Genomic DNA, 56,977 nt, shown 5'->3' with positions numbered 1-56,977 from the left:
CGCACCGAATCGGGCGATCTATGGGTGAGCCTGCCCAAGACGGGCGTAACGTTGATCGGCAGCGGCTTTGATGCCGAGGTCGATTGGTCGAGCACGAAGGTTACGGATGGCGCGAAGACGGTTACTTTGCTGTCTGCGAGCCGAATCGAGGTTCCGGTATGGTTGAACTCGATCGCTTACTACTTTGATGCAGCGACGCAGACCGACAAGCGGCTGGGAATCGATCTGGACAACCCCGACTCGACTCGGATGCAGCCTTGGTACGGCTACTGGGTCTCCACATCGCGAGACAATTTGGCGCTGTTCATCACCAGCGGCGGGCCATTGGCGATGGACGATCGAGTCAGTACCTCTGTCAACACAGCGGTGAACATCTCCGTTCTGGCAAACGATCGGAATCCGAACAACGAGAATATCACGATCGTGTCGTTCGATCAGGGCAGGCATGGCGCCGTAACGCTTGTGGACGGCGCGACCTTGCGCTACGATCCGGAGACGGGCTTTAGAGGCATTGATCGCTTCTCCTATACGATCATGGGGCCATCGGGGGTGCGGTCGACGGCGGTCGTAACGGTCGTGGTCGGTTTGGTTCGGTTGACCGGGCGCGTGCACCTCCAGAACTTTGCAGGCGCGGTCAATGCGCTGCCCGTCATACTGGAGATCAACGATCAGACCTATGAGATAAGGTTGACCGGCTCCGGTCAATTGGGAACGTTTACCGCCGATCTGCCTCCTGCGGGGCGCCATTTGGTGCGCGTCAAGCCTCGCGGATATCTGAGAGAGAGCCAATTTGTAACGACTGCTGGGCAGGACTTGGAGATCGAGTTCCGGGGCTTGCTGATCGGCGATGCGAACGGCGACGACCAGATCGACGATTCGGATTTGGCCATCGTGCTGACGCAGTTCGGCGACAGCGGGTTTGGCCGGTTGGGCGATGTGAACGGCGATCAGGTGGTGGACGACCGAGACTTGGCAGCCGTCATCACCAACTTAGGCGCGCGATAGGCTTTGGGTACAATAGGGGCGGTCGCGCTAAGTGGGGATGTAGCGGCGCCCTGTACCTGCAATCCGCTATAGCAGGGCCGAATTCCGGCCCGCGGCGCGCTCTTGTGCAAAACGACGATGCGCGACGGCGTTGATCGCCGGGGCCTGCGCAATGGAGCGACGTTGAACCCCGCCAGGTCCGGAAGGAAGCAACGGTAAGGCGTATGCCCCATGTGCCGCAGTTACCCCGGAAGGAGTCGCACGCGACCGTACGCTGCGGAAGGGTTCGTCAACGGTCGGTGCGCGACCATAAGGACATCTGAATGGCCTACATCAGCCTCTATCGAAAATACCGCGCCCAGACGTTCGACCAAGTCATGGGCCAGGGTCACATTGTTACAACCCTTCAAAATGCCGTGCGTCAGAATAAGTTTAGCCATGCCTATCTGCTGTGCGGACCGCGCGGCACGGGCAAAACGACCACCGCGCGGCTGATCGCCAAAGCGCTCAATTGCGAGAACGGCCCGACCCCCGAACCCTGCGACGAGTGCCATTTTTGCGTTCAGATTCGACAAGGTTCCTGCATGGACGTGGTCGAGATGGACGCGGCGAGCGAGACCAGCATCGACGATGTGCGCGGCGCGATCGTGGAGAACGCCAAGTACGCGCCAATGGAAGCGCGCTACAAGGTTTATATCATCGACGAAGCGCATGATCTGAGCGCAAAGGCGTTCGACGCGCTGTTAAAGACGATCGAAGAGCCTCCGCCTCATGTGGTGTTTATCTTAGCGACCACCGAGTTCAACAAGGTGCCGATCACTATCCGGTCGCGCTGTCAGCGGTTCGATTTTCATCGGGGTTCGGTGGCCGACATCGTTAAGCGAATGGAGTTTGTGCTACAGAGCGAGGGAATCGAGTACGAGGCTCCGGCGTTGCTGGCCATTGCGCGATTGGCAGACGGCTCGTGGCGCGACGCGCTGACGGCTTTGGAACAGGCGATCGCCTATTCGTCCGACAAAGTGAGCGTCGATACGGTGTACGACGCATTGGGCATCGTGGAAGAGGACGCTCTGCGAGAGTTGGTCGATCGGCTGATCGAAGGGGATCAAGCGGGGATACTGGCACAGGTGCACGAGCAGTCGCGGAGAGGGCGGGAGGCCCGGATCATAGCCGAGTCGCTGCTAAACCGAATCAGGTCGTTGATGCATGCGCAGTTGAACGTCGAGACGGCCGCCCAGCAGTACGAGACGCCGGTTTGGGCAGCCTTAGTGGAGCAGGCGAGGCGGGTGGGCACGGCGCGATTGTTGGCCTGGTGGCAAAAACTGAGCCAGGCGATATCCGACATGCGGGTTGCGGGCGCTCCGAGAATCGTGTTGGAGCTGGCGCTGCTCTCTATCGCCGATCAGCCTGTGCAGGTCGCTCCGGCCGTGGCGCAGGCGCCAACGCCTGCAAGGAAGCCTGCAGGCACGTACGAGGAGGCTTGGGGAGCCTTTTTGAACGAAGCCAGGCAGGAGAAACCGAGAGCAGCTGCACAATTGGCGGCGGCGAGAATAGAGCAGAAGGGCGAGAGCGACTTTACGATCTATGCAGGGAATGCCCGTGCGGTCGAGTACTTTTGCAAGCCAGAGATCAAGAGCTGGATAACAGAGCGGTTTTCGGCGGCGCTGGGTCGTCAGGCGGCGATCGAGATCGTTCAGGATTCGGCCGAGGCTGTCGTCGAACCGCGCAAGGAAGAGGTGGCGGAAGAAACGTTAGAGGGCGATCGATTGGTCAAAGCCATTACAACGACTTTCGAAGGCTACGAAGTGCGAAAGCCGAGCGGGGAGGCTGGTCGATGAGGGACCATTGGATCAAGATTGCGGACGAATTGAGGGAGCAGATGGATGGCCGGCACAAGGCGAGGGAGAGCGCGCTGGTCGCTTGTCGCAAGACTATTCAGAGCTGCGCCAAGGCGATCAGGAGCTTGCACAGGCAAGAGAACGAGGCCGCGAGAGAACTGCTCAACGAAGCGCGAGGATTGATCGAAGAGGCTCGACAGTCCGTGCGCGATCATCCGGACCTCTTTCATGCGGGCTACATTTCCGACGCGGAGAAGGAGTATGCCGAAGGCGAAGCGATCTATGCCATCGTGTTGGGCAATCCGGTGCCCGAGCCGGGCGATGTGGGCGTTGGGATAACCGCCTATCTGAACGGAATGGGCGAAGCGGCGTCCGAGTGTCGCCGTTACATACTAGACGCGCTCAGACGGGGCGAATTGGAGCGGGCCGAGTCGGTGTTCGTGGTGATGGAAGAGATTTACGACGAACTGGTTACCTTTGACTATCCAGATGCATTGACCGGCGGATTGAGGCGAACGTGCGACGCGCTGCGTGCCGTATTGGAGCGGACGCGAGGCGATCTGACCATGACGCGCACTCAGAAGCAGCTGGAGGCCGCGCTCGCCAAGGATCAGGAATAAAAAAAGGGCGAGGCCGGAATGGCGCTCGCCCAAAGTTTGACCTTGATTTATCTCGGACTTATCGCAACAGTTGCAACAGCGACTGCGGCATCGAGTTGGCCTGAGCCAGCACCGCCATACCCGACTGCTGCAAGATCTGAAGCTTGGTGAAGGTTGTCATCTCGTCCGCCACGTCCAGGTCTCGGATTGAGGACTCGGTAGCCGCCAGATTCTCGCGCGCAACGTTCAGCGACCGGATGTTGCTTTCCAGAATGTTGGTCTGGAACGAACCGATCTCTCCGCGCTGCCTGGAGACCTGTCGGATGGCCTCGTCGATGATCTTGATCGCGTTGTCGGCGCCGCCTGCGGCTGTAACGTCGATGTCGGCCAGACTGAGGCCGGCCACAACGCCGGTACCCAATCGAAGCGCTCGAGCGTCGTTCAGCGAGACGCGCACAGACTGACCGGCTCCGGCTCCGACCTGGAACTGCAGATCGCCCGCCGTAACCTTAGCGACGGCTGCCGTTGCAGAGCTGGCGACGTTGCCAGCTTCCGTCAACAGGATCGCGTTACCGGCCGCATCGGTCAGTCGCAATCCGCTGTCGCCGCTAAAGCGCCCTCCCGTAAAGAGGGAGCTCGTAACGCCGGCAGAGGTCATGACTTCGATGCGCGCCACTGCGTTCGTGCCCGATGCGTCGGTATTGCCCGATCGGATGCGACCGCTTGCGTCGTTCAGCGAGATCGAGAAGTTGGTGCCATAGTTGACATGGCTCAAGTTGACGACCAAACTACCGTTCGCGAAGTTGGAGTTCGCGGTAACGCCAGTAACGTTGCTCAACGCATTGATCTTGTCCATCAGTCCCTGTACCGTGTCAGTGCCGTTCAGGCTGACCTGCGCGCCATTAATGACGATGGTGCCCGAGCCGACGGTGGATGTCAGCGCAGCGTAGGTCGCGGTGCCCGCGACGGCTGCCCGCGTGCCGGCAGTCGTTACGAACATGCTGACCAAGCCGGTCGAAAGCGCCGAGCCGTTGAACGAAGCGGTGAAGTTGGCCCCGCCCAGCACGCTCGAGTTGGTAACCGAGGTGCTCACGCCCGCTGTGCCGTCAAGCAACCGCTTTGCGCCAAACGACGTCTGGCCCGCGATTCGGTCGATGCTTTGCAGCGCCGACCGGATCTGGTTTTGGTCTGCCTGTAGCGAGTTAGTGTCGCCCACTCCGATGTTGGCCGCGTGAACCGCCAACGATCGCATGCTCCGCAAGAGGGTGTGAACCTCGTCCAGCGCGCCTTCCGCCGTCTTGATCAGGTTGGTCGCGTCTTGAGAGTTCGACACGGCCTGCTGAATGCCTGAGATCTGCGCCCTCAGATTCTCGGAGATGATCAAGCCTGCCGGATCGTCCGACGCCCGATTGATGCGCAAACCGGACGACAGTCTCTCCGTCGACATGCCCAGCCCGTTGGCTGTCCTTAGCACGTTGCGCAGGGCCGTCATCGAGGAGATGTTCGTGTTGATGCGTACGCTCATGTGAAGGGTTCCTCCTTGAACTGCTCCTTGCTTTTGGTGGTTGCGGGGCGGTCTTCCCTCTCCTGGTTTTCTCGCCCCGCTTCAACGCAAGCGCTCGAAGGCGCCTCCGTCTCCAAAGTCGATTGTTGGAGAGACCCTAAAGAAGGCAGACAGAAAAAATACGAGGTTTTTGGCAGATACCGTAAAAGCGCTGGGAAGCCCGAAGGATTACCAGGTTAGAAGAGCAGGCCGGCCATCAGCTCTCTAGCGCGATGCAGATCGTCCTCGGTATCGACCGCTATCGAACCTGTCTTGACGGGCGACATGCGGATGGGGATGCCGTGCTCCAAGGCTCGAAGCTGCTCGAGCGATTCGGTCCGCTCTAGAGGCGTAGGAGGCAGTTCGGCCAGTTTCAAAAGGGTCTCCCTTTGATAAGCATAAAGCCCCAAATGCTTGTAAACGGGCAGTTCTGTGGTTTCCCTTGGGTACGGAATGCGCGAGCGGGAGAAATAGAGAGCGTCCCCGTTCTGCGCCATCACCACCGACACGACGGCGGGCGAGTTGTATTCGCTGGGGTCTTCGATGCAATAGACGCTGGCCATTTGGACGCTGGAATCTTGCTGCATGGGGGCAACGAGCGCGTCGATGTTGTCCGGGTCGAGCATGGGTTCGTCGCCTTGAACGTTGACATAGGCATCGCCATCGGTGCGCCGCGCGACTTCGGCCGTTCGGTCCGTTCCGCTTCGGTGGTTGTGGCTGGTGATCATTGCTTTGGCGCCGAACCGCTCGGCGGCCTCAATGATCTCGGCGTCGGGCGTTGCAATGTAGATTTCGCTCAGGCTTTGCGCTTTCGACGCCCGCTCCCAAACCCATTGGACCATCGGCTTGCCCGCAATGTCGAGCAACGGCTTGCCCGGCAGGCGCGAGGCGGCCATTCTTGCCGGTATAACGCCGATGATCTTCATTGAGCTCTCCGAGGCGTTTCGGTCGGAGTTTCCTCCAGGCGAACCGTAATGGTCTGCGCATCGCCGTCGCGCCAAATCTTAAACTTAACGCTTTGGCCCGGCTTGGCGTTGCGAATGGTCTCGATCACGTCGTACTTGTCCTTAAGGGCGCGGCCGTCGATTTCCAGTACGATGTCGCCCGCTTGGACGCCCGCGCGCGCCGCTGGCGAGCCTTGCCAAAGTCGCATCACGATGCTGCCCTTTTTGGGCACGTCGGTGTCGCCAAACCAGTAGCGCAGGCGGCTTGGGGGCACCTCGTTCACATCGATCAACTGGCTGAGTCCCGACCAAGCGTAGGTAACCTTCCCGGTCTTAATGAGTTCGGCAGTGATCTTCTTAACGCGATTGACCGGAATGGCAAAGCCAAGTCCGACGCTGCCCCGAACGGGCGTGAAGATCATGGTGTTGATGCCGATCAGTTGTCCGCGAGAGTTGGCCAGCGCTCCGCCGGAGTTGCCTTCGTTGATCGCGGCGTCGGTCTGAATCATGCCAAAAGCGGCGTTTTCGCCAGCCGGCACTCGGCGATTGAGCGCGCTGACAATGCCCGAGGTAACGGTGTTTTCGAATCCGTAAGGATTGCCGATGGCGACCGACCATTCTCCTACGCGAAGCTTATCCGAATCGCCCATCTGCGCCGCGGGGAGGCTTTTGCCGTCGATCTTGAGCAATGCGATGTCGTTTTGCGGGTCCGAGCCGATGTGATTGGCCTCAAAGGTGCGGCCGTCGGCCAGGTTCACGGTGATCTTGTCGGCCACTCCTCCCGAACGAGACGAGATGACGTGGCTGTTGGTAACGATGTAGCCGTCTCCGCTGATGATCACGCCGGAGCCTTTGCCTTCGATACTGCCCATGCGTCCCCACATGTCGCGCACGGTCGAAACGGTGTCGATATTCACGACCGCCGGTTCGATCTTGGCCGCCGCGTTGACGATCAACTCCTCGAACTGGGAGGGTTGTGCGACCGCATCGGCCGGTTTGCTCATCAACTCCAAGAAGCGCGAGACTTCGTCCGGCGAGCCCGAGTTGGCCGAGCGTTTCTGAAAGAACAGCGTGCCTATATAGAATCCGGCTCCAAAAATGGCTATCAGCGCTAAAGTTTTCTTCATCATCCCGTTACCCCCTTGGCAAGGATACTTTGCGATACGAACGAGAGGCCGCAAGAGTTCGATGCCCATACGATTCTACACGCTCGCAGGTAGAATCGCTATCATAGGAGGCGGGATGAACGGGCGGTTGCAAGATTGGTTAGGGGAACAGTTAGATTCGCTGAAGGCGCAGAACCTCTACAAGGCTCCGCTTTCGTTGGAAAGCCCTCAAGGCGCGCGGGTCAAGATGGGCGGGCGGTGGCTGGTCAACCTTGCATCGAACAACTACTTAGGGCTGGCGAACGATCCGCGCTTGAAGACCGCAGCCATTGCCGCGGTTCAGGAGTGGGGCGCCGGAGCGGGCGCTGTGCGTTGGATCGGCGGCACAAACGCGCTTTGCGACCAGTTAGAGGCGTCGCTGGCCGAGTTTAAGAAGACCGAAGCGGTATTGGTGTTCCAATCCGGCTTTTCGGCCAATTCGGGCGCAATCCCGGCCTGTTTTGGCGATGGCGATGTGATTATCTCTGACGAATTGAACCACGCGAGCATTATCGATGGAGTTCGCTTGAGCGGCGCGGCCTATCGGAAGAGCGAGGGATACGTCTACGCTCACAAGGATTGCAATCAATTGGAAGCGATTCTGAAGCGTTGCGGCGACTTTCGCAAGCGATTGATCGTAACGGACGGCGTCTTTAGCATGGATGGGGATATTGCGCCGTTGCCCGACATAGTCTCTTTGGCAGAAAAGTACGACGCGGCGGTGATGGTGGACGATGCGCACGCCTCGGGCGTGTTGGGCGAGCATGGAAGCGGCTCGACGAACCACTTTGGGCTATACGGCCGCGTGGACATTCAGTTGGGCACTCTCAGTAAAGCGCTGGGCGTCGTCGGGGGATACATCGCGGGCTCCGAGCGGCTCAAACAGTGGCTGATCAATCGGGGCCGACCTTATCTGTTTAGCACGGCGCTGCCGCCCGCCGCCATTGGAGCGCTTTTGGAATCGGTTCGTATTCTTAAGACAGACCCGGCGCCGATGGAGAAGCTCTGGGCCAATACTCGCCGGTGGAAGGCCGACTTGGCGGGGCTTGGATTCGATACGATGGGTTCGGAAACGCCCATTACCCCTGTCTTTGTGGGCGACGAGGAGAAGACGCAGACGATGGAGCGGCGATTGAGAGAGGAGGGCGTGTTTGCGCTCGGCATCCTCTATCCGACGGTGGCAAAGGGCAAAGCGCGGATACGCACGATGCCCTCCGCAATGCACGAACCAAAGGACCTGGACGATGCCTTGGCCGCTTTCGAGAAAGTCGGGCGCGAACTCGCGCTGATTTAACATGAGCAGAGTTAAGTGGTTCTTAAAGAAGTTAGTATTGGGTTCGGCGGTCTTCTTCGGCTTTGCCGTGGTCGGCTACTTTGTCGTCGGGCCGAGGCTGGAGTTCGGCCCGAACGCTTGGCCAAGGCTTTCTTGGGCGCCCAAGCACACAAAGAACGACTCCCAAACCAAAGAGGACGATTTGAGGCCATCGGCCGAGCTGACGGCCTCGGTCGAGGTGTTCGAGCGGGTGGGCAAAGACAGTTATCAGGTGCTTGGGGAACGGCAGGTCGCGCCTTATAGCTACGACCGTTTTTCCGAAGGAAGCCGCAGGCCGAAGCCCGAAACGCCAGAAGAGCCTGCGGAGCCTGAGGACGAGCCGCTCATCATTGATCGCGATGGCGAACCCGAGCCGACCTTTGCCGATCCCGAAGCGCCCATGGAGCCTGCGCCGATCGAGCCGCCCAAGAAGGCAGACGGCGATGGAGACGGCGAATAGATGGAGGCCTATCTAGAGCGCTGGCGAGACGCCGGCCCCCCGCTCAATCTGATCAGCATTACCGAGTTGAATCGCAACAGCGCTCAAGTCTTGTTAGAGTTGGCCGCCGAGATGAAGCGAGGTACAAAGCAGGGCCGCGAGTTTTATCGATTTGACCGCCCTATCGCTGCCGCGATGATCTTTGAGAAGCCGTCCTTGCGCACTCGGGTTACATTTGAAATCGGCTTGTACCAGATGGGCGGCCATGCGGTCTATCTGACGCAAAACGACATTCAGATGGGACGTCGCGAGGCGGTGATGGACGTTGCGCGCAACTTAGGCCGATGGGCCGAGTTTGTGGTCGCACGGGTCTATTTGCATTCGATCTTAGAGGAGTTGGCGATTCACACGGGCGCTCCGATCATCAATGCTCTAAGCGACGTCGAGCATCCCTGCCAAGCGCTGGCCGATCTGCTAACGATTCGCGAGCGCAAGGGCACGAGCGCTTTGAAGCTGGCTTGGGTCGGCGACGGGAACAACGTGTGCCATAGCTTCGCGCTGTTGGGCGCGATGTTAGGGCACGAGGTAGTCATAGCAACGCCAAAGGGGTTTGCGCCCGATGCAAAGTTCGTTGGCGATCAAGTCGCGCTTACCAACGATCCGGCAGAAGCCGCGCGCGACGCGGACGTAGTCTACACCGACGTTTGGGTCTCGATGGGTTTTGAGACCGAGCGCGAGATACGGATGCGGGCGTTCAAGGATTTTCAGGTCAATTCGAGACTTTTGTCGTTGGCCAAGCCGGATGCGATCGTGCTCCACTGCCTGCCGGCGCACAGAGACGAGGAGATTACGAGCGAGGCAATGGACGGGCCGCAATCCGCAATCTGGGATCAGGCGGAGAATCGTCTTCATGCGCAGAAGGCCCTGATGGCGCTGATCCCCATACCGCCGGAGAACGCGCCGCCAAGGCCTTCGTGATTTTGGCTTAGGTGCCTTCCTGCCAACCGGCGAGGTAGGCCTTCTGTTCGTCGGTCAGCTTGTCGATGTCGATGCCCAAGGACACCAGTTTGAGCCTGGCGATCTCCTTGTCCAGTTCCTCGGGAACGGACATGACGGTCTTCTCGAGCCTCGAGGCGTTCTTGAACATGTACTCGGCGCTGAGGGCTTGATTGGCGAAGCTCATGTCCATGACGCTGGCAGGGTGGCCTTCGGCGGAAGCCAGGTTGATCAGGCGTCCCTCGCCCAGCAGGTAGATTCGGCGGCCGTCGCCCATCTTGTACTCATCGACGAACGGGCGGATTTTGCGCTTTCCTACGGAGATGCGTTCCAAGGTCGGGATGTCGATCTCGACGTTAAAGTGGCCGCTGTTGGCCAACACCGCGCCGCTCTTCATCTTGCGATAATGCTCCTCGCGCAGCACGTGCTTGTTGCCGGTTACTGTGATGATGATGTCGGCCAGCGGGGCGGCTTCTTCCATAGTCATTACCTGGTGACCGTCCATCAAGGCTTCGAGCCCCTTGATCGGATCGATCTCGGTTACGATCACTCTGGCGTTCATGCCGCGCGCGCGGCTCGCGATGCCTTTGCCGCACCAGCCATATCCGGCCACTGCGACGGTGCGTCCGGCAATCAGCAGATTCGTCGCCCGCAGCACGCCGTCCAACGTGCTCTGTCCGGTGCCGTAGCGGTTATCGAACAGATGCTTGGTCATGGCGTCGTTGACGGCGATGATGGGGTAGTTGAGCACGCCGTCCTTGGCCATGGCTCGCAATCGAATGACGCCCGTGGTGGTCTCTTCGGTGCCGCCGATCACGTCGCCCAGGATTTCTTTTCGCTGGCTATGAAGGATGCCCACAACATCGGCGCCGTCGTCCATGGTGATTTGGGGCTTGGCATCGATCACCGACATGATGTGCTTGTAGTAGGTGTCGTTATCCTCGCCTTTGATGGCAAATGTGGGGATTTCGTCGATGACCGAGAGAGCCGCGGCCACGTCGTCCTGAGTGGACAACGGGTTGGAAGCGCAAAGGTAAACCTCCGCGCCGCCCGCCTTCAGCGTGCGCATCAGGTTGGCTGTTTCGGTCGTAACGTGCAGGCAGGCGCCCAGGCGAACGCCTTTCAGCGGCTTTTCGCGCTCAAACCGCTCGCGGATCAAGCGGAGCACGGGCATATCCTGTTCGGCCCATTCTATTCGAAGCGCTCCCGAATCGGCCAGCGCTGTATCTTTCACATCGTACTGCATCTATTCGCCTCCTTTTAGGGCTTGATGGTCGTGTTAGTCGCCTTGCTTCTTGGGCGTGATGACGACCCTGCGCTCCGGCTCGGCGCCTTCGCTATAGGTCTCAACCTCCGGGTCGTCTTTCAAAGCGTTGTGGATGATGCGTCGCTCGTGCGACGGCATAGCGGCAAGAAGCGCTTCTTCGCCTCTCTGCTTCACCTGATGGGCTATAAAGACGGCGTGATTGCGCAGGTTTTCTTCTCTGCGCTTCCGATATCCGCCCGCGTCGAGCACGACTCGCGCCTGAGTCTGCAGTTTTCGCATGACGATCATGTTGATCAGATATTGAAGCGAATCGAGAGCCATGTCCCTCTTGTTGACCAAGTAGGCCGAATCGGAGCCGGCCAGATCCAACTCTACATATCGGCCGTGTCGGCCGCGCGCCTGCGCTTGCAGGTCGAGCGGGCTTTCGTCCATCAGTTCTTGGACCAGCGCTTCGATCTCTCGCGCGATCGCTTCGTCTGCTTCATATTCTTGGCCGTTTTCCCCTGCGGTCGCAGCCTCGGCGGTTGTTTCGACGATTTCGGCGTCGTTCATAATGGGCGTTCCTCCTGTTCAGCGGCGATTGGCCTTGCGCTTGTGCTTCGGTCGCTGAAAGTCTTTTGGCATGATGGCGCTGCCGTTGCCCTGAGCGGGCTCTTCGGGGTCCTCGCCGACTGCGACAAGGGCTGGAGACGGCTTGGCCATGGCAATCTTGTAGTGAACGGTGTAGAGCACATTGGTCAAGAACCAGTAGAGCACGAATGCGGCGGGCGACCGCCACATCCACAGGCCGATGACCATCATGCCCGTCATCATGTAGGACATCATCTTCTGCTGTTGCGCCTGTGTGGGGTCCATGATGCTCATGCGGCTGGTGATGAACATGCTCAAGGCGTATAAAATAAGCAGCGGCACGTCGAACTGAGCCAGATTGCCGGCCAAGATGCCGGGCGCCAGCTTTCCTATCTCTGGGTTGATCCAGAGGAAGGTGCCGTTCTCAAACTGGGGTTTGTAGAGGTTGATCATGTTGAAGACCCAGATGAGGAACGGGAAGGGCACGAGCATATAGAGACAGCCGCCGAAGGGGTTGACCTTGTAGCGCTTGTAGAGCGCCATCTGCTTTTCCATCAGCTCCTGGCCTTGGTACTTCTCCTTCAGTTCGTTCAGTTTGGGCGCCAACTGCTGCATCTTCTTGGTGATCCCGAACTGTTTATTGGCAAACGGGAGTTGGATCAGCCTCACAAAGAGCGCGATGACGACGATTGCCAGCACATAGCTGATTTGCGTGCGGCCAAAAAAGGCGACGATCGAATCGAGAATGCGATAGTTGGTGAAAGTACGGTTCTCGGCATCGACGGCGGTCGTCGCTTTGGTCAGCTGTTCGCGCCCGCGCTCTTGAAAGAACTTAGATTTGCCATACTCGCGCTCCATGCGCTGCATGGTCTCCATGGCGCGGCGGTAATTGCCCAGTTCTAGGTCTATCTGAGCGCGCAGGAAGACGGCTTCTGCGGCGATCTCGCTGCCCTTGGCGTTCCGTTCGACCTTGGCCAACTGCTCTTCGGCGACGTGATAATCCTTGTTCTTGATGTGCTCTTTGGCTTCGACGAGAATCTCTTGAGAGGGCTTCGTATCGGTCGTCGCCGGCGGCTGATTGCGCATCAGCACAAACATCATGATGCCCCAGATGACGGTGGTCAGGAGCATGGTTCGGGCGAACGTCTGCATCCGATCGGGTTGTGGTTGTTGCTTTGCCATATCTGTTGTTAAGGTACGGGGTCGTGTCCGCCCTTGCTAAAGGGGTGGCATCGAGCGATGCGCCAAAGGCCCAGTCCTACGCCCTTGACGGCGCCGTGCCGTTGAATCGCGCCGATCATGTAGCCAGAACAAGACGGCTCGAAACGGCAGATGCGCGGCTTCCATTGAGTGGAGCGCTGATAGAGCCTTACCAGACCGATGAGCGCGCGGGCGACCGGACTTGGTCTGCGCTCGGAACCGCTCGCTGTGGCGCTCATGGCAAAACGCCCGCCTTGTTAAGAGCGTCTTGCACCAACTGCCTTAAGTCCGTGGCGCTCAGCGCCTTGATCGCGTCCCTTCCCACAAATGCCAAATCGTATCCCTGCGCCATGTTCGGCCAAATCTCTCTGCAGATCGCTCTCAATCTCCGCCTATGCCGGTTTCTATGCACCGCGCCGCCGAACTTTCGGCTGAAAACAAAGCCGATCCTTGTCGGCTCGTCGTCGTCGCGCTGCCATGCGTACAGGACGAAGGGAGGAAAAGGGAAGCGTCTGCCGCGAGAATAAAGGCGCTGAAAATCGGCCGTCCGGCGCAACCTGGCCGCCGGAGGCAGCATAGCCTAAACGGTCAGCCGCCAGCGACTGCGCTGACGTCGGCGACGCAGCACGTTGCGACCGTCTCTGCTCTTCATTCGAGCGCGAAAGCCGTGCGTTTTGCTTCGATGCCGATTATTGGGCTGATAGGTTCGTTTCATCGCTAATCCCCCTCTGTCCTATTCGTCGGGAGATATTGTACCAGATGGGCGCGCGATGTCAGGCGGCAATCCGATCGGCCACGGCGGGCACAGTGGCGAGGGCTTCCTCGGCCGAGGTGATGCCCGCCGCAACCTTCCGAGCCGCATCCTCGACCATCAATCGAAGCGTGCCGGGCGGCGCGGCGGCTCGAAGTTGGTCGGCTCCTGCGCGCTGGCCGATCAGGTTGCGAATGGGATCGGTTACGACAAACAGCTCATGAATGCCGATTCGACCCTTATAGCCGAGTTTCTTGCATTGCGAACAGCCGACCGGTCGATACAGGGCCGTATCGGGAGGCAATCCCAACGCAACCGCAAGGGAAGGCGATCGATGCTCCTCGCGGCAGTGAACGCAAAGGCGACGCACAAGGCGCTGAGCCAACGAACCGATGAGCGCCGAGTTGAGCAAGAAAGGCTGAATGTCCATATCGAGCAGTCTGGGCGCCGCGCTCACCGCGTCGTTGGTGTGAAGCGAGGCCAGCACCAAGTGCCCGGTCATGGCGGCTTGACAGGCGATCTCGGCGGTCTCCTGATCTCGAATCTCGCCGACGAAAACGACATCTGGATCCTGGCGCAGTATGGCCCGGAGTTGCGATGCAAACGTCAAACCGGCCTTGACGTTCACCTGCGATTGGCCGATGCCGTCGATCGTGTATTCGACCGGGTCTTCGCAGGTCAATATATTGATGGCGTCAGTGCGGATGTGCTGAAGAGCGGCATAGAGCGTCGTCGTCTTGCCCGAACCTGTAGGCCCGGTTACCAGCGCCAACCCCCATGGCTTTTCGATGAGTTGCGCAAAAGGTTCGTAAATCTCCGGCATCAGGTCGATTTCGTTCAACTTGCGCAGAGCCGCCGAACGGTCTAGCAGTCGCAAGACGATGCGCTCGCCGTTGACCGTTGGCAACGAGGAAGCCCGAACGTCCACTCGGTGCTCGCCGACGCGGACGGTGAAGCGCCCGTCCTGCGCGCGTCGACGTTCCGCAATATCGATCTCCGCCATCAGTTTGACTCGAGACAACACCGCCGCTTGGATCGGCTTTGGCACCTCTCGCGCCTTGTGCAACTGGCCGTCCACACGAAAACGGATCTCCAAACAGCGCTCCTGCGGTTCGAAGTGCACGTCGCTCGCGCCGATTTCGACCGCGTCGTGCAAGATGCTGTTGACCAGGCGAATGACGGGCGGCTGTGAGCTGGCCTCGACCGCTGAAGAGATGTCTTCCGGGCCTTCGATTTCTCTTACCTGCTCGATTTCGGTATCAAAGTCGGTCAGTTCGTCGGCATAGCGCGAGGCTACCGCTTCAAGAATCTTGTCGGGAGGGCAGAAGCAGGGCTGTACAAGCAGGCCGGACGCCGTCCGAATCTGATCGATCGTATCGACATCGTGCGGCTCGGCCATTGCAAGCCGAAGAGTGTTGCCGATGACTCGGACAGGAAAGACGAACTTCTTAGAGGCAATACCGTGCGGCACGAAGCTTCGAATCTCCGGGTCCCAATCCTCCAACGCAAGCGGCTCGTATTCGACTTCATACTGGTCGGCCTGTGCCTGCCAGAGGTCATCGTAAGTGATCCAACCGAGATCGACCAGAGTTTCACCAATCTTTGAGCCTTTCGTCGCCTGGAGCTCTAGCGCGCGCTGCAATTGCGCTTCGGTGATCTTGTCGCGAGCGAGAAGAAGCTGACCTAATTTGGCTATTCCGTACATTCATCCACCCCGTACTATTCTAGGCAGGACGGCCTGAAATCTGCTGTATAATCTGCTTCATGTTCAAGCGCGCTTCGGTCGTCGCCATGGTTTTCATCCTGCTCGCTCAGTTTGGTTTTGCCCAGTTGACCTGGTTGGGCAATACCAAACTTTGGATGACCGGCGTTGGCCAGATGCCCAATCGGGACGGGCTATTGGAGCCTTGGCAATCGGTGTCTGTAACCACCCAGACCAATCCAATCGCGGCCGGACAGCGAGTTTTCGCCGTTGTTACCCATAATCATTGGCAAACTGTACAAGAATACGAATTCTCGTTCGATTTCAACGTCGGAAGCAACACTCAGTGGTACGTCGTGCTGACCGCGCCCGCCGGGACGGACTTGGAGTTTTACATTCGCGCCCAAGCGTCGAACGGCGACGTTCGTTACGACAACAATGGTGGTCAAGACTTTGGCTTTGTCGTCCGACGCGCTCCAGTTGCATCGTCCGGCGCGATCTTGCAATGGTTCGAGACCGACTATCGCACCATGATGCTGAGACTGCCCGAGGTCGTAAGGGCGGGATACTCGGCTATCTATTTGCCGGCGCCGCAAAAGTCGGGTGGAGGCGGACTAAGCGTCGGCTACAACCCTTTCGACCACTTCGACTTAGGCGATCGGCTGCAGAAAGGCTCGGTGCGCACCCAGTACGGTACGACGCAGGAGCTTCAAGAACTGATTCGATTGGCCAAGCGGTTTGGGCTGGAGGTCTATTGCGACTTGGTCTTGAACCACGCCGACAATCGCGCCAGTTCGGCCATCGATCGCTATCCCAACATGATCCCCGAGGACTTTCATATTCGCTCTTCGACCAACACGACCAATACGGAACTGGACTTTAACAACGCGCCCTCGTTCGGCTTCGGCACGCTCAACCACGACATCTTGGGATTGGCCGACATCGCGCACGAGGATGGCAATCTGGCACGGACCGGCGCGTTCAATCTGCCCAGTTATGCGACTTTCAATGCGTTGGACAAACCGAGCTTTGTTCGCCAACCGCTTGTGCCCCAATACTATCCCGGCGGCGCGCCGGTCGCCGAGGATGTTCGGCAGTATCTATCGCGGTGGACGCAGTGGCTGACCAACGGCATCGGATTTGACGGCTTCCGAATCGATGCGGTGCGGCACACCCCGCCCGGCTACTTTTGGCGGTTTGGGCGACAGCCTGGTGGATCGATCGGTCAAGCGCATCTGATGCCGAGCCTCTATGCGGCCAATCCATCGATTTTTGTTTTCGGCGAGGTTTACACGAGTTCGGGCTACGAACTGCGCGAGTATGCCAAGACCGGCATGAACGTTCTGGACTTTCCGTTGAAGTTTAATCTGGACAACCTGTTCAACTCCAGTGGATTCGGGAACATATCGCAAGCCCTCAGCAACGGATACGGGATCGACGCCGGCACTGGGCTGACGTATCAAAATGGCGGCGCGGCGGGGCATTTAGGCGTGGGTTTCGTCCAGAGCCACGACCAAGGCCCGCCGTATTCGAACAACTTGGCCTATGCCTTTCTTCTCACCCGTCCGGGCAGACCGATCGTCTATTACGACGGCAACAACATCAACCCCAGCGATACGGGGCATTTTCCGCGGCCTGGCCGATTTGATTCGCTCGGCCAGGGCAGCGATGCGGTCGTTCGGATGCTGGATGCGCGCTCGCGATTTGCACGCGGCTCTTTGGTCAATCGGCATACGTCCAATCAGCTTTATGTGTACGAAAGGCAGGTGAACGGTCAGGGCGCGCTGTTGGTCGGGCTGAACATCAGGGGCGATTCGGTCGATCTTCCGGTAACGGTGCAAACGACCTTTGCTCCAGGCACGGTTTTGATCGATTTGGGCGGTCGAAAGCCGCCGGTTACGGTTGGCACGGATAGCCGCGTTACCATTAGCGTGCCGCACAACTCGACCGGGGGGGCGACGAACAACGGCCATGGCTACGTGCTCTATGCGCCTCAGGCGCCGGCGGCTCGGACGGACGGTACGCGCCCCGTGCAGATTTTTAAGGCCAAGGGCGGCGAAGTCATTCCCTTTACTCAGCGCTCTCTGCCTTCTGGCTCCTATGCTTCGCCCAGCAGTTTCGAGGCGGCGACAGTCAGCGAACGCAAGATCAATGTGCGGGTTTACACCGACGCCTTGGGCCATTCGGCAGTAGTCAAACTGGACGCTGGCATGGACCTGGCCGGTCGGGCGATGCTGGCCAATACGCCCGAGGGATTGAGCGACGGCTTTGTGCCGATGGATCGGCTTAATCCCGGCGAGTTTGTTTTGGAAGGGATCGATCTGAAAGTTTTGAGCGCCGGACTGCACCTTTTTAGGGTAAGGGTTTACCGCGATGTGGGCTCCCGCCCCGCGGTTTATTCCGATTTTCTAGCTTGGTTCTACTACGACCCGCCGCGCAAGGGCATGCTCATCGACGGCGATCTGACCGATCACAGCGCGCCGGTCTACGCGCAGGTTCGGAATCCCAGCTCCAACGCCAATCGCCTCGACGCTCTCTATGTGGATAACGACGAGGCTTATTTGTACGTGGGGATGGCGGGCCGGGTCGACCTGAGCGAGAATCTAACAAACGGCATGGCGCTCTACATCGATCTCGATCCCGGCTCGGGTCGAGGCGTATCCCACTTTGGCACGATGGACGACGACAGCGGCCCGGCGACTCGGCTGCTGTCTAACGCTAACCTGACTGCGCCCTCGGGCTTTGGCGCCGAGTTCGCGCTGTCGGTCTTTCGGCATTCGTCGCTGCACACTTCTCCCGAGGCGGGAAGCGTCGGCGATGAGGCTCTGCCTTTTACTGTAGGCGCCCAAGCGGGCGCGTTTCGATTGTCGGCGTCCAGCCCAAGGGTTTTGTCGGGCATACCGGCGCGAATCGCTTTCTCGCCAAGGCCGAACAAGACAGACCCGCCAAGAGGGCTAGAAGCCGCGATCCCATTGTCCGCGCTTTACCCCTATGGCGCTCCGTTGTCAGAAGGTCGAATCGGCTTGGTGGGGCTGCTCTTGAACACGGGCGAGACCGGCATTACGCTGGCGGCCTCCGATGCGCGGAGGGGAACCTACGGCGGCCGCATACCCGGCGCCAGCTGGGTATCGAACCAGTTTGCCCCGACCCAATCGAACATTGTGGGCGATCCGGGATCGTTCAGCGTTGCCTTGCAGTCCTATCTGACCTACAACTTGCGCTATGCGACGCCCGTCGCGCAGGATCACATTCTGAACGTCGATGTACAGCGCTACGATACCGCTCGACAGATCTGGGTGCTGGAATGTTCTCTCGTCAACCGGTCCGGGAGTCCGATCAGCGGCCCGGTTCGCGTTTTGGCCGAGTTTCCGCCCGGAGTAGAGGCGTTGAACGCGGATGGGCTGAGCCCGTTCAAGTATCGCCATCCGTTTTGGCTGCTCAAAGAGTCCAACGTCGCGCCGGGCGAGCGGATCGAGTTCGAAATGGAGCTTCGAGCGTCGGATCCAAAGCTGATCAAGCCTCTGATGAGGCTCTTTTCAGGCAAGGGGCTGCTCTAGGCGCGCTTGGCTTCGGTTTGATGAAGCAGCTGCACCGACTGGTGAATGGTGGGCACTAACTGTCCGGCCACGGCTTGGGCGGCGACCATGATCGCTTGACGAACGGCGTAGGCATCGGAGCGCCCATGCCCGATGATGCAGACGCCCTTGACGCCCAATAGAGGCGCGCCGCCATATTCTCGCCAGTCCAAGCGAGCGCGAAAACGCTTGAACGCAGGGCGCAAAAGGGCGAGCGGCGCCTTCATCAAAGGGTGCGCGGTCAGTTCTTCTTTCAGCAGGCGCATCATCATCTCGGCCACGCCTTCGCCCGATTTCAGCAGCACATTGCCCACAAATCCGTCGCAAACGACCACATCGACCAGGCCTTCGAACAGGTGCTTGCCCTCGACGTTGCCGTAAAAGTCGTCGCCCATGTAGCTTTTCATCAGCGTGAAGGCTTCTTTGGTCAACGTGTTGCCCTTAGTTTCTTCCTCGCCAATGTTCAGCAGGGCAACGCGCGGGTTCTCGATGCCGATAACTTGGGAAGCGTAGATTTGACCCATCAGCGCAAAATCGAGCAGATGCTTGGCCGAACAATCGACCGAGGCGCCCGAGTCGATCAGCACCGTGCTGCCGCGATAGGTAGGGATGACCGTTGCGATGGCCGGTCGATCGATGTTTGGGATTGCGCCCCACATGAGACGAGACACGGCGCCAGCGGCGCCCGTATTGCCGACGGTTACGAGCGCATCGGCTTGGCCAGACTTGACCATCTGGGCAGCAACAACCAGCGAAGAATCTTTCTTCTGACGGACGGCGACAACGGGCGAGTCGTCCATCTCGACGACCTGAGAGGCATGGTGAATCTCCAGCGATTCAGGCCGGTCGCGCTTGGGCAGACAGGCTTCGATCTTGGCCAAGTCGCCCACGAGCGCCAACTCCGCTTCGATCACACCGGCGGCGTCCAACGTTCCCTGGACGACGGCCTCTGGGGCGTAGTCGCCCCCCATGGCATCGATGGCGATGCGCATTTGCGCGGGTTAGTCTTCCTTCTTGCTGGTTATCGCTTGTACGATCTTGAGCGAACCGTATGCTCCACAGTTGGCGCACGCTCGATGCGGCCACTTTGCGGCGCCGCACTGCTTGCACCGGCTCAAGCCGGGCACGGCCAACTTGTAATTCGTCCGGCGCTTGGCGCCTCGGGTGTGCGAGTGTCTTCTTTTCGGATTGCCCATCTATTTCTCCAGTATGACTACGGGTTGTCTTGCTGCCAGATTTCGGCCAACTGCGCAAAGGCCGTGTTTTTCGGTTCGGGCGGGCATTTGCACGCCTCGTTGTTCAAGTTCGCGCCACAATGATGGCACAAGCCTTTGCAATCCTCCTTGCACAACGGGTGCATCGGGACTTGCAAGAGCAAATACTGCCTCAGAAGTTCTTCGGCCAGCAGAACGTTGCCTTCGAAGATTGGGAACGGATCGTCGTCCTCGATTTGGGCGAATCCCTGCGAGTTCACCCCTGCCGGAATGCCTTTGACATGATAATCCTCCTCGAACTGAAAGGCGATCGGATGCTTAAACCGGCCTGTACAGAGTGCGCATTCGAGCCAAATCGCGCATTGAAAGGCGGCCTCGATGCGGAGGATGCTCCCGCCCGAAATTGCGGTCAACTTGCCCGTCAGCGGCTCCGCCATAGGGGGAGATTCCTCTCGATCCAGGGTAAGGGTCAGCTCCCATTCGACGGGTCTGCCCGGACGCTGGACGACATCGTTCAGATTGATCTTCAAAGGAGCGCGCATAGGTCTTTCTGCCTCTCTTTAGCAGGGGTCGTATGATACCCGATAGTTTTTTGGGCAGGAATCGGGAAGAATAGGTGTATACTTGTAGGTACGGGTTGCCCCGCAGGCGGCTCGCGGGCGCATTTGAAAGAATGAGCCATCGCTTGGGCGAAGCCATGACGCTTTTCGCAAAGGCCGAGGCCAAGGAATCATTACGAAGGGGCAGATGCTCCTTAAGGCTAAAAAGGAGGCAGCATGAAACCACGCACGCTCCGCGCCGCTGCTATGGCGGTAGCGGTTCTTGTCGTTTGCTCAGGCGTTTATGCTCAAAACTATCCGCAGAACCCTGGGCCGCACAGGGGCGAAGTTACTTACCCCTATTTCCCAGATGGAAAGGGCGCTTCGGGGCACACCTTCCAACGGTTGCCCAAGTTCTTTACCAACTATCCGACTAACCCGAAGGGCGAAGAAGCCGATCCTGGCCAGATCGTGCAAGAGGGCCCGATGCCTATCGATCTTGGCGTCGATGGGGCTAGCATCGCCGCTCCGCGCCAATTCCGAACGTGGGAAGGCATTCGACGATTTGACCAAGCTAGCGGCAGCCAGTACATCCCGCCCGATCCGCACGTTGCGGTCGGCCCGACTCGTGTGATGACTGCGGTCAACGACCACATCAACATTTATGATAAAGATGGCAACGCCATCGCCGACTTCGATTCCAATACCTTTTTCGGATTGGGCGACTTGGTCTTCGACCCCAAGGTTGCATACGATCCTTGGAGAGGACGATACATCGTGCTGTTCCTTCGCACGAACGCGTCGACATCGTTCACCAGACTTCTCATCGCGGTTACCCGTGCGGGCGAACTGCCCACGGCGAACACCGGCGACTGGTGGATCTACAACTTCGACATGGGCAACTGGGGCGGCAATTCGCTCAATACTTGGGCGGACTATCCTCAGTTGGGCTTCGACGACAACGCAATCTATGTTACGACTCGCTGCTTTGCGACTGCTAGCGGAGGCCTGGACACGGGCCGTTTCACGATCCTGAACAAAGATCAGATCTATAACGGATTGGGCGCCGGGCGCTACGACTACTGGAACATGAGCAGCAACGGCTCCTTCGATTACTACATCATGCCGACCATGATGTGGAGCGTGGCAGCCACCCACTATAGCTACATCACCAAGCACAATGCGGCGACCAATAGCCTGACCACGCGTCGAATAACGTGGCCGACCGGGGCGACTTGGGCCGATCAATGGGCTAACGGGCCCAATCTGGCGGCCGAGGTGGACACGATCGCGTCGTATACCAATCCGCCCAATGCGCCGCAGCCCGGATTGCAGGCGCTGGACACGATCGACACGCGATTGCTCAGCGGCACGCACTCCAACAACATCTCGTATCTGACGTTCAACGAGCGATTTGATTATGGCGGCGGCAACATCCAATCCGTCGTCAGACTGTTGATCGTCAATCCAAGCTCGGGCAATACGGCGGTCAACCACGACACTCGCTTGGGCGCGAGCACGGCCAGTTACTTCTATCCGGGCGGCGCCAACACGACCGACGGCGACTTTATTCTGTCGTTCGCCTATTCGGGGACGGGCACCAACGTCCAGATGCGGCGAGTGGGCGTGCGAAGCGGCGCGGCGGCCAACGATGGCAGCGCCACCGTGCGCAGTAGCACCGTTAACTACCAAGTGCTGGATACCTTCGGCAGAAATCGCTGGGGCGACTATTTTGGCGCGGCTCGCGATCCGTTCGACAACCGCACCGTTTGGCTCTTCGGTCAGTACGCGGTCAGCCAGACCAACTGGGGCACTTTCGTCGCCGAGACGAACTACAAGGATCGTACCACCACGACCGTAGATGCAAAGGCGGGCGTCATTGGACAGACCATCTCGCTCACCTGCACGGTCAACAACATCGATACGCCAGGCGCAGCATCGGGCATGACCGTCGAGTTCTTTGTGAACAACGTCTCGGCAGGAACAGCGACCACCAACGCATCCGGCATCGCGACACGAAGCTACACGATCCCAGAGTCCTTGGGAGTGGGCAGTCGCACTATCCGATGCGAGACGGCCAACTCAACGTCCTTGAACGGTTCGACCGGAACCAACACGCTGACCGTCAGCAAGTCGAATACGAGTTTGACGGGCGCCAATGTGGCCGGCTCGTTTGGGCAAGACGTGAACTTGGTGGCCACATTGCGCCGAACTTCGGACAACGACTTGCTCTCTGGCAAGACGATCCGTTTCTTGCGCAGCGGCGTGCTGTTGGGCACCGCGGTTACCAACGCCAGCGGCGTCGCCACGTGGGTTCAGGAGGTTCTGGACACATGGACCGTCGGCGCAAACACGATCACGCTGGAGTTCCAGGGCGATGCGCTGTACAACGCTGACACCGGCAGTCTGACGCTGACCGCCAACAAGGCGAACACGTCCGTTACAGCGAATAACGTAGCCGGTCAATATGGCCAGACGGTCAATTTGACGGCCACGCTGCGACGAACGACCGACAACGCCACATTGGCCGGCAGGACGATCAACTTCACGGTGGCGGGCGCCAACGCCGGATCGGCTGTAACGAATGGTTCAGGCGTAGCGACTCGAACGTACACCATTCCGGAATCGCTCCCGCTGGGCGCCAACACGATCAACGCAGCGTTCGCTGGCGATACGCACTACAATGCGAGCAACGCCAACAGCACGCTGACAGCCCAGCAAGCGCCGACCAGCACCTCGCCGGACAATACAGGCGGGCAGATTGGTTCGACCGTGCCGTTGACGGCGACCTTGCTCCGTACCACCGACAACGCGCCGCTGGCAGGACGCACCGTGAGCTTCACTGTGAACGGCGCCAACGCCGGATCGGGCGTTACGGACGGCACAGGCGAGGCAACGGTCAGCTACGTCATCCCCGAACTGGCAGTCGGCAACTATCCGATCGTCGCATCGTTTGCCGGCGAGGCCAAGCATGCCGCTTCTAACGGCAATGCCAACCTTCGCGTGCTGGCCGCCGATACGACCGTAACCGTTAGCAACGTCAACGGTCGTCGCGGCGCTACCGTGAACCTTACGGCAACGCTCAGGAACGCCAACAATACGGCGGTTCTGTCGGGCAAGACGCTAACGTTCTTTGTGGGCGGCGTCAACGTGGGCAACGCGGTTACCAACGCCAGCGGTGTGGCAACTCGGTCTTACGTCATTCCGACGGGCCTTGCTCTGGGCGCTCATACGATCAACGTTCAGTTCGCTGGAGACGCCATGTACAATCCCAGCAACGGCAACGGAACGCTGAACGTGCTTCGCGTGAGACTGGTCGGTACCGTCGATTGCCAAGACTACTCGCTGAACGAGGCTGGTCTGACGGCAGTGCTGACGGTCCGCCAAGGCGGGGGCTCTCAGGTCATCAACGTCGTGCTGGGCGCAAACGGAACGTACTCGACCGAGACCGACCTGGCCGGCGCCAACGCAACGATCAGCGCGGTGATCCAGAGCGGCACGTGGCTGCGACAGCGGCAAAACGTGGCCAATCTGGCAAGCACCGTAACGACTAACTTCAGCCTGATCAATGGCGACGTCAACGGCAACGGCATCATTGACGACGCAGATCTTGCGACAGTGTTGGCCAACTTTGGTTTGGCGGTCGCAATCGGCGACGTGAATGGCGACGGCGTGGTAGACGACAGCGACTTGGCCGTGGTTCTGACGAACTTTGGCTTAGTCAGCGACCCGTCGTAAAGCAGTAACCTTGAGGCGCGAGAGAAACTTCTCTCGCGCCTCAAACCCTTCAAGCAGGAAATCAGACTGTTCTTCAGAAGTACCAACCATGAAAACTCTCTTTGCCCTCGTTGCGATCATCGCTATCGGCTGGGCGCAGCCAAAGTGGGACGACCTCAAGAACGCCTACCAGTACGATCCGAAGACCGACCTGAAAGTCGAAGTCAGCGATAAGGACGATTCAGAGGCCTTTCATCAGCACATAGCATTCACCAATGCAAAGGGCGAGAAGGTTGCCGGCCTCTTCCTGAGGCCAAAAGGCGACCTCAAATATCCCTGCGTGCTGCTCCTGCACGGCCTTACCAGCCGCAAAGAGATGATGATCAACATGTACGGACGTCGTCTGGTGCGCTCCGGCTTTGCGGTCCTGGCTCTCGATGCGCCCAACCATGGCGAACGGCAGAGCGGCTCGCGAGCTTTGGGCGTTGCGGCGATGGGCGACATGATTCAGGGCGGCGTACTGGACTATCGACAGGCGCTGGAATACCTCAAGTCGCGCAAGGATGTGGACAACGACCGTATCGGCCTATTGGGCTACAGCATGGGCGCCATGATGGGCGCGATCCTAGCCGGAGTAGACGATAGAGTCAAGGCCAGCGTCTTGTGCGTGGGCGGCGATGTGGTTCAAAGTATGATCGCGACCTTGCCAGAGGAACTGCGCGCCCGCGCTCAGTTCGTCAGCCCGGCTAACTATGTCGGACGCATTTCGCCCCGCCCGGTCCTCTTCATCAACGGCAAGAACGACAATGTGGTGAACGAAGCGGCGGCCAAACGGCTGCACGAGGCCGCCAAGGAGCCCAAGGAGATCGTCTGGGCCGATGCCGCCCATATCTTGGGAGAGACCGACAACAAGAAGGCGATCGATTGGCTGGTCGACAAACTGGGACGCAAGTAGCCTTACTGCACGCTCGCGGCACCATCGGTCGTGCCCCACAGATACCATTCGACCAGTTGCCCGCTCCACTGCACGCTGCGCGGATAGAGCGCTTGGAAGCGATACCACTTAGCATGGCCGTCCACGTGCACCGTAACCGAACCCTCGTTGTGCCGACCCCGAAAGGTTAAACCCCAAAATCGAGCGTATGGCCACTCGAAAAACGCGTTGGGAAAGTCGATAAACGCGATCGCTTTGCCCGGATCGGTGATCTTGCCCGCGTCGATAGAGAATCCCGGCTGGGCGCTCTGCGCTCGACCCGGACAGGGCGCATGACGATCGGTCTGCAGATAGGCCCACAGCCGCTCGTTATTGCGGTAATCCATGGGCGGATAGATGTCGCGATAGTAGCCGTCTCGACCAACCCGCGATGTGCCAAGACCGATGCAACCGTCCTCAGGCGGGGTCAGATAGTCCGCAGCGCCGTTGTCCCGCTGCGCATACTGCATAGAACCCTGATCGTAAGGCGAGGTCGGGCACTTAAAAATACCGTAGTTCTTGATATACGGCATCAGCCGCGCCCCAATGATGTAGCTTTCTGGCCAAACGTAAACCGGAAGCAGGCTCTCGTAATCGCTGGCGTACATCGCAAGCGACGTGCCCAACTGACGCAAGTTGCTGACGCATTGGGTCTGTCGCGCCTTCTCTCTCGCCTGGGCAAAAACGGGAAAGAGTATCGCCGCCAGGATCGCGATAATCGCAATCACGACTAACAGCTCGATGAGGGTAAAGCCTTTTCGCTTCATCAGTGTCTCCTTGGGTTCGGCGACGCTTTTTGGAACAGCCAGACGCCGCCGCTCAGTTCCGGCAGCTCAATGATAGTTGCGCCGCCCGCGCGCTCGATCTTAGTTGCCGGGTCAAGCGCGAACCGGCCTTTGGAACTTCCGAAAGGCTCGGGCAGCGCCACTTTCGTCGGCTTGTCGCCGTTGTTGACGACGACCAAAGCGGTCTCGTTGCCATGTTCCCGAACATAAGCGATCGCGGAATCGTCCGTATAAACCGTTCGCCAATCGCCGCGCCGCAGCGCGATCGACGACTTCCTAATAGCGATCATGCCCTTCACCTGTTCGAAGAGCCGCTTCTGTTGGGCGTTGGGGTTTAGTTCCAACAGTTTTCGATTGTCCGGCGTGGCGCCGCCCGTCATGCCGATCTCATCGCCATAGTAAAGCGCAGGCGCGCCGGGCGAGGTCATCTGGATCAAATGCCCCAGCGCCGCCTTGCGAAAATCCCCGCCGCACTCGGTCATAAATCGCGGCGTGTCGTGGCTGCCCAGCATGTTGTACATCGCATAAACGACCGGCTTCGGATAGTTGGTCAGGCTCCACTTGATTCGCTGGTCGAACTGCGCCGGGCCGATGCGGCGATGCGCCACAAAATCCAGCACCGCGCCCCGCCAAGGATAGTTCATCACCGAATCGAACATGTCGCCCTGCAGCCAATGGCTGGCGTCGTTCCAAATCTCGCCAATAATCACGGCGTCGCGGTTGACAGCCTTGACGCGCTTGCGGAACTCGATCCAAAAGTGGTCGGGCACTTCGTTCGCCACGTCTAACCGCCATCCGCTCAGCCCGGCGCTCTTGGTCCAATGCAAAATCGCATCGAACAGATGCTCTTGGGCCGCCTTATTGGCCAAATTGAGCTTGGGCATATACTCAATGCCCCACCAGCCTTCGTAATTGGGCGGATTCTTGACCGCCACCGGCCATTGCTTGACGTGAAACCAATCCTTGTAGGCCGAATCGTGCTGTTTGGCCAGCAGATCTTTGAAGGCAGAGAACTCGATGCCGACATGGTTGAACACGCCGTCCAATACCACGCGCATCTTGCGCGACTTAGCCTGCTGTAGGAAGCGACGGAACGCCTCCTCCCCGCCCAACTGCCGATCGATCCGTCGGTAATCGTCCGTGTCGTACTTATGATGCGTTACCGATTGAAAAATAGGCGTAAAGTAGAGCGTTGTAACGCCTAAGTCGCTTAAATAGCCTAAACGCTCTGTAACGCCTTGAAAGTCGCCGCCCAAGAACTCGTCGGTGCGGCCGGTAAAGTCGATCGGCGAGCGGTTCTTACCGTCGTTCGACGGGTCGCCGTTGACAAACCGCTCCGGCATAATCTGATAGAAGACAGCGTCTTGAACCCAATCGGGCACAACAATCCGCTTGGCTTTTGCCGGATCGAAGTCGTACGGGCCGATCTCTTGCGCAACCGCGCCGTCTTTGAAAACGATCTTGTAAGTCGATCGGCCTTGAGGCAATCGCGCTCGATAATACTCGAAAATGCTGTCCTCGGATGCCAGATCGGCCTTGATCAGCGTCGTCTTGTCGCCCGTAGCAATCGAAAAAGAGACGCTCTCCACATCGCCCTTGCGAGCGCGCGCCGCAACGTCCGCGCTTTTTCCGTCCGAAGCGACGTACTTAAAGAGCGCCGGGTCGTGCAGGAGCCCCGCGCGGGTGATGTGCCCGTCGCCCCTCTTTGCGCTGGCCGGAGCGCCGCCAGGATCGATCCACAGCAGCGAATTCTTGTTGCCAAACCCGTCGTCGATCTCAGGCGCTTTGGGGTCGGTGTGCCACTGATCGCCGTCCACCACAAACTTGTATTGATAAGCGCCGGTCGGCAGCGCTATCGTCGCTGTCCAAGCGCGACCCTCCGTACGAGCCATGGGGTTCTTGCGAAATTCCCAGTTGTTAAACGTGCCCGCGACGAAAACTTCCTTCGCGCTGGCTGGCGCGACGAACTCAAATCGGTGGCCGCCTTGCAGAATCAGCGTCAGGCCGAGAATGATTGAAAGCATCTTAGGCGGAGGCGCGCCGGATCAATCGAGCGGGCACGATGCGTCGTGTTGGCAAAACGGGTCGCTCTTCAATGGCATCGGTCAGCATCTCGATCGCTTGGCGAGCCAGCTCGTTGATGTCCACTGCGACAGAGGTCAAGGGCGGATCGGTAAATTGGCAGATCGCCGAATCGTTAAAGCCGATCACGGCCACGTCTTCGGGGCACTTTAGGCCCCGCTCCTTAATTGCGCGCAATGCTCCCATGGCTAAGAGGTCGTCGAGGGCGAGGACAGCGGTCGGTCTGGCTTCCAAGAGTTCCAGCATGGCGCGATGCCCGCTCTCCTCGGTAAAGTCGGTGTAGGCCACTAGTTGGGGATCAAAATCGATGCCGCGCGCCGCCAGCCCCTGTTGATAGCCGTGCAATCGGTCGGCCGTAACGTTCACGTCGCGCGGGCCGCCGATATAAGCGATGCGGTGGCGTTTGTTCGAGATCAGATAGTCGGTGGCCATCTTGGCCGCGCCCGCATTGTCGTTGTCCACCGAAAGCACGGAAGGATCGCGGTCGTAGCTTCCGATCAGCACAAAAGGGAAGCCTTGCGCGTTCAACTGGGCGATCCGGTCGTCCTCGGTCTCCGGCTCCACCAGTATCAGACCGTCCACTCGTCGGGTCCGCAGCAATTCGTCGTAGATAGCACGGCGCGATTGCAGCTCTCGGCTGGCGTCCACGCAAAGATGGTGTCCCCGAGCGCCCCCGTGCTCCAATATAGCGGCGGCAAGCGCGCTAAAGAAGGGATCGGCGGCCAGTTCTCTGGGCGCGCGATGCATGACGAGGCCGATCAACTGGCTTCGCTGGGATCGCAACGACTGCGCCCGGGCGTTGGGCACATAGTTGACGGTCTCGATGGCGACGAGCACCCGTGCGCGCAGTTCGGGATTGACCTGCGGGTCGTTGTTGAGCACTCGCGAGACGGTTGCCTGCGAGACTTTGGCCATTTTGGCGATGGTCAATTGGTTCAATTCGGCCATGATTTAGAATACGTATTCTGACCGAGAGTATAACACGTTTTGTTCCCAATGTCAAGCCTGGCAGGAATGTGGGGTTTTGCGGCGATGCGCGGCGCGCGAACGGCCTTTTGCAAAAATGTAGCACAATTTTGAATACGAATAACCCCCTGCCGAGCGTTGGCTTGCGCGCCCAGGCCGCCACCCTCAGAAGCCTGGCCAACACCGCCCGAATCTTGGCGAAGAATCCTCATCTTTTGCAACTTCGCTTGGTGCGCGCGCTGTCCGAATCGCCCAACGCTACCATCATGCTGAGCGCCGATCCGAACGCTCGCCCAGTTAAGCCCAATTAGAGAACAGTGGCGGAGAGGGTGGGATTCGAACCCACGGAGGCTTTCACCTCACCGCATTTCGAGTGCGGCGCACTAGACCACTATGCGACCTCTCCGCTGGGCGCAAGATTTTACCCGAAAGTGTAGGCTCGAAACGTAGAAGCACGCCAACGTTTGATGCGGAGGAAGAACTGGCGCCCTCGGAGGGAATCGAACCCCCGACGCCCGCCTTAGGACGGCGGCGCTCTGTCCACTGAGCTACGAGGGCCGGGCAATGGCAATCTGGCGCGCTCGGAGGGATTTGAACCCACGACCTCAAGGTCCGCAACCTTGCGCTCTATCCCCTGAGCTACGAGCGCGCTCTGCAAACCCAATAATACCCCAACTAAGGGCGCTTGTCGATCGAAGCCGGATCGACATCGACCGGACCGGCATAATTGGGATTCTCAAAATAAGGCGGAACCGAGGCCGTTGTGCCGAACACCTCCGGCCCGTTTACCTGCAAGAACAGTCCTAAATAGATGCCCGCATATCCAAACGCCGCCACCCGTGCCAATTTTCGCACAGAGATCGGCCGATGACGACGACCCCATTCGATGATCACCAATGGGCCGATCACCAGCACCCCTTTGACGGCAATAAAGGCCAGCGCGCTGTGCTCTAGATAGAACTTCATGATCGGGTTGCCTTCCTCCGCCATGCCCTTCTGAAGAAAAACCAGGGTCGTCAGCAAATCTGCCGCGCACAGCAGAAGAATAACCCACGATTCGATGCACAAGAAACCCAATGCCCTTCTCATTCGCCCCACCTCTACCGCTCTTCCTGTCGGTATCCTTTCATTCCACGCCGTCAATTAGGACTTAATACGGGATTGTTGGCAACCCTAGCGGCAGAGATTAGGCTTGAAGCGAAGTTGACAAAAAACTTTAGAAAGGCAGGGAAGAAACCGACTTGGCCACCAGCGCCAGCGAGATGGCCAGCATGGCTGCCAATCCCGCGCCGCAGGCATAGCCCGCCAGAAGGATCGGCGCATACTTCGACCAAGTTTCCAGTCCATACCGTCGGGCAAAGAACCGCCGGCCAACGAACGCCCCGATCAGCTGGGGCAGAATCATGTGCGGCAAGTGTCCCACGCCGCCCGCAAAGCCATAGAAGAACATCAGGGGCAGCTTCATCAGGCCGAACAGCCCGTAGAGCGCGAGGCCCGCGCCAAAACCGGCCAATATGCGCTTAGGTTCCAGCGCGTTCAGCAGCCAATCCTGCGCTGCGCTCTCGGGGCGGTTGATCTGCTTCCAAACCGCCTCCATCTGGGCATGGTAAGGCCAGAACTTTTGAGCATAGGGGAACTGCGTGCTGGGGATCTGCGAGGTCTTCCAGAAGAACGCCCAAAAGACAAAACTGGCGACCGGAAGCACGAACAGCATCGCGACCTCGGCTTTCAAAATGCTGGAGAACTTGGTGCCGGTCAGCTCCACCTCGCGAAATCGCTGCGCCACCTGCCCGTGGTCGTATAGAGGCAACGGCGCGTACCACACGTCGGCCCGCTGGTATCGGCTGGTGATGACGGCCGCCTCCTTAAGATAGGGGAAGGCGACTGGGCGTCCGGTAAGCCCGAACATCCGTGCCGAGATGTAGCTATTGAGCGGGCTCCAGACTAGGGCGAACACCGCGACGATCCAGGTGGGAAATTCGGGCACCAGTGCCCGGCAGATGGCGATGTAGGCGAGCGCCGAGGCGATCCAGACGACTATGGGCAGCCACAACGGCGGATCGCCGCGTCCGGCGGGCGGCTTGCCAAACTTCCTGCCTGTGCGCTCGGCGCGAGAGGCGCGCACGGCCTTGATCGCCATCCATAGACCTAACGCAGCGACCGAAAGTTGAACGCCGACGCCGACCGCCAGCCAGAAGTCCATGCTGGCCGTAAGATGCGTCTGGAGCGCGGGGAAACCCTCCTTCCAATGAGAAAGGGCCCCTAAATGATAGAGAATCGGATTGCCCAGCACCGTCGTCAATACGCTGCCCAAAGCCGCGCCGACCACAATGGGCACAGGCAGCACAAACCCGATCATCAGATTGCCCAAGTCGGTTGAAAAGCCTAGCGCCGCTGCAGGCAGGATCGATTCGGTGGTCGTCGTCATGTCCCACCAGGGGATCGGCAAAATGCGCACCGCCTCGCCCAGCGTTGCGCCGGATACAACAGGAACGGCGATGTAAACAAGACCAAAAATCATTCCTACCACTGCGCCGGAAGAGAAAACGCCCCACCGCCAGCTTTCGCCTTTGTGCCCGGCCTCGGCCAACGCCAGCGCTCCGCTTGCCGCCACAGGCGCCATGGGGAACGGCAGCCGCTCGACATCCGAAGTCATGCGGAACATTAGGTAGCCCAGGCTCATCCAGCTGGCTCGGCCTAAGACTTCCATAACGGCCAACAGCGCTATTGGCAGCCACCAGTCGCCGTGCAACAGGTTTCGTTGGGTGATTGCGTCCGATGTGGGATGTGGAATGGCCCAGCGCGGAATCTCCTCGACGATAGGCGCAGCGGGGGCGGATTGGGCAAAAAACTGATCCCAAATCTTGTAGGCCAACGGCCCGCCTGCCAAACCTCTATCGGCCAATACAGCCGCCGTTAGCGCCGCAGCCATGTAGAACAGCACGTAGATCTCTTGCCGCTTGAGAGGCTGATACGACCGCCGCATCACCTCGGCAAAGAGCACGATCGTAACCCACTCGGCGGCCGCGGCAATGCCCATGCCCGCCACCAAGCCCAGATAGATGCCGCCCGGCAGCATCACAAAGGCGATAAAGAGAAGACCGACAAAGGTTCGCAGAGTAAAGCCGTCTTCGAACTGGGGCGCCTCATCGGCGGATGTTTCCTCGGCGCGCTTGCGCGCGGCTTCCAGTTCAGGGTTGGCTGCCATGGCGAAAGGGGTTGGAAGCCCTATTCGCCCTGTGCCGCCTCGTTCCCTGCAGAAACCATAAAAGCGCGGATTTTGGATTCCGACGGAATCCCGGCATAGGCGCCCAGTTCTGCGGCGTTGAGCGCGGCTGCCGCTGCCCCAAACTTGAAGGCTGCCGGCAACGATTCGCCGCAGAGCCAATGCGCAAAGATGTAGCCGGCTCTAAAGGCGTCGCCGCTGCCTGTGGTATCGATCACTTTGGGCGCGACATAGGCCGTTTGGTAGATCGGGCGATACATCAAATCTTCGATCCAGACATAGCCGTGCTCTCCCGCGGTGATCACGGTCGTCGCCCCAAACCGGGCATGGAGTTGTGCCGCGGCTTCCATCAAATGAGGCGGATCGGGCGGCAACGAGAGATGTTCGTATGAGGTTTGTAGGACCGTCGCCCTTTTCGCGGCCTCTTCTATGCGATGAAAATCCATCGCGACGATGGGCAGTCCTTTCTCCGACGCCTGCAACACGGCGCGAGTCGCCGCTTCTCGAGCATTGGGCTCCGCGGTGAACAGTTTCGCGTCCAGAGCCTCAGATGGCACATCGGGCGACGACATCGCGCGGAATCCTTGGCCGAACATGGCGCGGCGACCGTCCGGCGCAACATAACAATCGCAAACGGGGGTTTGGGCGTCCGGTCGAACCTTTACGAAGCGCAAATCGAGATTGGGAGCATCTCGGACAACGCCTTCGAGCAAGGCTCTGCCGCTCTCGTCGTCCCCAATATCGTTGCCGACCAGCGCCGCGCGAGCGCCCCACCGAGAGAGCGCCACAGCCGTATTCAGCGCCTCTCCGCCAGGGGCCAAGACTTCTTCAAGAATATCGACGTAGCCGCCGTCTAAAGGGAGCCGATCGACCGAGCGCATTCGATCCAGGCAAACCGTGCCATAGACGCAGACGTCAAAAGCCATCTACGGTTCGCAAATAATGCGGAAGCCGCAGAACGGTCCGTCGGAGTACCACCACTTGCTCTTGGGGTTCTGCGGATCGGTCGATTGCCAAGACTTCTCGAATCGCTGGCCGTAGACGATGTTCAGTTGTTCGGCGTCGCTCAGATACGATCCGCCTTTCAAGATGCCGACGCCTTCTTCGTCCGTGCACCACTCGCCCGCGTTGCCAAACATGTCGTAAAGCCCCCACTTGTTCGGCTCCTTCTTGCCCGCCAGATGCGTCTTATCGTCCGAGTTCTCCCAGTACCAGGCGATCTTTTTCAGTTCGCTCGGCTCGAACGGCTTTCTGGACGGCGGCGCTCCCGCAATGGCGGCGTACATCCACTCGTGTTCGCTGGGCAGTCGGTACTTCTTACCCGTCTTGCGCGATAGCCAGCGGCAAAACATGTCGGCGGCAAAGTGGCTCATGCTGATGGCTGGGTAGCCTTGGTGCCCAAATCCCCGGTCGGGCGCTCCGTAAGGCTTGCTGGGGCGAGTTACCGCGTCGACTCCCTGAATGCGCTCTTCCTCTGTTTGGTCGAGCCGATACGCCCAGATGTCGAACACGTCCCAAAGCAGCTCGAACTTAGCCATGTAAAAGGGCTTGATGCTGATCTCGCGCTCTTTGGTTGGAGAATCGGGATCGGGAACGATCAGTTTGCCGCCCGGTATCGGAACCATCTCGATGCGGACGAGCGTGCCTTGAATAGACTCGGTGTAAGGCTTCATGGCGGGCGGTTCGCCTTGGGCGCAGGCCGGTAGAGATAAGGCAAGCAGTAGAATCAGGGGCAGGGTTCGTAAAATCATGTCGCTAATCTTCTCAAGGTGTTCGCACGACTCTTTGACGGCTATGGGGCTGCGTCGGTTCGAGTATACCCAGGTTCATATGGGCGGCGCGGCTCGGATCGTGCTTTTTTGCGGCGACAGAAGGCTGGCGGAAAGCGCCGCCCGCGCGGCTTTTGGACGAATCGCCGAGATCGAACAGGTCTGCAGCGACTATCGGCGAGATAGCGAGGTTGTGCGTTTGTGCGACCGAGCCGGGGAAGGTTGGATAGCGATCAGCCGCGACCTGTACCGAGTTTTAGAAGTCGGTCAGCGCATTGCCCAGGCCAGCAACGGCGCCTTTGACATAACGTTAGGGCCCTTGGTCGCTCTGTGGCGCAGAATGCGGCAGACGGGACAGATGGCGACCGAAGCCGATCTTGCCGCCGCAAAATCGTTGAAGGGGTGGCAAAAGCTGCGCTTGCGTCCAGGCTTTGCAATGCTCGAGACTCCAGGGATGCGAATCGATTTGGGCGGAATTGCGAAAGGATTTGCGTGCGACGAAGCGCTGATGGCGCTCCGCCGCCACGGATTCGATCGAGCCATGATCGAGATGGGAGGCGACCTGAGATTCGGCTGCGCGCCGCCGTTCGAACCGGGCTGGAAGGTAAGAGCCGGGTCTGGACGCTCTTTGCGCATGGATAGCTGCGGCTTATCGACTTCGGGCGATTCGGAACAGTTCGTGGAGATTGGCGGCCAAAGGTTCGCGCACATACTCGACCCTCGCACCGGCTTGGGGCTGTCTCGCCCGGTTCAGGCCACGGTAGAGGCTCTATCGGGTCTGTTCTCCGATCCTATCGCGACTGCAGTCTGCGTGCTGGGCAAGTCGCGCGGCGCATCTCTCGCCCGGCGTTTTTCTGCGAAGATGATAGAGTTTAGAGGGGGGTAAACTCCAGCCTATGACCAATTGGGGCATCTTGGCCTGCGGAAACATCGCTCGCAAGTTCGCGCAGGGCCTTGTCTTCGCACCGAACGCCAAACTTCTCGCCGTCGCCTCGCGATCTCAAGAGAAGGCCGATGCGTTCGGAGCCGAATTCGGCGTCGAACGGCTTTACGGAAGCTACCAAGACTTGGCAACCGACCCAGACATCGATATCGTCTACATCGCATCGCCCCATACCGGCCACTGCGAACATGCGATCTTGTGCTTGGACTCCGGGAAAGGCGTGCTGTGCGAAAAACCGCTGGCCATCAACGCCCAGCAGGTCGAGCGCATGATCGCCGCCGCCCAACGGAACGAGCGATTTCTAATGGAAGCCATGTGGACGCGCTTTCTCCCCATGATGAATCAGGTTCGCGCCTGGCTGGACGAAGGCGCGATAGGCCCGTTGCAGGCGCTTTACGCAGATTTTGGGTTTCGAGCAGGGTTCAACCCCGAAGGCCGTCTGTTCAATCTTGATCTTGGCGGCGGATCGATATTAGACGTGGGAATCTATCCGCTCGCGTTGGCCGTGCAACTGTTCGGCGAACCCAATCGGGTGCAAGCCATAGCCAATCTATCGCCCACCGGGTCGGACGAGATCGCCCTGTTCAACCTCGGATTTCCCGGCGGCGCCATGGCCAGCCTCTCTTCGGCCATCCGCGCCACGACGCCCATGGAGGCGACGATCGTCGGCGAAAACGGCCTGATTCGACTGCACAGACCCTTCTGGAAAGCGACTCTGCTGACCATCGAAGTTCAGGGCAAAGACGCCGTAACGACGGCGCGACCGTTCGAGAGCACGGGCTATCAGTACGAGGCCACGGCCGCCATGGAGGCCATGGAACAAGGGTTGTTGGAACATCCTCTGATGCCATGGGGCGATAGCCTAATCCTCGCTCGAACGATGGACGAGATTCGCAACCAGATCGGCGTGCGCTATCCGGGGGAGTAGTCTTGATCTACGGCCAAATCTCCGGGATCGACAAACCTGTTTCGCGGCTTGTGCAGGGCACAGTGATGATCAACAGCGCGGAGAAGGAGCAGGGCTTTCGCCTGCTCGATGCGATCTTTGAACAAGGCTGTACCGCGTTCGACACGGCGCACGTTTACGGCAACGGCGACAACGAGCGCACGGTCGGCGAATGGATACGGACGCGCAATATCCGAGACCAAGTCGTTGTCCTTGGCAAAGGCGCGCACCCCATGCATGGACGCAACCGAGTAACGCCCGAAGACATTCGATCCGACATCTCCGAATCGCTGGAGAGGTTCGGCTTCGACAAGATCGACCTCTATCTGCTCCATCGAGACGATCCATCCGTGCCTATCGATGAAATCGTGGGCGCCTTAGACGACGAGAAACGAGCGGGCCGGATCGATGCCTATGGCGGATCAAACTGGACTCATCAGCGCATCCAATCTGCGAAAGAGTATGCCGAACAAAAGGGCAAGACCCCGTTCGCTGCCTCCAGCCCGCACTTTAGCCTGGCCAAACAGGTCAAACCGCCTTGGGAAGGCTGCGTTACCATCACGGGCGACGCAGAGGCCCAGGAGTTCTACCGTGCCAACCAGATGCCGCTGTTCGCCTGGTCCAGCCTGGCGGGCGGCTTCTTCTCAGGCAGATTCCGACGCGACAACCTCGCAGAATTTGACGGCTACTTGGATAAGCTCTGCGTCGATTCGTACTGCGTCGAGGAGAACTTTCAGATTCTCGACCGGGTTCAAGAGGTTGCTCGCGAACGAGGGCTGACTGCGGCTCAGATCGCGCTCGCATGGGCGTTCGCCCAAGGTTTCAATCTCTTTGCGCTGGTCGGTTGCAGCGCGCCCGAGGAGTTTCGGGAGAACGCAAAGGCCCTCCAATTAGCGGATGCGCTACAGCCTTTCATACAGCAGCTCGATTAGCTGATCCTGGAGCTGACGAGCCTGAGAGGCTGGCGCATCGAAGTGATTCATCATGATCGACACGATATACCGCTTCCCGCTCTTGGCCGTCAGATAGCCCGACACCGCGCTCGTCCGGAACAGCGTGCCCGTCTTTGCCAAAAACTTGCCCTTGACGGGCGAATTGGCCAATCGATTGCGCAACGTCCCATCGACCCCAATGATCGGCAGCGAATCCTCGAACGCCTGACGATGCGGCGAGGACTGCATGTGCTTCAGCAAGATATAGAGCGCTTCCGGGCTGATGGCGTTCACTCCAGACAGGCCGCTGCCGTCCTGAAGCATCACTGAACCGGCAGGCGCTCCAATCTCCGTCAAGAACGACCTGACGTAGTTCAACCCGGCGCTCGTGCTGCCAGAGCCGCCCTTCTCGCGACCGATCGTCTTGATCAGGGCCTCGGCGATCAGGTTGTCGCTCGGTTTGTTCAGTTCGCGCACAATAACGCTCATTGGCGGCGACCGATGTTCGGCGATGGCGCTCCCCTTTGCCGATGGCGCCAACGCCGCGACCGGTCTTGCAGGAATCTCGATCCCAGCGTCTCGCAATAGCATTGCCATGATAGAAGCCGCATAGAAAGAGGGGTCTTCAACCGACAACCGAACGCTAACCGCATCTGCACCAAGCGGGATCGACCCCTTGACCTCGAACACGTTCTGCGCTCTTATCCGCGTTATCGATAAGGAGTTGCGCGAACCGCGAGCGCTCGTTACCGCTAAGTTTCGTACGACCAGGCTCGGGCCCCCGTTCGAAATGGTGATCTTGGGCGGTTCGCCTACAGCCGTCGCTTCGGCTCGAACCGTAACCACGTTCCGATCCAGTATCAACGCGCTGATCTGCGGTTGGTAGGCGTACATCTCGTCGTCGATATCCCATCCAAATCCGTACCGCTCTGCGTCAAAGAAACCATCGTCGTAGGTCAGAAAGCCGGAAACCTTCCGCAAGCCCGACGCATAGGCTTGTTCGGCCATCTTCTTAAGGTCTTCCGCAACCAGCGTCGGGTCGCCGCCGCCAACTAAGACCAAATCGCCCTTGAGTTCGCCATTTATCAATTCGCCGTTAGCGATCAGCTTCGTCGTGTATCGATACTCCGAACCCAGCGCCCGCAATGCCGCCGCCGATGTCGCCAGCTTCGTATTCGAAGCGGGCGTATGGACGTGCGCCGCATCGCGCTGATAGATGCGTTCGTCCGTATCCATTGCGACGACCAGAAGCCCGCAGCGACCGTGCTTGATCCAAGGCTGATCGATCTTCGCCTCAATCTCCTTGGCCAAATCTCCTTGGCTCCACGCGAAGGTCGACAATAGCAAGAACAGGGGGATGGCTTTCATGGGGTTTGATTTCGACGCGGAATGCCGAAATCTTGCCGCCCAAGCATCACAATAGAGCGCAATGCCGCCCGCCCTCATCCTCACCGCCGCCGTGCTTTCCGTTTCCACCGGCGCCGTCTTCTTTCGACTTTCCGAGGCGCCCGCTCTCGCCGCAGCCTTTTGGAGGCCCTGCATCGCGACGCTCTTCTTCCTCCCGTTCGCCCTTCGCGCCGCAAGAGGTATGAACCCTCGCCTATGGTTCATCGGCCTCCCCGGCGGATTCTTCCTTGCGGTGCACTTTGCCGCATGGATCGCATCTCTTGAATACACGACGGTGGCCGCCAGCGTCGTTTTGGTGACCACGACCCCTATCTGGACCGCGCTCATCGCGCCCAGAATCACCGGCGACCGCATCTCTTCTCGCGCTGCAATCGGTATCGCGATCGCCTTTGTCGGCGCGGTGATCGTGGGCTTGGGGGACTTTAGCGCGACGCCCCGCGCGCTACTGGGCAACGGCCTGGCCATAATCGGCGCTGTAACAGCCACGGGATACATGCTCGCGGGTCGCCTTCGCATCGGGTTAGTCCCCGTGCCCGTCTATCTGGTCTCGTTGTATGGCACGGCGGCTTTCTTTGGCGCCCTCTTCGCCGTCGCGTCGGGCGCCCCGCTAGTCGGCTATTCGGCCAACACGATGCTTTACTTAGGTTTGCTCGCGCTCTTCCCGCAGATCATCGGCCACTCTAGCTACAACCTCGCTCTGCGCACTCTTCCCGCCCAAACGGTTTCTGCCTGTCTCTTGGGCGAGCCGATTCTAAGCGCGCTTCTTGCATGGATTGTGCTCTCCGAACCGGTTACTGCCGTTACGTTCGTCGGCGGCGCGATCGTGCTGACCGGACTCTACTTCGCCGTTGTAGGGGCATTGCCCAAAACCGCCAAAATGAGTAGCGATGGGTAGAATCTTCAGTGAGCATCATCGATGAGAGGGGTCATTATTGCAGGCGGAATGGGCACGCGGTTGCGCCCCCTTACCCTCCGCCGCCCCAAACCGCTCATCCGAGTTGCCAATCGACCTTTTCTAGAGTACCAAGTCGCCCAACTGCGCGCTGCGGGCGCCGACGAAGTAGTATTTGCCACCAACTACATGGCAGAGGCGATCGAAGCCCATTTCGGCGACGGTTCTGCGTTTGACGTTCGAATGCGCTACGCCGTCGAAAGCGAGCCATTGGGCACTGCGGGCGCCATCCGCAACGCGGTCGAGGGGCTTCCGCCGGATCGGTGCATCGTCTTCAACGGCGATATCCTGACCGACTTCGACATCGGCGCGATTGCGAAGTCGCATCAAGAGCGAGGGGCCAAAGCCACGCTCACGCTCAAGAAGGTTCAGCGCCCGCACCCCTACGGCGTCATCTCGGTGGACGACGATTTCAAGGTTCTCAGTTTCGACGAACCGACCGATGAACAGAAGCGAGCCGCCGATCGTGGCGAAAAACAGCACGGCTTTGACTACATCAATGCGGGCATCTACATTCTCGAGCCCGATCTGATCGCGCAGATCCCGCTCAGAAAGTGCAGCATCGAACGCGAGTTCTACCCGCAGGCGCTCTCTCAAGGAGTCCTGATCGTCGGCTACCCGGGCGAAGGCTACTGGCTCGATATCGGCCGCCCGGCGCAATATGTCGCCGCCACCCGAGCGCTGCTCAGCAACGAGGTCAAAGCCGCTCTGTCTCCAGCGGGCCAGTTGGAAAACGGCGTCTGGCGCGGCAAAGATGAAACGATTGCGCCGGACGCCCGTATAGATACCGGTTGTTGCCTCGGCGACGGCTGCAAAATCGGCTCTGGCACGACCCTCGACAGGTATACTGTGCTCGGTTCGAACTGCCGAATCGGAACGAACTGTCGCCTCAGCGGAGCCATACTGGGCGACCGTGTCAAGGTTGCGGACGGATCGATATTGGAAAATTGCATTGTGGACGATGGATGCGCGATCGGAAAGCATACAACCGCTGCCAACGTCGTCCTGGCCGCAGACAGTCGCATCGAAGCTCATAGCGCCCTGGGTATCTAAGGAGGACGACCCGCCGTGCAAGTAAGAATGGTCGATCTGCAGCGCCAGCATCAACAATTGGCGCAAGAATTGGAATCGGTAGTCCTAGAAACGCTGCGCGGCGGATACTACGTAATGGGCCAGCGCCACGCTCAGTTCGAAAGCGAAATGGCCGACCTCTGCCAATCCAAACACGCCATCGGGGTCAATTCCGGCACAGATGCTATCAAGCTCGCCCTGCGGGCCATCGACATCGGACCCGGCGACGAGGTCATCACCACGCCGTTCACCTTCGTCGCCACCATCGAAGCCATCTGTCTTTTAGGCGCCCGACCCGTCTTCGTCGATATCGACCCAGAGACGTTCAACCTCGATCCAAACTTGATGGAAGCGGCCATCACCCCTCGCACCAAGGCGATCCTGCCGGTCGATCTCTATGGCCAGATCGCAGACATGAAGCGAATCAAAGAGATTTCCGACGCGCGCGGCCTGAAGGTCATAGAAGACGCCGCGCAATCCATTGGCGCGCTCCATCACGACCGGCCGATCGGCGCGTTTGCCCATGCCGCCACGCTCAGCTTTTTCCCCACCAAGAACCTTGGCGCAGCGGGCGACGGCGGAATGGTGGTAACCGACGACGACGAGATCGCCGACCGAATCAAGAGTCTGCGCGTTCACGGAACGGTCGGCGGCACCTACTACTACAACGACATCGGTTACACATCGCGCCTGGACGAGATTCAAGCCGCCATTCTAAGCGTGAAACTGGCCAAGCTGAAAGAATGGAACGAGCGAAGGCGCTATCACGCATCCCTCTATCGCACGCTCTTGGCCAACAGCGGCATCGCACTGCCTTATGTCGAACCGTTCAACTACCACATCTATCACCAGTTCACCATCCGACATCCTGATAGAGACGGCCTGAAAGATTGGCTCAAGGAGCGCGGCGTCGACAGCGCGGTCTACTATCCGGTGCCGCTGCACGTTCAAAACGCTTATCGCTCTCTGGGCTATCAGCCGGGCCAGTTCAAGCGATCCGAAGAAGCCGCCCTGCAAGTCCTTTCGCTCCCGATCCACGCGCAACTGACCGAAGATCAGATTACGTATGCGGCACAACAGATTCTGGAGTACGCTCCTTCGGGAGCGCTGGTCTAAATGAAGGCGATGCTGTTGGCCGCGGGCGTCGGTTCGCGGCTCGATCCCCTTACCCGCCAACTGCCCAAACCCATGGCGCCGGTCATCAACCGACCCGTCATGGAGCACCTGCTCAACCTCCTGAGACTCCACGGCTTTAGCGAGGTCATGGTCAATCTGCACTATATGGGCGGAATGATCAAAAACTACTTTGGCAACGGCTCCAAGTGGGGGGTCAAGATTCGCTACTCGTTAGAAGAGGAGCTTTGGGGAGACGCCGGCAGCGTCAAACGTTGCGAGGACTTCTTTGACGAGACCTTCATCGTTATCGGCGCGGACGATCTGACCGACCTCGACCTGACCAAACTGATGAAGTTTCATACCGAGAAGCGGGCCTTGGTTACCATCGCGCTTTCGTTGGTGGAAGACCCCTCAGAATACGGAATCGCCCTCCTGAACGAGAAGGGCCGTATCACTCGATTCTTAGAGAAGCCAAAAGGCGAGCTGATCTTCTCCAACTCCGCCAACATTGGCATGTACGTCTGCGAACCGGACATCTTTAACCTGATCCCTCGGGGAACGCCCTACGGCTATGGCAAGGACCTGCTGCCCCTGCTCGTCGAGCAGAAAAAGCCGCTGTACGGCTTCCTCACCTCCAGCTACTGGAAAGATGTCGGCAGCCTGCAAACCTATCGTCAGGCGCACCTGGATGCCATGCAGGGCAGGGTTCAAATGCAATTTCCTTACAAGGAGCGGCAAAAGTACGTTTGGGTCGGCGACAACGTCGAGATTGCGCCCGACGCGCACGTCGGCTATCCGGTCGTCATTGGGCACGGCGCCAAGATCATGTCGGGCGCTCGCGTCGAGGCCGACAGCGTGATCGGAGAAAATTGCGTTATCGAGAGCGGCGCCCACGTAGAAGAGAGCATCCTATGGGACAACGCCGTGGTGATGGAAGATACCAAACTAGTCAGATGCATCGTCGGCGAAGGCTGCCGAGTGAAATCGAATGTGGCTGTCTTTGACGGCGTGATCGTCGATCCTATCCGAAGAGACAAGAAGTAAAGGCCGACCCTCGCCCCTCTGCAGTCAGAGCATCGGGCCGACCAGAACAATCCGCTCGGCTCCGGCGGAGCGCAGAGCCATCAGCGCAGCCTGGACGCGCCTTCGCGCATCCGCCCCCGAGCGGCGCCGCCTCCGTCAAACCGCCTCTGACTCATTATACGAAAATGAGCGGGGCAAAGTTTAGGACGAAAGTCCCTCATGCGTCCAAATGAACCGGAAAACGAGCGGTCAACTCGTGCACGGCAGAAGCCGTCCGGCTAAGATTCTCCTCGCTATCCGGGTCGCGAAGCGCCTGAGCGATCAGCCGCGCGATCTCGGCCATCTCGCCCTCTCGCATTCCTCGCGACGTTACGACCGGCGTGCCGATCCGAATGCCGCTGGTAACAAAAGGCTTTTGCGGATCGAACGGGATCATGTTGCGATTGACCGTAATGCTCGCTCTGTCCAAGGTTTCTTGCGCCTTCTTTCCGGTGATGCCGAACGGCGTCAGGTCGATCAGCGCCAAGTGGCTGTCGGTGCCGCCGCTGACCGCGCGAAAGCCTTGCTCCGCCATCGCGCCGGCCAACGCCCGCGCATTCGCCTTTACCTGCTTTTGATAGGATTTGAACTCGGGCTGGAGCGCTTCGTGAAAGCAGACCGCCTTGCCCGCAATCTGGTGCATCAGCGGCCCTCCCTGCAAACCGGGAAACACGCTCTTGTCGATGGCCTGCGCATGCTCGGCTTTGCACAATATCAATCCGCCTCGCGGCCCTCTTAGGGTCTTGTGCGTCGTGCTGGTTACAAAGTCGGCAAACGGCACGGGGCTTGGGTACTCGCCCGCGGCGATCAAACCCGCCGGATGCGCCATATCGACCATCAGATAAGCGCCGACCTCGTCCGCAATGCTTCTCAGCGCCGCCCAATCGATATCCCTCGGATAGCAGGTCGCGCCGCCCAATACGATTTTTGGCCTGTGCTCCCTCGCCAACGATCGAATCTGATCGTAATCCAACTGCTCGGTCTCTCGGCTTACCCCATAATGAACGGCCTTGTACAACCGTCCAGAAAAGTTGACCGGACTGCCGTGCGTCAGATGTCCGCCATGCGCCAGATCCATGCCCAAAAACGCATCGCCCGGCGTCATAAAAGCGTAGAACACGGTCATGTTCGCCGATGCGCCGCAATGGGGCTGCACGTTCGCATGTTCCGCGCCAAAAAGCGCTTTAGCGCGTTCGATCGCCAAACTCTCAGCCTCGTCGTGAAACTCGCAACCGCCGTAGTATCGCTTTCCGGGATAGCCCTCGGCATACTTGTCCGTCATCACCGATCCGACCGCCTCGCGCACGGCGCGGCTGGTAACGTTCTCCGACGCGATCAGCTCCAAGTTGCGCTCTTGTCGCAGGGTTTCTTTCTCGATGATCTCCGCAATAGCGGGATCGACAGAGCGCAAGTCGCCGTACCTTTGTGTTCGAATCGCATCGGTCGTCATGTTCGGTCTCCTATTTGTCCTTCAGCGCGGCAATGCCCGGCAGTTCGCGCCCTTCCATAAACTCTAGCGAGGCGCCGCCCCCCGTGCTGATGTGGCTCATCTGGTCTTCAAACTCAAACTGCTCGGCAGCGGCCGCCGTATCGCCTCCGCCCAAAATCGTCGTGCCCTTGCACTCCGCCATCGCCTGCAAGACGCCGAGAGTGCCCGCTTGAAACGGCTTCTTCTCGAACACGCCGACCGGGCCGTTCCACACCACCGTGCCCGCGCCCTTGATTTCGTTCGCAAACGCCTCGACGCTCTTTGGCCCTATGTCCAGCCCAATCTGATCGTGAGGAATCGCATCCGCCAACACGACAGAGGCAGCCGCCTCGTCCGAAATCTCGCTCGCGACGACGCAGTCAACAGGCAGCAGAATCTTGGGATCATCGACCAATGAGCGCGCGAAATCCAATCGCTCCTCGTCCAACAGCGACCGTCCGATCCCGTACCCTTTGGCCTTTAAGAAGGTGAACATCATGCCCCCGCCGATCAAGAGCCGATCGACCTTCGGCAAGAGGTTCTCAATCACGGCGATCTTGTCCTTGACCTTCGCCCCGCCCAAAAGGGCGACGAAAGGCCGCTCAGGCTGGCTCAGGGCCCCGCCCAAATAGTGAAGCTCCTTCTCGATCAAGAATCCGGCCACACCGGGCAAGAGCCGCGCAACGCCTTCCGTCGAGGCATGAGCGCGATGAGCCGTGCCGAACGCATCGTTCACATAGCGATCGCCATGCTTGGCCAAAGCCGCGGCAAAGCCCGGGTCGTTCGCCTCCTCTTCGGGATGAAACCGAAGGTTCTCTAACAGCAAGATCTCGCCCGCCTTGAGCGACGAACTGGCTTGCTCGGCCTCTTCTCCAATGCACTCGCGGACAAAATGCACCGGCTTGCCCAAAATCTCGCTCAGGCGCTTCGCCACGGGAGCCAGGCTCAAACTTTCGTCTCGACCCTTTGGACGGCCCAGATGAGACATCAGTACGACCGAAGCGCCTCCCTCGCACAAATGCCAGATTGTGGGCACGGCCTCGCGGATTCGACGGTCGTTCGAAACCGCGCCATCCTCCATCGGAACGTTAAAATCGACCCTAACCAGCGCCCTCTTGCCGGCCCATTCTATATCTCGGATGCTCTTCTTCTGCACCTTGGCCTCCCGGGGCTTCATTCTACCCGGCGGGTATAATATCGATGTTCCCTCGGGCCGCGACGGCTCGGGGGTTCTCTTTGCGAGGAGGCAAACAATATGGGCGTTACCTACGGAATAATGGGCGCGGGCATGCAGGGCCCCGCCGTCGCATACGATTTGGCGCAATTCGCCAATCCGGATAAGATTCTCTTGGCCGACATCAACGAAGAGTTGGCCCGATCCAAAGCGCACAAGGTCAATCGACTAGTCGGCAGAGAGATCGTCGAACCGCGAGCCTTGGACGTTACGAACGACGATCAAATAGCCCAGTTCTACGCCGAATGCGGCATGATCGTCAGCGCGGTGCCGTGGCAATTGAACCAGCGACTGGCCGAAAAAGCCTTAGAGCACAAGGTCAGCTTTATCGATATGGGCAACGAGCCGGACTGGTTCTGGTTCGAGTTTAGAAAACGCAACCAGGAGGCGGTCGATGCGGGCATCACGATAGTGCCCGACACCGGGCTCGCTCCTGGAATGGTCAACCATCTCGGCCTGTACTGCATGGAGAACATGGACGAGTGCGACGAGATTCGCCTTCGATGCGGAGGCCTGCCCCAAACTCCCCGACCGCCGCTCGGATACAAACTAGTCTTCAACATTATCGGCGTCATCTCGGAATACACCGGCGAGGCGCACACCATCCAAGACGGCAAAATCGTGATGGTGCCCACTTTGAACGACGTAGAGGCGATGGAGATTGCGCCCTTGGGCGTGCTGGAGGCGGCCTCCACCTCGGGCGGCACCAGCACCGCGCCCTACACGCTAATGGGCAAGGTCAAAAACTACAACTACAAAACGCTCCGCTATCCCGGGCACTGGCAGGCGATTCAATCGTTGCGCGATTTGGGCTTCTTCGACGAGCATCCGATCGGCAAGGACGGATGCGCCATCACCCCCCGCGATGTGGCTGCTGCAGTCATTCCCGACAAAATCCGCTTTCCCGAGGATAAGGACCTGATCGTGGTGCACGCCTTTGGGCGGGGCAAGAAGGACGAGCGTCCCTACGAGATCAGCCTCAGCATCATCGATTATCACGACGACGACACCGGCTTTAGCGCGATGGAGCGAATGACGGGTTTCGCCAGCTCCATCATTGCGCAAGGCATCGCGAACGGCATAACGCCCAAGGGCTTGGTGCCCTACGAGCAGACCATGACCGGGCACCAATACGTCAAGGAGTTCTTGCGCCGCGGCTTCCGAGTAACCGAGAAGATCGAGCACGTGATGGCGAATCACTGATCCGACCGGAAACGAATACCAAGGAGAGGGCGAGTAGGCCGCAAGCCCTGCGACGGCGTTAACCGCCGGTTGGCAGGATATGGTCGTCGTCCAGAGAATCAGTTTAACGGCGCGGACGTCGCCACGTTAAGGGCGAACACAACCGTTGCGCGCCAGGGAGGATGATTAAAGAAATGCTACGCATAAACGACGAGGCTCCCGATTTCACCGCCGAAACATCGCAGGGCACGATCAACTTCCACGAGTGGATCGGCGACGGTTGGGCCATCCTGTTCTCTCATCCCAAGGACTTCACCCCCGTGTGCACCACGGAGCTGGGTTACATGGCCGGGCTGAAGCCGGAATTCGAAAAGCGAAACTGCAAAATAATCGGCTTGAGCGTCGATCCCGTCAGTAGCCACAACAGATGGATGGAAGACATCGAGGCTACGCAAGGCCATAAGGTCACCTATCCCATGATCGGCGACCCGGAGCTCAAGATCGCCAAGCTTTACGACATGCTGCCCGCGGAGAGCGGCGACACCAGCGAGGGACGCACGGCCGCCGATAATCAGACGGTCCGAACCGTATACGTGGTGGGGCCGGACAAGAAGATCAAGCTGATGCTCACCTACCCCATGAGCACGGGCCGCAATTTCGACGAGGTGCTTCGAGTGCTCGATTCGATGCAGCTCACGGCCAAGCACAAGGTCGCCACGCCCGTGAACTGGCAGAGCGGGGACGACGTCATCATCTTGCCGTCGGTTTCAGACGAAGAGGCCAAACAGAAGTTTCCCGAGGGTTGGGACGCGCCCCGCCCCTATCTGCGGATCGTTCCCCAGCCCAAGTAACTTGCGCCAGCGCGAGAGAACTCTGCGGGCTTGAAGAATTGTGTCTCCTGCGCAGGGAGCGGATCGTCCTGGAGCGCCGCGATGTCGGTCTATAGGGAGCGGAAGGCGGTGCGCGATTGTTCGTCGGCTCCAAGGTGAAGAAAGCGCTCGTCCCCTGGCCAGATGCGGAGAAAAAGGCGTCGCTTTACATCTGTCCGAATGTCAAGCTAAAGCTCAACCCCGTCGGCCTGTTCGCCGCCGTTAGCGGGAAGTTAGGCTCATAAATCACGGGGCCAGGGTCATCCGTCCATTGGTGGGCGCCCAACAGAGAACAGACATCCCTTCATACAGCTCCGGCGCCGTGAGCGCGGCGCACATCCGTTGATTCGCAACCTTCTGGTTGCTTTTTCGGGTAGCCTTGTCTGTGCTATGAGACTTTGTACAATTTTCCTTGCCATCGTCGCATCCATTGCAACCATCGGCACGGCCTGGCCGGCGCCCCAGACCTCGCCGAAGACCGACGACCTGCGCGCGTTGGACGGCGAGTGGGTGTTTGTCGAGGATCGCACCGAGGGCCGCACTCTCGAGCAGCTGAATCCGCCCATGAGCTCAAGGTTCGTCTTCAAGGTCGAAGAAAGCGCGATCATTCTCGTGTGGGGGCATGGCGGCGGAGGCAACCGAGATGTCAAAGTCAAGCTCGACGGCGCTCCCACCGAAATTGCGGGCGCCACGGCTGGCGCTCTAACTCGATACCGAGCATCCTGGAAGGACGGCACGCTCGCCTACGAGATGGAGTTCGTTCGTGCGGCGGGCCAGGCGCCAGAAAGGCTTATCAAGCGGGAGTTCCGCATTACAGCAGACGGGCTGATCGTGCGCTCCAATCTGGAGCTGACCCCGGGCGTTTGGTCGGTTGGGCTCTTCCGCCACCCCCAGGACATTGCGATGCCCACGCCGGCCAAGGCCGCGATTGGCGACTTGGCGTGGCTCGAAGGCGCTTGGGTCGGAACCAGGGGCACGGGCGGCGCGATTTCGTTCGAGGAACGATGGAGCCCGCCAAAAGGCGGCGCCATGCTCGCCGTGTCGCGCACGGTCTCGCGCGACAGAATGTCCGCGTTTGAGTTCTTGCGCATCGTCGAGCGCGACGGCGGGCTGGTCTACATCGCGCAGCCCAACGGCGCCCCGCCGACCGAGTTCGTGCTATCCGAGCTGAGCAAGACGCGCGCCGTGTTCGACAACCCGCGCCACGACTACCCGAAGCGCATCGTGTACGAACTATCCGAGGGGGGCGCCCTGACCGCCACAATCGGCTACATGAAGGGCGGCGCCCCCCGGAAGTTCGAGTTCAAGCGCGAGGGCGGTTAAAAGCGCCGGGCCTTTAGGTCCCATCACCGAAGTGATCGCCGACGATGTGACGCCTCAGGTTCGGAAGCGGAGCGCTCGCTCTGCGCCGGACTCCGCTTACCAGCCCATTTTGAACCTCTGTCATTCCAGGCAGGATTCAAGTCTTTGTCGGGGAAGCATCTATCCACCTGGAAACCAACTGCCGCTGTCCCTTGCCTTGCCGCCGCGGATGGCTGTATCGGCGTGGGCGCTTTAGGCGGAGCAACCTCGTGAAGACAGGGACTAGCCATGCAATTCGCGGGCGCCTTGAAATCAATGCGCCCAAGGAGCGTGCGATATGTCAACTGTAGATCAGGACCTGGTGCAAAGCGGCTTTGATGTCGAGGCTCTCTTGGGAGCTAACTACCTGCGGATGCTTGTCCAGACTGCGGTGGACGCCGGAGAGATAGGTACGCTGTTCGAAAAGAATGGCGCGCAGGTCATTCTCCATTCGGTTCAGCAGTTCAACCGTTTGTATGATCCGATACCTATTGAGCCGCTAACCGACGTACCGCAGTCTCCGGATGCTTTCCAGACGGAGATCCTGTTCGGCCATCCATTGGGAGCAAATCTGCGGCTACGACTGAAACTGGAAGTTCTGAACCGCCCCGATCTGTTTCCCGCGCCGATCGATCTCATGATCAAGCTTGCTTTCGATCCCGCACACATGTTCGATGGGGAGGCGAGAGCCGCATTTGTAGTGGAGGTGGTCGATATCGTCGCAGAGCCGTTCATCTTTCAGAAAATCGAGGAGGAGACGCTTCTCGACAAGCCTGCCTTGCTGTTGCTAGTCCAGGGCGAAGTGAACCGCCCGATCGACCTGGGGGCTTCGAGCAAGTTCAAGCAAATCGAAAAGATGGAGATTGCTTGGCACGAAGCGGACGCGAGCCACGACGCCGCACTAGGCATCTACGTCAATGTGCGGCTGCGAAATGGCGACGAGAGCGATCAGTTCGTCGGCCCGCGGGGCGACCTCGCCAATGCGCGCAACTTCCTTCCTGCCGACGAGGATATTGCGATGGCGAGCAGGCCCGGGCTTTACGCAGACCTGGGCAAGGACCTCTTCTCCCGCTCGGCGCTAAAGCGCCCGCTTGGTGGGTTCGATCACATTCTGCGGCCCAACATCCTCAGCCCCACGAGCAAGAACATCGGCAATGTGAACAGCATCAGCGTGGGGCAAGCCTTCGGGACAGGGGTTGGCGGCGGAGCCTCAGTTCCGCTGCCGATCAACGGTCTGCGCATCCAAATGGATGGCGAGTATCGAGACCCAAAGAAGTTAACCTTGACCGACGTGACGGTAACGGTCCACATCAAGCCGGTGATTAAGAGCGACGGCACGCTGACCTGGGACACCGACTTCGGCGTAGACGTTGATCTCTTGTTCGAGTTTCTCACTTTGTGGGGAGCCATGCTCACCTTCATTCTCGCCGGGCCGATAGGGGCGGGAATCTTTCTGGGTGCCGTCTTTGTTGCCCAGATTGCGGCCGACATCTATCTGGGCGAAAAGTATGACGACAGGGTTGCCAGAAAGGCGGACGCGACACTCGCCGACCTCATTCCGGATCGTCTGACCGTCAAGACGCGGCGCTGGGACCCGTTCTATGCCACTAAGCATCAGGTCGTAGTCAAGCCCAGCCAGGCACAGTTCAATGCGCAAGGCTTCATGCTCTGCGGCAAGGCTTTCGTCGGAAGGGAGCTGGCACCGCCGGAGGAGACCGTGATTCGCGACGACTTTCGGGACCAGGACAACACGATTCTGACGGCGATCTATCAGGTTTCGGATGCCGAGCAGGTACTTGCGGATCGCGCGCTGCAAGCGTACGGCCGCCATGAGCGAACTTTCGTGCCGCCGACGCCCGAGGAGCCGACCTTATTCCCCCTGACCTTCGCGCAGTTTGCTGCCCGGGCAAACGATCCCGATGGCAGTCTGGTCGCTCACCCAATCCCTTACTTTATCGCCTACGTTCATAAGGAAAACAACACGATCAGGCACGTGCTCGTCATTTCGGGCACCGAACTTGCGGAATTGCGACAGGCGCACCGAAACGCGAAGAGCGACGAAGTGCTCGCCCAGCTTACGGCGGACGAAGGGCCGCAGATTCGGCAGGACGTTATCGACGAGCTGAGCGCCAACGGAGGTGCGCCGACCGAGGAAGAGATCGCTGCGGAAGTAGATCGCCGGTTGGGCGACCGGCTGAAGCAGGAGATGGACGACTTTGAAGCTCCGACCCCGTTGGAGATGGCGTTCAGCGGCGAGCTGAAGAGCCACGTGCGCTGGCAGCTCACGCCGCAAGAGATGTTCAATCTGGTCGCCCGTACCATGATTAGCGCTGACTCGAACCTGCGCTTCGTCAAAGGGCCCGGAGGCAAGGTGTACCTGCGCGACATTCGTACACATGGATTCGAGGGCCGAGACAACCTTCGCCAGCGTCCGCGGTACAAGCCAGGCCCCAACGGGCCGGAGTTCCTGGACTAACGGGCGCAGTTGCAGTAGACGACCGTCAGCAAATAGCGGCCCCGACAACGCACACTGCCGCCGCGGGCCGCAGCACGGCTACGGCTTCGCGTCGAGGAAGTCGTTCACCATCGGCACGATGATGGACATGCGCTGTATCAGGGTCACGTGGGTGGTGTCGGGCAAGATGGCTAATCGCGATGACGAGCGCGGACCCATGTCGCCGTGGGTCTCGCCACCCTTGAGCCGAAACATCTCCGCGACGTGCGCCAGCAGAATGCCGTCCGCGTCGCCGTGGATGAAAAACATGGGCGCCTTGGTGGCCTTCAGCTTGTCGGTGCCGAGGTCGTACCCTTTCGCGAACATGGCGACGAGTCGCCGGACGAACTTGGGAAAGTCGTCCGGAGTCGGACTTAGCTTCTTGTACTCGGTCTCAAGGGGCGAGCCTTTGAAATCGTCCGCCGTGAGTTTCGAGATAAGTTCGCCCGCTCCCGCGACCATGCCGTCCGGGCGGAACGTGGACGATAGGATGACCGCCTTTCGCACTTTGTCCGGATGGCGGATCGCACACTGCATCGCCACGGCTCCGCCCATGCTGTAGCCGATAAGGTCCGCCCGCGGGATCTTGAGATGATCGAGCAGCGCGGCCACATCGTCGGCGAGGTTTTCGTAGGTGAAATCTCGGGAGACGTCCGCCGTGCGGCCGTGGCCCTGCATTTCGACGGCAATGACGCGTCGCGTCTTGGCCAGTTCGCCGATCCAGTTCTGCCCGTTCGGGGCGTCCCAGTTGTTGGTGATGGTCATGAACGCGCCGTGAAGCAGCACCACCGGTTCGCCGCTCTTTCCGATTCCCGGCTTGTCCCCGATGGTCGGGGCAGGCGGTCCGTGGATTTCGTAGTACATGTTGATTCCATTGACCGGCGCGTAGCCCGTCGTTGGCTTCTGCTGCGCCGACACGTTAGTTATGACGAGTGTCATGAAAAGGAAAGCTGTCTTCCGCATTGTCCTAAAGAGAATCCAACCAGACCCCATCAACTTCCACAGACTCTACCATCGTTATGTTCACACCCAGCCCAAGTTCCTTCAGCCGTTCAACGAGTTGCTCGCCATCTAACAGGTCAACGGGAGGAGCACCGTCGCGAGTCGCCTCGGCGATGGCCTTTTGACTGAAGGAACCAGTTGTGGCAAACAATCCCTTATCGGTGCGACCTTGCATCGCACCCCTAAAGTCGCGAATCTCGGACGGGGAAACGCTTCCTTGATAACGCTTGCATTGAAACAAAACTCTGAAACTGAGAAAGCCACTGATACGAGCAATACCAACGCCGTCGATACCTCCATCACCTGTTCGCCCGGTGACTTCGACGTGTGTAAACCCTGACTCTCGTAGCATCCGCTGGATCAAACGTTCAAAAGCTGCGGGCGGGAGCGCGAGCAGCTTTTGAAGATACTGCTCGTGCCACCCAATCTCAGTCGGTTCAGAAGCGGCTGGCGAATCAGGCGGTTCAACGCCTGGTGTTGGAAGGGCGCGCCCCGGAAACTGCGACCGAACAAAGGCAACGACTTCTCTGGGATCAATGCTTTGTGCCGACTTGCCGCTGGTGGTGAGCGACCAAACTCCTCTGCTCGAGTTTTCGACGAGCCCGAACTTCTTCAAATATGTGCGGCTCCATGCGAGCCGATACGCAACCTCGGAAGTTGAGGTCGTTCCGTGAGGAACGTCCAACACCTCATCGCTGAGCGTCATGATCTCCGCTACCTTAGAATTGATTTCCTCTATGGATCCCGACCCGCCAAGCAACTGCAGAGCTCGCAGCGTCGGCTCGATCATCGAGTCGTAAGACGGAACAATAGTGGAGTTCGCCATTCGCCCCTAGCTATGCGCGATCACCGTCAGCGTCGCTGACCAATCGGTCGTTACCGCGTCGTTGTCCACATAAGCCGCCTGATACCGCCGCTCCTCAGGAGGGCCGGAAGCAAGCGGCGCTCGGTTGTCCACGAAGGGCGGGTTCATGTCGGTGCCCAGATCGGTCCAAACAACCTCCGTTCCACGTTGCGAGTCGGTCAGGTCTAGATAGACGGCCATAGTGGGTTGATTTTACCCCTTCCCTCCGTATTTCTGTCGCTCTCCCTTCTGTGCGCGTCGCTCGCCCTTGGGTTTCTGTGCCTCTCCCAGGTGTGCGCGCCTCGCTCCCTCGTGTTCCTGCCTCTTCCCCCTGTAGGTGTGTGGCAAAAGCATGGGGGAGAGCCCCGTGAGCGGCTTGGACGCAACGAAATCCGTCATTATTGAAGCAATGGCTTTCAAACCGGGAGCGTTTGTAGCATACTGATGACTACTATGAGGGTCCCGCATCCGATCCCATACCAGGGAAGCAAACGCAAGCTGGCACCGACCATCTTGAACTACTTTCCGAGGGGCTTTGAACGGCTGGTCGAGCCGTTTGCTGGCTCCGCCGCTGTCAGCCTTGCAGCAGCATCTTCCCGACGCGCCTCGAGTTTTCTCCTGAACGATGTCAATGGGCCGTTGATGGCGCTCTGGGACCGCATCCTCACTGCCCCAAAGGAATTGATGCAGGCGTATGCCGAGCTTTGGTCAGACCAACTCGGCGATGAGCGGCGGTTCTACGATCAGGTCCGCACCGATTTCAACAACGACCGCGATCCTGCCCGGTTTCTCTATCTGCTGGCCCGCTGCGTCAAAGCGTCCGTTCGTTACAACGCATACGGCGAATTCAACCAAAGCTCCGACAATCGACGGAAGGGTGCGCAACCTGGGACCATGGCCTGGCACGTATTGGGAGCCTCGGAGCTTTTGCGAGAACGCACGGAAACTCTGAGCAAAGACTACCGAGAGGTTTTTCAGCTCGTCCGGCCCTCAGACCTCGTCTACATGGACCCGCCATACCAGGGGGTCTGTGTTACACGAGCCCCCCGTTACATTGAGTCGGTTCAGTTTAGGGACTTCGTGGCGGGGCTTGAAAGCTTGAACGCGCGCGCGATCTCTTACTTGGTGAGCTATGACGGGCACCTTGGCGACAAAAGCTGCGGAGAACCGCTGCCCGATCACCTTGAGTTGCGTTGCATCGAGGTCCACGTTGGCCGTTCGAGTCAGGCGACCTTGCTTGGCCGCAACGATGACACCTGCGAAACTCTCTACTTGTCTCCCGCGTTGTGCAGCAGGCTTGACATTCCGGTGCCAGAGCGTGTTTCATTGCGGGTTGGGCAGGCAGATCTGTTCGCGGAGGTTCGTTGAGTAAGCCCGATTTACCACCTGAGTTCGTTGCTCGGTTAAAGGCAATCACTGCCAAACGTGCGAAGACCGTCATCGATCACATTCTTGAGCATGGATTCATAACAACCGAGGAACTCAAGGACACTGCGGCTACAACCACCCGCCTCGCGCGATTGGCGACGTGCGAGACAACGGGATTCCGATCGAAACCTTCCAAGCGAAGGGAAAGGACAACCGGGCCATTGCCGCGTACCGATTTGGCGATCCTTCGGCCGCCAAGGCAGATACCTTCCAGGGCAGGACAACCATTTCGAAGGAGTTCAAGGAAAAACTGATCGCAAAGGACGGGAGCAAATGCGCGATTACCGGACAACTCCTCGAGGACCGCTATCTCCAGGTCGACCACCGAGTTCCATACCGAGTTGCAGGTGAAGATGCCGAGGGCGACAGAAAGCTTGATGACTACATGTTATTCAGTGGATCGGCCAATCGCGCAAAGTCGTGGTCGTGCGAGCATTGCAAGAACTTCCTGGAGCTTCTGGACGCGAGTATTTGCAAGACCTGCTATTGGGCAGACCTTGTGAACTACAAGCACGTTGCCATGGAGGACATTCGCCGACTCGATCTTGTGTGGAGCGGCGAAGAAGTCCAAGACCACGACAAACTCCGGGCGAAGGCCGAAGACGCTGACACCGAGATTCAAGAGTACGTCAAGTCGTTGGTGCATGAAGCCGTAAATGGCGGCTCTTAAGAATCGGCTATTTTGTCTCCGCACTTGATCCCAAACTGGCGAGAAGCTCGTCGAGCTGGTCGAGCGACTCGGGCAGCGCGCCGGTCGAACCGTCGGCTTCCAGCGCTTCCTTCGAAGGATAGAGATTGCTCACGGTCAACAATGTCTTGCCTTCGATTTCCTCGAAGGTTACCGTGGTAACGGTCTGGCCGGCGTCGCCTTCATCGTTGGTCCAAACGAGGCGCGAGTCGGGCGTTACTTCCAGGTACGTGCCGAAGAACTCCATCGTCGAGCCTTCGTGGAGGAACGCCAAACGATACCGCCCCCCCGCGCGAACATCCATCTCGCAGGAAACCAGATTCAGCCCATACGATTTGGGTACCCACCACCTCCGGAAGAGTTCGGCCTTGGTCCATGCCTCGAACACGAGGCGCGCTGGCGCGTTGACGGTGCGGATGACGACGATTTCGCAGTCGGACTTCCGCTCCACCCTGGTCTCATTTTCTCTATTAACGTCCATTTTCCTTCTCCTCCCGGTTCAATTCCTCGACAACAGTGTCCAACTCGTCGAAGCGCACGGCCCAGAGCCGGCGATACCCCTCGATCCATGCCGCCTCTTCTTCCAGTCCGCGCCGCCCGAGTTTGCAGATCCGCACGCGCCCAACCTTCTCGGTGCGGACGAGCCCCGCTCGCTCCAGTACCGCCACATGCTTCTTCATGCCCGTCAGGGTCATGCGGAACCTCTCGGCAAGGGCGGTGATCGAAGCGTCCGCACGGCCGAGTTGCTCCAGAACGCCGCGTCGGGTGGCGTCCGAGAGCGCGCCGAACGAGGCATCGAAGCGAGTTTGACTATACTGCACCATATGGTTCAGTATACCACATGGGCGACGGCATTGCAAGGGGAGGCGTTCAGACTCTTGGTGACTCTGATGATGGCTGCTATCGAAGCAGCGCGTCGTAGCTGAACCCGAACTCGGCCATTGAACTAAAGGGGCAAAGAAATCGTAAGTTAGGCCCTCAACATCTCGCCGATTTGCGCTTTTTGCCGATGCGGCCTTTGTCGGCGACTTTGCGGATGTAGTCCGGCGCAAAGGGCACTTTGCACGCCGTATTGCCCATGTCTACCTGCACCGTGCCTATCGCCTCCCCAGCGCGCAGAGCCTCGTCGGTCAACTCGCTCACGTAACTTCCCAGCGCGATCACAAAGCCGTTCATCTTGTACCGCACTTTGTCCGGCTGGGCGTGAATAGTCGCCGAAACGCGCTCTAACAAGCCCCGCAAAGCCGGAATGTCCAGCTCGCCGTCGTCCTTTACGGCCACCAGGCTCGACAGTGTCCCCCAGCCGACGACCTGTGCCTTCTCGTCGGGACTTTCAATCCACTCCAACGCAAGGTCCCAGCCGTGCGGGCCGTCTGCCGCCACCCAGGCGACCGCAAACTCGGCGACCGCGTCGCTGCTAGTTTTTTCGAGCCAGCCGCGCAGGTCGTCCTTGGTCATCTTGGTTTCGTCGGCGATCAGCCCGGCCAGGTACATCGCATCGTAAACGCCGGTATCGTAGAGGTCGAGCGCGAGTTGGTAGTTCTTCTTAATCGCCTTCTCGTACTTCTTCAGCTCCTCAACCTTCACGCCGAAGAGCGGCCCGGTAACGCCGTGGTTGCGCAAAACGCGACGGTAGCCCTCCGTTCCGAGCGGCTCGATCTCTTTAAGGATTTGATCTGCGGTCATCAAAAATGCACCTCCTGATCGCCCCAGCATGTCTGCAGGTAGTCGATCTGCGCGGCATGGGAGAAGGCGTGCGTTCCCGGCAGCATCATCAGGCGGGTCATCGGCACCGTCCAGCCCAGCGAAGTATCCAGAGTCATGCCGATCGCCTCCGGCGTCAAGGTATCGAGAGCGGCAAG

Annotated in this window: 52 protein-coding genes, 3 tRNA genes, 1 other RNA gene and 1 pseudogene (1 of these 57 cut by a window edge); 24 read left to right on the top strand and 33 right to left on the bottom strand. The window is 59.3% G+C overall.

All coding sequences use genetic code 11. The features are described from left to right. The 4 genes from HUU60_06045 to HUU60_06030 form a co-directional block, all read left to right on the top strand. Window positions 1–1,005: the final stretch of a fibronectin type III domain-containing protein gene (locus HUU60_06045; protein NUL82268.1), read on the top strand. Its footprint begins 8,907 nt before the window's first position; 1,005 of the gene's 9,912 nt are visible here — the last part of the coding sequence; its start codon lies beyond the left edge, outside the window; its stop codon occupies window positions 1,003–1,005. Between the two features lie 22 nt (window positions 1,006–1,027). Beyond that, window positions 1,028–1,291: signal recognition particle sRNA large type (gene ffs / locus HUU60_06040), an RNA gene on the top strand. 16 nt (window positions 1,292–1,307) lie between these two features. Then, a complete protein-coding gene (dnaX, locus tag HUU60_06035) occupies window positions 1,308–2,822 on the top strand; it encodes a DNA polymerase III subunit gamma/tau (GenBank protein ID NUL82267.1) in 1,515 nt (504 codons plus the stop codon). Beyond that, a complete protein-coding gene (locus tag HUU60_06030; protein ID NUL82266.1) occupies window positions 2,819–3,442 on the top strand; it encodes a haloacid dehalogenase in 624 nt (207 codons plus the stop codon). The genes dnaX and HUU60_06030 overlap by 4 nt, the downstream gene beginning before the upstream one ends. A 58-nt stretch (window positions 3,443–3,500) precedes the next feature. On the opposite strand, the gene HUU60_06025 is transcribed toward HUU60_06030, so the two are convergent. The 3 genes from HUU60_06025 to HUU60_06015 form a co-directional block, all read right to left on the bottom strand. Beyond that, window positions 3,501–4,946, bottom strand: coding sequence for a hypothetical protein (locus tag HUU60_06025; GenBank protein NUL82265.1), 1,446 nt, complete (start codon window positions 4,944–4,946; stop codon window positions 3,501–3,503). Between the two features lie 215 nt (window positions 4,947–5,161). After that, a complete protein-coding gene (gene kdsB / locus HUU60_06020) occupies window positions 5,162–5,890 on the bottom strand; it encodes a 3-deoxy-manno-octulosonate cytidylyltransferase (GenBank protein NUL82264.1) in 729 nt (242 codons plus the stop codon). Beyond that, window positions 5,887–7,038, bottom strand: a complete 1,152-nt coding sequence (locus tag HUU60_06015; GenBank protein NUL82263.1) for a trypsin-like peptidase domain-containing protein — start codon at window positions 7,036–7,038, stop codon at window positions 5,887–5,889. Before HUU60_06015 ends, kdsB begins: the two co-directional genes overlap by 4 nt. Window positions 7,039–7,150: 112 nt before the next feature. On the opposite strand from HUU60_06015, the gene HUU60_06010 reads away from it, so the two are divergent. Genes HUU60_06010 through argF form a run of 3 tightly spaced genes read left to right on the top strand, consistent with a single transcriptional unit; the run spans window position 7,151 to window position 9,782 of the window. Next, window positions 7,151–8,347 (top strand): glycine C-acetyltransferase, encoded by a 1,197-nt coding sequence (locus HUU60_06010; protein ID NUL82262.1) that lies wholly within the window; start codon window positions 7,151–7,153, stop codon window positions 8,345–8,347. A 1-nt stretch (window position 8,348) separates the two neighbouring features. Next, window positions 8,349–8,825, top strand: a complete 477-nt coding sequence (locus tag HUU60_06005) for a hypothetical protein (protein ID NUL82261.1) — start codon at window positions 8,349–8,351, stop codon at window positions 8,823–8,825. After that, complete coding sequence (gene argF / locus HUU60_06000) at window positions 8,826–9,782, top strand: ornithine carbamoyltransferase (GenBank protein NUL82260.1); 957 nt, start codon at window positions 8,826–8,828, stop codon at window positions 9,780–9,782. 7 nt (window positions 9,783–9,789) lie between these two features. Here argF and HUU60_05995 read toward each other — a convergent pair whose 3' ends face one another. From HUU60_05995 to tadA, 7 genes are read right to left on the bottom strand one after another with little or no spacing between them, the layout of a single operon-like run. After that, window positions 9,790–11,046 carry an adenosylhomocysteinase gene (locus tag HUU60_05995; GenBank protein ID NUL82259.1) on the bottom strand — a complete coding sequence of 419 codons (1,257 nt, stop codon included), beginning with the start codon at window positions 11,044–11,046 and terminating at the stop codon, window positions 9,790–9,792. Between the two features lie 33 nt (window positions 11,047–11,079). Then, entirely contained in the window at window positions 11,080–11,619 is a 540-nt protein-coding gene (locus tag HUU60_05990; protein NUL82258.1) for a hypothetical protein, read from the bottom strand. Between the two features lie 18 nt (window positions 11,620–11,637). Further along, window positions 11,638–12,819, bottom strand: a complete 1,182-nt coding sequence (gene yidC, locus HUU60_05985) for a membrane protein insertase YidC (GenBank protein ID NUL82257.1) — start codon at window positions 12,817–12,819, stop codon at window positions 11,638–11,640. Window positions 12,820–12,827: 8 nt separating this feature from the next. Then, window positions 12,828–13,076: a membrane protein insertion efficiency factor YidD gene (yidD, locus tag HUU60_05980; protein ID NUL82256.1), complete on the bottom strand. Its 249-nt coding sequence runs from the start codon at window positions 13,074–13,076 to the stop codon at window positions 12,828–12,830. After that, complete coding sequence (gene rnpA, locus HUU60_05975) at window positions 13,073–13,414, bottom strand: ribonuclease P protein component (GenBank protein NUL82255.1); 342 nt, start codon at window positions 13,412–13,414, stop codon at window positions 13,073–13,075. Before rnpA ends, yidD begins: the two co-directional genes overlap by 4 nt. 3 nt (window positions 13,415–13,417) lie before the next feature. Then, window positions 13,418–13,552: a 50S ribosomal protein L34 gene (rpmH, locus tag HUU60_05970; GenBank protein NUL82254.1), complete on the bottom strand. Its 135-nt coding sequence runs from the start codon at window positions 13,550–13,552 to the stop codon at window positions 13,418–13,420. A gap of 58 nt (window positions 13,553–13,610) precedes the next feature. Continuing rightward, window positions 13,611–15,293, bottom strand: a complete 1,683-nt coding sequence (tadA, locus tag HUU60_05965) for a Flp pilus assembly complex ATPase component TadA (protein ID NUL82253.1) — start codon at window positions 15,291–15,293, stop codon at window positions 13,611–13,613. A gap of 59 nt (window positions 15,294–15,352) precedes the next feature. Between tadA and HUU60_05960 the strand changes: the two genes are divergently transcribed. Then, on the top strand, window positions 15,353–18,847 hold the full coding sequence (locus HUU60_05960; protein ID NUL82252.1) for a hypothetical protein: 3,495 nt from the start codon (window positions 15,353–15,355) through the stop codon (window positions 18,845–18,847). Here the strand turns inward: HUU60_05960 and plsX are convergent. The 3 genes from plsX to HUU60_05945 are packed head-to-tail and all read right to left on the bottom strand — an operon-like array spanning window position 18,844 to window position 20,621. Next, window positions 18,844–19,857: a phosphate acyltransferase PlsX gene (gene plsX, locus HUU60_05955; protein ID NUL82251.1), complete on the bottom strand. Its 1,014-nt coding sequence runs from the start codon at window positions 19,855–19,857 to the stop codon at window positions 18,844–18,846. The two genes, HUU60_05960 and plsX, sit on opposite strands and share 4 nt — an antisense overlap. A 9-nt stretch (window positions 19,858–19,866) precedes the next feature. Beyond that, window positions 19,867–20,061, bottom strand: a complete 195-nt coding sequence (gene rpmF, locus HUU60_05950; GenBank protein ID NUL82250.1) for a 50S ribosomal protein L32 — start codon at window positions 20,059–20,061, stop codon at window positions 19,867–19,869. Between the two features lie 17 nt (window positions 20,062–20,078). Beyond that, window positions 20,079–20,621 carry a DUF177 domain-containing protein gene (locus HUU60_05945; GenBank protein NUL82249.1) on the bottom strand — a complete coding sequence of 181 codons (543 nt, stop codon included), beginning with the start codon at window positions 20,619–20,621 and terminating at the stop codon, window positions 20,079–20,081. Window positions 20,622–20,855: 234 nt separating this feature from the next. Between HUU60_05945 and HUU60_05940 the strand changes: the two genes are divergently transcribed. After that, complete coding sequence (locus tag HUU60_05940; GenBank protein ID NUL82248.1) at window positions 20,856–24,356, top strand: Ig-like domain repeat protein; 3,501 nt, start codon at window positions 20,856–20,858, stop codon at window positions 24,354–24,356. Between the two features lie 88 nt (window positions 24,357–24,444). After that, window positions 24,445–25,290, top strand: a complete 846-nt coding sequence (locus tag HUU60_05935) for an alpha/beta fold hydrolase (protein ID NUL82247.1) — start codon at window positions 24,445–24,447, stop codon at window positions 25,288–25,290. 2 nt (window positions 25,291–25,292) lie between these two features. On the opposite strand, the gene HUU60_05930 is transcribed toward HUU60_05935, so the two are convergent. Genes HUU60_05930 through HUU60_05920 form a run of 3 tightly spaced genes read right to left on the bottom strand, consistent with a single transcriptional unit; the run spans window position 25,293 to window position 29,123 of the window. Further along, window positions 25,293–26,075: a prepilin-type N-terminal cleavage/methylation domain-containing protein gene (locus HUU60_05930; protein NUL82246.1), complete on the bottom strand. Its 783-nt coding sequence runs from the start codon at window positions 26,073–26,075 to the stop codon at window positions 25,293–25,295. Continuing rightward, window positions 26,075–28,117, bottom strand: a complete 2,043-nt coding sequence (locus HUU60_05925; GenBank protein ID NUL82245.1) for an alpha-glucosidase C-terminal domain-containing protein — start codon at window positions 28,115–28,117, stop codon at window positions 26,075–26,077. The genes HUU60_05930 and HUU60_05925 overlap by 1 nt, the downstream gene beginning before the upstream one ends. A gap of 1 nt (window position 28,118) precedes the next feature. After that, complete coding sequence (locus HUU60_05920; GenBank protein NUL82244.1) at window positions 28,119–29,123, bottom strand: LacI family DNA-binding transcriptional regulator; 1,005 nt, start codon at window positions 29,121–29,123, stop codon at window positions 28,119–28,121. A gap of 128 nt (window positions 29,124–29,251) precedes the next feature. Between HUU60_05920 and HUU60_05915 the strand changes: the two genes are divergently transcribed. Then, on the top strand, window positions 29,252–29,452 hold the full coding sequence (locus HUU60_05915) for a hypothetical protein (GenBank protein ID NUL82243.1): 201 nt from the start codon (window positions 29,252–29,254) through the stop codon (window positions 29,450–29,452). Window positions 29,453–29,459: 7 nt separating this feature from the next. Here HUU60_05915 and HUU60_05910 read toward each other — a convergent pair. From HUU60_05910 to HUU60_05880, 7 genes are all read right to left on the bottom strand, one after another. Beyond that, window positions 29,460–29,547, bottom strand: a tRNA-Ser gene (locus HUU60_05910). Window positions 29,548–29,623: 76 nt separating this feature from the next. After that, a tRNA-Arg gene (locus HUU60_05905) sits at window positions 29,624–29,699 on the bottom strand. 15 nt (window positions 29,700–29,714) lie between these two features. Continuing rightward, window positions 29,715–29,790 (bottom strand) — tRNA-Arg (locus tag HUU60_05900). 26 nt (window positions 29,791–29,816) lie between these two features. Next, window positions 29,817–30,230 carry a hypothetical protein gene (locus HUU60_05895; protein NUL82242.1) on the bottom strand — a complete coding sequence of 138 codons (414 nt, stop codon included), beginning with the start codon at window positions 30,228–30,230 and terminating at the stop codon, window positions 29,817–29,819. Between the two features lie 127 nt (window positions 30,231–30,357). Next, complete coding sequence (locus HUU60_05890; protein NUL82241.1) at window positions 30,358–32,349, bottom strand: peptide transporter; 1,992 nt, start codon at window positions 32,347–32,349, stop codon at window positions 30,358–30,360. A gap of 20 nt (window positions 32,350–32,369) precedes the next feature. Beyond that, entirely contained in the window at window positions 32,370–33,293 is a 924-nt protein-coding gene (locus HUU60_05885; protein ID NUL82240.1) for a carbohydrate kinase family protein, read from the bottom strand. Then, window positions 33,294–34,118 (bottom strand): SUMF1/EgtB/PvdO family nonheme iron enzyme, encoded by an 825-nt coding sequence (locus HUU60_05880; protein ID NUL82239.1) that lies wholly within the window; start codon window positions 34,116–34,118, stop codon window positions 33,294–33,296. Here HUU60_05880 and HUU60_05875 point away from each other — a divergent pair. Genes HUU60_05875 through HUU60_05865 form a run of 3 tightly spaced genes read left to right on the top strand, consistent with a single transcriptional unit; the run spans window position 34,117 to window position 36,957 of the window. Beyond that, window positions 34,117–35,022 (top strand): FAD:protein FMN transferase, encoded by a 906-nt coding sequence (locus tag HUU60_05875; GenBank protein NUL82238.1) that lies wholly within the window; start codon window positions 34,117–34,119, stop codon window positions 35,020–35,022. The genes HUU60_05880 and HUU60_05875 overlap by 2 nt on opposite strands. 10 nt (window positions 35,023–35,032) lie before the next feature. Continuing rightward, a complete protein-coding gene (locus HUU60_05870) occupies window positions 35,033–36,007 on the top strand; it encodes a Gfo/Idh/MocA family oxidoreductase (GenBank protein NUL82237.1) in 975 nt (324 codons plus the stop codon). A gap of 2 nt (window positions 36,008–36,009) precedes the next feature. After that, a complete protein-coding gene (locus HUU60_05865; protein NUL82236.1) occupies window positions 36,010–36,957 on the top strand; it encodes an aldo/keto reductase in 948 nt (315 codons plus the stop codon). On the opposite strand, the gene dacB is transcribed toward HUU60_05865, so the two are convergent. Continuing rightward, window positions 36,928–38,325, bottom strand: a complete 1,398-nt coding sequence (gene dacB, locus HUU60_05860) for a D-alanyl-D-alanine carboxypeptidase/D-alanyl-D-alanine-endopeptidase (GenBank protein NUL82235.1) — start codon at window positions 38,323–38,325, stop codon at window positions 36,928–36,930. The two genes, HUU60_05865 and dacB, sit on opposite strands and share 30 nt — an antisense overlap. A 61-nt stretch (window positions 38,326–38,386) precedes the next feature. On the opposite strand from dacB, the gene HUU60_05855 reads away from it, so the two are divergent. Genes HUU60_05855 through HUU60_05840 form a run of 4 tightly spaced genes read left to right on the top strand, consistent with a single transcriptional unit; the run spans window position 38,387 to window position 42,547 of the window. Continuing rightward, the gene (locus HUU60_05855; protein NUL82234.1) at window positions 38,387–39,259 is read left to right on the top strand and encodes a DMT family transporter; all 873 of its coding nucleotides are present in this window, start codon (window positions 38,387–38,389) and stop codon (window positions 39,257–39,259) included. A gap of 21 nt (window positions 39,260–39,280) precedes the next feature. After that, window positions 39,281–40,369 (top strand): NDP-sugar synthase, encoded by a 1,089-nt coding sequence (locus HUU60_05850; GenBank protein NUL82233.1) that lies wholly within the window; start codon window positions 39,281–39,283, stop codon window positions 40,367–40,369. 15 nt (window positions 40,370–40,384) lie between these two features. Then, a complete protein-coding gene (locus HUU60_05845) occupies window positions 40,385–41,503 on the top strand; it encodes a DegT/DnrJ/EryC1/StrS family aminotransferase (GenBank protein NUL82232.1) in 1,119 nt (372 codons plus the stop codon). Continuing rightward, complete coding sequence (locus tag HUU60_05840; protein NUL82231.1) at window positions 41,504–42,547, top strand: NDP-sugar synthase; 1,044 nt, start codon at window positions 41,504–41,506, stop codon at window positions 42,545–42,547. It abuts the gene before it with no gap. Between the two features lie 196 nt (window positions 42,548–42,743). Here HUU60_05840 and HUU60_05835 read toward each other — a convergent pair whose 3' ends face one another. After that, window positions 42,744–44,015 carry a serine hydroxymethyltransferase gene (locus HUU60_05835; protein ID NUL82230.1) on the bottom strand — a complete coding sequence of 424 codons (1,272 nt, stop codon included), beginning with the start codon at window positions 44,013–44,015 and terminating at the stop codon, window positions 42,744–42,746. A 10-nt stretch (window positions 44,016–44,025) separates the two neighbouring features. Further along, window positions 44,026–45,189 (bottom strand): phosphoglycerate kinase, encoded by a 1,164-nt coding sequence (locus tag HUU60_05830; GenBank protein ID NUL82229.1) that lies wholly within the window; start codon window positions 45,187–45,189, stop codon window positions 44,026–44,028. A gap of 99 nt (window positions 45,190–45,288) precedes the next feature. Between HUU60_05830 and HUU60_05825 the strand changes: the two genes are divergently transcribed. The 4 genes from HUU60_05825 (at window position 45,289) to HUU60_05810 (ending at window position 51,135) form a co-directional block, all read left to right on the top strand. Further along, complete coding sequence (locus tag HUU60_05825) at window positions 45,289–46,470, top strand: saccharopine dehydrogenase NADP-binding domain-containing protein (protein NUL82228.1); 1,182 nt, start codon at window positions 45,289–45,291, stop codon at window positions 46,468–46,470. A 173-nt stretch (window positions 46,471–46,643) separates the two neighbouring features. Then, window positions 46,644–47,300, top strand: coding sequence for a peroxiredoxin (locus HUU60_05820; GenBank protein NUL82227.1), 657 nt, complete (start codon window positions 46,644–46,646; stop codon window positions 47,298–47,300). A gap of 408 nt (window positions 47,301–47,708) precedes the next feature. Then, entirely contained in the window at window positions 47,709–48,641 is a 933-nt protein-coding gene (locus tag HUU60_05815) for a hypothetical protein (GenBank protein ID NUL82226.1), read from the top strand. A 316-nt stretch (window positions 48,642–48,957) separates the two neighbouring features. Continuing rightward, window positions 48,958–51,135 (top strand): hypothetical protein, encoded by a 2,178-nt coding sequence (locus HUU60_05810; GenBank protein NUL82225.1) that lies wholly within the window; start codon window positions 48,958–48,960, stop codon window positions 51,133–51,135. A 78-nt stretch (window positions 51,136–51,213) separates the two neighbouring features. On the opposite strand, the gene HUU60_05805 is transcribed toward HUU60_05810, so the two are convergent. Genes HUU60_05805 through HUU60_05795 form a run of 3 tightly spaced genes read right to left on the bottom strand, consistent with a single transcriptional unit; the run spans window position 51,214 to window position 53,200 of the window. Next, window positions 51,214–52,071 carry an alpha/beta hydrolase gene (locus tag HUU60_05805; protein NUL82224.1) on the bottom strand — a complete coding sequence of 286 codons (858 nt, stop codon included), beginning with the start codon at window positions 52,069–52,071 and terminating at the stop codon, window positions 51,214–51,216. Between the two features lie 49 nt (window positions 52,072–52,120). Then, window positions 52,121–52,981, bottom strand: coding sequence for a restriction endonuclease (locus HUU60_05800; protein NUL82223.1), 861 nt, complete (start codon window positions 52,979–52,981; stop codon window positions 52,121–52,123). Window positions 52,982–52,987: 6 nt separating this feature from the next. Continuing rightward, window positions 52,988–53,200 carry a hypothetical protein gene (locus HUU60_05795; GenBank protein ID NUL82222.1) on the bottom strand — a complete coding sequence of 71 codons (213 nt, stop codon included), beginning with the start codon at window positions 53,198–53,200 and terminating at the stop codon, window positions 52,988–52,990. A gap of 312 nt (window positions 53,201–53,512) precedes the next feature. Here HUU60_05795 and HUU60_05790 point away from each other — a divergent pair, with 312 nt between their 5' ends. Both HUU60_05790 and HUU60_05785 read left to right on the top strand, forming a co-directional pair. Continuing rightward, window positions 53,513–54,367: a DNA adenine methylase gene (locus tag HUU60_05790; GenBank protein NUL82221.1), complete on the top strand. Its 855-nt coding sequence runs from the start codon at window positions 53,513–53,515 to the stop codon at window positions 54,365–54,367. Beyond that, a pseudogene (locus HUU60_05785) lies at window positions 54,364–55,097 on the top strand (HNH endonuclease). Before HUU60_05790 ends, HUU60_05785 begins: the two are co-directional and overlap by 4 nt. A gap of 7 nt (window positions 55,098–55,104) precedes the next feature. On the opposite strand, the gene HUU60_05780 reads toward HUU60_05785, so the two are convergent. The 4 genes from HUU60_05780 to HUU60_05765 form a co-directional block, all read right to left on the bottom strand. Beyond that, a complete protein-coding gene (locus tag HUU60_05780; GenBank protein NUL82220.1) occupies window positions 55,105–55,596 on the bottom strand; it encodes an SRPBCC family protein in 492 nt (163 codons plus the stop codon). Continuing rightward, window positions 55,586–55,939 (bottom strand): helix-turn-helix transcriptional regulator, encoded by a 354-nt coding sequence (locus tag HUU60_05775; protein NUL82219.1) that lies wholly within the window; start codon window positions 55,937–55,939, stop codon window positions 55,586–55,588. Before HUU60_05775 ends, HUU60_05780 begins: the two co-directional genes overlap by 11 nt. 154 nt (window positions 55,940–56,093) lie before the next feature. Continuing rightward, window positions 56,094–56,801, bottom strand: coding sequence for a DNA alkylation repair protein (locus HUU60_05770; protein NUL82218.1), 708 nt, complete (start codon window positions 56,799–56,801; stop codon window positions 56,094–56,096). Beyond that, a partial coding sequence (locus tag HUU60_05765; protein NUL82217.1) for a hypothetical protein occupies window positions 56,801–56,977 on the bottom strand: 177 nt, incomplete at its 5' end. The genes HUU60_05770 and HUU60_05765, both read right to left, overlap by 1 nt.

The organism is Armatimonadota bacterium (assembly GCA_013359125.1).
Taxonomy (GTDB): Bacteria; Armatimonadota; Fimbriimonadia; order Fimbriimonadales; family GBS-DC; genus JABWCR01.
This window is presented reverse-complemented; position numbering and strand designations above follow the sequence as displayed.

What these genes read in the sequence shown, in the direction of transcription:
- dnaX (NUL82267.1), top strand. Translation starts at nt 1,308, where the DNA reads ATGGCCTACATCAGCCTCTATCGAAAATACCGCGCCCAGACGTTCGAC.
- HUU60_06030 (NUL82266.1), top strand. Translation starts at nt 2,819, where the DNA reads ATGAGGGACCATTGGATCAAGATTGCGGACGAATTGAGGGAGCAGATG.
- HUU60_06025 (NUL82265.1), bottom strand. Translation starts at nt 4,946, where the DNA reads ATGAGCGTACGCATCAACACGAACATCTCCTCGATGACGGCCCTGCGC.
- kdsB (NUL82264.1), bottom strand. Translation starts at nt 5,890, where the DNA reads ATGAAGATCATCGGCGTTATACCGGCAAGAATGGCCGCCTCGCGCCTG.
- HUU60_06015 (NUL82263.1), bottom strand. Translation starts at nt 7,038, where the DNA reads ATGATGAAGAAAACTTTAGCGCTGATAGCCATTTTTGGAGCCGGATTC.
- HUU60_06010 (NUL82262.1), top strand. Translation starts at nt 7,151, where the DNA reads ATGAACGGGCGGTTGCAAGATTGGTTAGGGGAACAGTTAGATTCGCTG.
- HUU60_06005 (NUL82261.1), top strand. Translation starts at nt 8,349, where the DNA reads ATGAGCAGAGTTAAGTGGTTCTTAAAGAAGTTAGTATTGGGTTCGGCG.
- argF (NUL82260.1), top strand. Translation starts at nt 8,826, where the DNA reads ATGGAGGCCTATCTAGAGCGCTGGCGAGACGCCGGCCCCCCGCTCAAT.
- HUU60_05995 (NUL82259.1), bottom strand. Translation starts at nt 11,046, where the DNA reads ATGCAGTACGATGTGAAAGATACAGCGCTGGCCGATTCGGGAGCGCTT.
- HUU60_05990 (NUL82258.1), bottom strand. Translation starts at nt 11,619, where the DNA reads ATGAACGACGCCGAAATCGTCGAAACAACCGCCGAGGCTGCGACCGCA.
- yidC (NUL82257.1), bottom strand. Translation starts at nt 12,819, where the DNA reads ATGGCAAAGCAACAACCACAACCCGATCGGATGCAGACGTTCGCCCGA.
- yidD (NUL82256.1), bottom strand. Translation starts at nt 13,076, where the DNA reads ATGAGCGCCACAGCGAGCGGTTCCGAGCGCAGACCAAGTCCGGTCGCC.
- rnpA (NUL82255.1), bottom strand. Translation starts at nt 13,414, where the DNA reads ATGCTGCCTCCGGCGGCCAGGTTGCGCCGGACGGCCGATTTTCAGCGC.
- rpmH (NUL82254.1), bottom strand. Translation starts at nt 13,552, where the DNA reads ATGAAACGAACCTATCAGCCCAATAATCGGCATCGAAGCAAAACGCAC.
- tadA (NUL82253.1), bottom strand. Translation starts at nt 15,293, where the DNA reads ATGTACGGAATAGCCAAATTAGGTCAGCTTCTTCTCGCTCGCGACAAG.
- HUU60_05960 (NUL82252.1), top strand. Translation starts at nt 15,353, where the DNA reads ATGTTCAAGCGCGCTTCGGTCGTCGCCATGGTTTTCATCCTGCTCGCT.
- plsX (NUL82251.1), bottom strand. Translation starts at nt 19,857, where the DNA reads ATGCGCATCGCCATCGATGCCATGGGGGGCGACTACGCCCCAGAGGCC.
- rpmF (NUL82250.1), bottom strand. Translation starts at nt 20,061, where the DNA reads ATGGGCAATCCGAAAAGAAGACACTCGCACACCCGAGGCGCCAAGCGC.
- HUU60_05945 (NUL82249.1), bottom strand. Translation starts at nt 20,621, where the DNA reads ATGCGCGCTCCTTTGAAGATCAATCTGAACGATGTCGTCCAGCGTCCG.
- HUU60_05940 (NUL82248.1), top strand. Translation starts at nt 20,856, where the DNA reads ATGAAACCACGCACGCTCCGCGCCGCTGCTATGGCGGTAGCGGTTCTT.
- HUU60_05935 (NUL82247.1), top strand. Translation starts at nt 24,445, where the DNA reads ATGAAAACTCTCTTTGCCCTCGTTGCGATCATCGCTATCGGCTGGGCG.
- HUU60_05930 (NUL82246.1), bottom strand. Translation starts at nt 26,075, where the DNA reads ATGAAGCGAAAAGGCTTTACCCTCATCGAGCTGTTAGTCGTGATTGCG.
- HUU60_05925 (NUL82245.1), bottom strand. Translation starts at nt 28,117, where the DNA reads ATGCTTTCAATCATTCTCGGCCTGACGCTGATTCTGCAAGGCGGCCAC.
- HUU60_05920 (NUL82244.1), bottom strand. Translation starts at nt 29,123, where the DNA reads ATGGCCGAATTGAACCAATTGACCATCGCCAAAATGGCCAAAGTCTCG.
- HUU60_05895 (NUL82242.1), bottom strand. Translation starts at nt 30,230, where the DNA reads ATGAGAAGGGCATTGGGTTTCTTGTGCATCGAATCGTGGGTTATTCTT.
- HUU60_05890 (NUL82241.1), bottom strand. Translation starts at nt 32,349, where the DNA reads ATGGCAGCCAACCCTGAACTGGAAGCCGCGCGCAAGCGCGCCGAGGAA.
- HUU60_05885 (NUL82240.1), bottom strand. Translation starts at nt 33,293, where the DNA reads ATGGCTTTTGACGTCTGCGTCTATGGCACGGTTTGCCTGGATCGAATG.
- HUU60_05875 (NUL82238.1), top strand. Translation starts at nt 34,117, where the DNA reads ATGTCGCTAATCTTCTCAAGGTGTTCGCACGACTCTTTGACGGCTATG.
- HUU60_05880 (NUL82239.1), bottom strand. Translation starts at nt 34,118, where the DNA reads ATGATTTTACGAACCCTGCCCCTGATTCTACTGCTTGCCTTATCTCTA.
- HUU60_05870 (NUL82237.1), top strand. Translation starts at nt 35,033, where the DNA reads ATGACCAATTGGGGCATCTTGGCCTGCGGAAACATCGCTCGCAAGTTC.
- dacB (NUL82235.1), bottom strand. Translation starts at nt 38,325, where the DNA reads ATGAAAGCCATCCCCCTGTTCTTGCTATTGTCGACCTTCGCGTGGAGC.
- HUU60_05855 (NUL82234.1), top strand. Translation starts at nt 38,387, where the DNA reads ATGCCGCCCGCCCTCATCCTCACCGCCGCCGTGCTTTCCGTTTCCACC.
- HUU60_05850 (NUL82233.1), top strand. Translation starts at nt 39,281, where the DNA reads ATGAGAGGGGTCATTATTGCAGGCGGAATGGGCACGCGGTTGCGCCCC.
- HUU60_05840 (NUL82231.1), top strand. Translation starts at nt 41,504, where the DNA reads ATGAAGGCGATGCTGTTGGCCGCGGGCGTCGGTTCGCGGCTCGATCCC.
- HUU60_05835 (NUL82230.1), bottom strand. Translation starts at nt 44,015, where the DNA reads ATGACGACCGATGCGATTCGAACACAAAGGTACGGCGACTTGCGCTCT.
- HUU60_05825 (NUL82228.1), top strand. Translation starts at nt 45,289, where the DNA reads ATGGGCGTTACCTACGGAATAATGGGCGCGGGCATGCAGGGCCCCGCC.
- HUU60_05820 (NUL82227.1), top strand. Translation starts at nt 46,644, where the DNA reads ATGCTACGCATAAACGACGAGGCTCCCGATTTCACCGCCGAAACATCG.
- HUU60_05815 (NUL82226.1), top strand. Translation starts at nt 47,709, where the DNA reads ATGAGACTTTGTACAATTTTCCTTGCCATCGTCGCATCCATTGCAACC.
- HUU60_05810 (NUL82225.1), top strand. Translation starts at nt 48,958, where the DNA reads ATGTCAACTGTAGATCAGGACCTGGTGCAAAGCGGCTTTGATGTCGAG.
- HUU60_05800 (NUL82223.1), bottom strand. Translation starts at nt 52,981, where the DNA reads ATGGCGAACTCCACTATTGTTCCGTCTTACGACTCGATGATCGAGCCG.
- HUU60_05795 (NUL82222.1), bottom strand. Translation starts at nt 53,200, where the DNA reads ATGGCCGTCTATCTAGACCTGACCGACTCGCAACGTGGAACGGAGGTT.
- HUU60_05780 (NUL82220.1), bottom strand. Translation starts at nt 55,596, where the DNA reads ATGGACGTTAATAGAGAAAATGAGACCAGGGTGGAGCGGAAGTCCGAC.
- HUU60_05775 (NUL82219.1), bottom strand. Translation starts at nt 55,939, where the DNA reads ATGGTGCAGTATAGTCAAACTCGCTTCGATGCCTCGTTCGGCGCGCTC.
- HUU60_05770 (NUL82218.1), bottom strand. Translation starts at nt 56,801, where the DNA reads ATGACCGCAGATCAAATCCTTAAAGAGATCGAGCCGCTCGGAACGGAG.